This is a genomic window from Laspinema olomoucense D3b, assembly GCF_025370785.1.
Lineage (GTDB): Bacteria > Cyanobacteriota > Cyanobacteriia > Cyanobacteriales > Laspinemataceae > Laspinema > Laspinema olomoucense.
This window is the reverse complement of the sequence record NZ_JAMXFA010000019.1, coordinates 1-57,671: the sequence shown is the minus strand read 5'-3', so window position 1 is coordinate 57,671 and position 57,671 is coordinate 1. Positions and strand designations below refer to the sequence as shown.

Annotated in this window: 48 protein-coding genes and 1 tRNA gene (1 of these 49 running past the window's edge); 23 read left to right on the top strand and 26 right to left on the bottom strand. The window is 48.9% G+C overall.

The features are described 5' to 3' along the window. The 3 genes from NG792_RS15635 to NG792_RS15625 all read left to right on the top strand — a co-directional run. Window positions 1-569, top strand: partial view of a ferredoxin--nitrite reductase gene (locus NG792_RS15635; RefSeq protein ID WP_261235994.1) — the 3' portion only. Its footprint begins 1,312 nt before the window's first position; the window shows 569 of its 1,881 coding nt (coding positions 1,313-1,881); its start codon lies off the left edge, out of view; it ends in the stop codon at window positions 567-569. 83 nt (window positions 570-652) lie between these two features. Further along, window positions 653-1,333, top strand: coding sequence for a hypothetical protein (locus NG792_RS15630; RefSeq protein ID WP_261235993.1), 681 nt, complete (start codon window positions 653-655; stop codon window positions 1,331-1,333). Window positions 1,334-1,621: 288 nt separating this feature from the next. Beyond that, window positions 1,622-2,596: a hypothetical protein gene (locus NG792_RS15625; protein ID WP_261235992.1), complete on the top strand. Its 975-nt coding sequence runs from the start codon at window positions 1,622-1,624 to the stop codon at window positions 2,594-2,596. A 138-nt stretch (window positions 2,597-2,734) separates the two neighbouring features. Here the strand turns inward: NG792_RS15625 and NG792_RS15620 are convergent, their stop codons facing one another. Continuing rightward, window positions 2,735-2,911 (bottom strand): hypothetical protein, encoded by a 177-nt coding sequence (locus NG792_RS15620; protein WP_261235991.1) that lies wholly within the window; start codon window positions 2,909-2,911, stop codon window positions 2,735-2,737. 43 nt (window positions 2,912-2,954) lie between these two features. Between NG792_RS15620 and NG792_RS15615 the strand changes: the two genes are divergently transcribed. The 4 genes from NG792_RS15615 (at window position 2,955) to NG792_RS15600 (ending at window position 7,642) form a co-directional block, all read left to right on the top strand. Further along, entirely contained in the window at window positions 2,955-4,487 is a 1,533-nt protein-coding gene (locus NG792_RS15615; RefSeq protein WP_261235990.1) for a NarK family nitrate/nitrite MFS transporter, read from the top strand. Between the two features lie 161 nt (window positions 4,488-4,648). Further along, window positions 4,649-6,886: a molybdopterin oxidoreductase family protein gene (locus NG792_RS15610; protein WP_261235989.1), complete on the top strand. Its 2,238-nt coding sequence runs from the start codon at window positions 4,649-4,651 to the stop codon at window positions 6,884-6,886. 115 nt (window positions 6,887-7,001) lie between these two features. Beyond that, on the top strand, window positions 7,002-7,235 hold the full coding sequence (locus tag NG792_RS15605; protein ID WP_261235988.1) for a hypothetical protein: 234 nt from the start codon (window positions 7,002-7,004) through the stop codon (window positions 7,233-7,235). Further along, window positions 7,232-7,642, top strand: coding sequence for a type II toxin-antitoxin system VapC family toxin (locus NG792_RS15600; RefSeq protein WP_261235987.1), 411 nt, complete (start codon window positions 7,232-7,234; stop codon window positions 7,640-7,642). Before NG792_RS15605 ends, NG792_RS15600 begins: the two co-directional genes overlap by 4 nt. 227 nt (window positions 7,643-7,869) lie before the next feature. Here NG792_RS15600 and NG792_RS15595 read toward each other — a convergent pair whose 3' ends face one another. After that, the gene (locus NG792_RS15595) at window positions 7,870-8,673 is read right to left on the bottom strand and encodes a C39 family peptidase (protein ID WP_261235986.1); all 804 of its coding nucleotides are present in this window, start codon (window positions 8,671-8,673) and stop codon (window positions 7,870-7,872) included. A gap of 254 nt (window positions 8,674-8,927) precedes the next feature. Between NG792_RS15595 and NG792_RS15590 the strand changes: the two genes are divergently transcribed. Both NG792_RS15590 and NG792_RS15585 read left to right on the top strand, forming a co-directional pair. Next, window positions 8,928-9,572: a histidine phosphatase family protein gene (locus NG792_RS15590; RefSeq protein ID WP_261235985.1), complete on the top strand. Its 645-nt coding sequence runs from the start codon at window positions 8,928-8,930 to the stop codon at window positions 9,570-9,572. Window positions 9,573-9,629: 57 nt separating this feature from the next. After that, window positions 9,630-10,646: a glucokinase gene (locus tag NG792_RS15585; RefSeq protein WP_261197750.1), complete on the top strand. Its 1,017-nt coding sequence runs from the start codon at window positions 9,630-9,632 to the stop codon at window positions 10,644-10,646. A gap of 200 nt (window positions 10,647-10,846) precedes the next feature. Here the strand turns inward: NG792_RS15585 and NG792_RS15580 are convergent, their stop codons facing one another. The 3 genes from NG792_RS15580 to NG792_RS15570 form a co-directional block, all read right to left on the bottom strand. After that, complete coding sequence (locus NG792_RS15580; protein ID WP_261235984.1) at window positions 10,847-11,146, bottom strand: hypothetical protein; 300 nt, start codon at window positions 11,144-11,146, stop codon at window positions 10,847-10,849. A 132-nt stretch (window positions 11,147-11,278) separates the two neighbouring features. Then, window positions 11,279-11,812 carry a peptide deformylase gene (def, locus tag NG792_RS15575; protein WP_261235983.1) on the bottom strand — a complete coding sequence of 178 codons (534 nt, stop codon included), beginning with the start codon at window positions 11,810-11,812 and terminating at the stop codon, window positions 11,279-11,281. 165 nt (window positions 11,813-11,977) lie between these two features. Beyond that, on the bottom strand, window positions 11,978-13,219 hold the full coding sequence (locus tag NG792_RS15570) for an HhoA/HhoB/HtrA family serine endopeptidase (protein WP_261235982.1): 1,242 nt from the start codon (window positions 13,217-13,219) through the stop codon (window positions 11,978-11,980). A 255-nt stretch (window positions 13,220-13,474) separates the two neighbouring features. Between NG792_RS15570 and dnaA the strand changes: the two genes are divergently transcribed. Further along, window positions 13,475-14,851 carry a chromosomal replication initiator protein DnaA gene (gene dnaA / locus NG792_RS15565; RefSeq protein WP_261236040.1) on the top strand — a complete coding sequence of 459 codons (1,377 nt, stop codon included), beginning with the start codon at window positions 13,475-13,477 and terminating at the stop codon, window positions 14,849-14,851. A 133-nt stretch (window positions 14,852-14,984) separates the two neighbouring features. On the opposite strand, the gene NG792_RS15560 is transcribed toward dnaA, so the two are convergent. Beyond that, window positions 14,985-15,179 carry a hypothetical protein gene (locus NG792_RS15560; RefSeq protein ID WP_261197746.1) on the bottom strand — a complete coding sequence of 65 codons (195 nt, stop codon included), beginning with the start codon at window positions 15,177-15,179 and terminating at the stop codon, window positions 14,985-14,987. Between NG792_RS15560 and dnaN the strand changes: the two genes are divergently transcribed. Then, complete coding sequence (gene dnaN / locus NG792_RS15555; protein WP_261235981.1) at window positions 15,178-16,365, top strand: DNA polymerase III subunit beta; 1,188 nt, start codon at window positions 15,178-15,180, stop codon at window positions 16,363-16,365. The genes NG792_RS15560 and dnaN overlap by 2 nt on opposite strands. Before the next feature lie 191 nt (window positions 16,366-16,556). On the opposite strand, the gene NG792_RS15550 is transcribed toward dnaN, so the two are convergent. After that, window positions 16,557-16,637, bottom strand: a tRNA-Leu gene (locus NG792_RS15550). Between the two features lie 264 nt (window positions 16,638-16,901). Between NG792_RS15550 and accC the strand changes: the two genes are divergently transcribed. Next, window positions 16,902-18,251, top strand: a complete 1,350-nt coding sequence (accC, locus tag NG792_RS15545; protein ID WP_261197744.1) for an acetyl-CoA carboxylase biotin carboxylase subunit — start codon at window positions 16,902-16,904, stop codon at window positions 18,249-18,251. 244 nt (window positions 18,252-18,495) lie between these two features. Here the strand turns inward: accC and NG792_RS15540 are convergent, their stop codons facing one another. Further along, window positions 18,496-18,780: a YggT family protein gene (locus NG792_RS15540; RefSeq protein WP_254564425.1), complete on the bottom strand. Its 285-nt coding sequence runs from the start codon at window positions 18,778-18,780 to the stop codon at window positions 18,496-18,498. Between the two features lie 202 nt (window positions 18,781-18,982). Here NG792_RS15540 and psbX point away from each other — a divergent pair, with 202 nt between their 5' ends. The 4 genes from psbX (at window position 18,983) to NG792_RS15520 (ending at window position 21,602) form a co-directional block, all read left to right on the top strand. Then, the gene (gene psbX / locus NG792_RS15535; protein WP_254564417.1) at window positions 18,983-19,102 is read left to right on the top strand and encodes a photosystem II reaction center X protein; all 120 of its coding nucleotides are present in this window, start codon (window positions 18,983-18,985) and stop codon (window positions 19,100-19,102) included. A gap of 216 nt (window positions 19,103-19,318) precedes the next feature. Next, window positions 19,319-20,122 (top strand): Ycf66 family protein, encoded by an 804-nt coding sequence (locus NG792_RS15530; protein ID WP_261235980.1) that lies wholly within the window; start codon window positions 19,319-19,321, stop codon window positions 20,120-20,122. A gap of 135 nt (window positions 20,123-20,257) precedes the next feature. Continuing rightward, window positions 20,258-20,830 carry a TolB family protein gene (locus NG792_RS15525; RefSeq protein ID WP_261235979.1) on the top strand — a complete coding sequence of 191 codons (573 nt, stop codon included), beginning with the start codon at window positions 20,258-20,260 and terminating at the stop codon, window positions 20,828-20,830. 241 nt (window positions 20,831-21,071) lie between these two features. Beyond that, window positions 21,072-21,602: a TolB family protein gene (locus NG792_RS15520; protein WP_261235978.1), complete on the top strand. Its 531-nt coding sequence runs from the start codon at window positions 21,072-21,074 to the stop codon at window positions 21,600-21,602. Between the two features lie 136 nt (window positions 21,603-21,738). Here NG792_RS15520 and NG792_RS15515 read toward each other — a convergent pair whose 3' ends face one another. The 3 genes from NG792_RS15515 to NG792_RS15505 all read right to left on the bottom strand — a co-directional run bounded on the left by NG792_RS15515 (window position 21,739) and on the right by NG792_RS15505 (window position 26,343). Then, entirely contained in the window at window positions 21,739-22,758 is a 1,020-nt protein-coding gene (locus tag NG792_RS15515) for a hypothetical protein (RefSeq protein ID WP_261235977.1), read from the bottom strand. Window positions 22,759-23,085: 327 nt separating this feature from the next. Further along, on the bottom strand, window positions 23,086-23,847 hold the full coding sequence (locus tag NG792_RS15510) for a hypothetical protein (RefSeq protein ID WP_261235976.1): 762 nt from the start codon (window positions 23,845-23,847) through the stop codon (window positions 23,086-23,088). A gap of 138 nt (window positions 23,848-23,985) precedes the next feature. Then, window positions 23,986-26,343, bottom strand: a complete 2,358-nt coding sequence (locus NG792_RS15505; RefSeq protein ID WP_261235975.1) for a glycoside hydrolase family 31 protein — start codon at window positions 26,341-26,343, stop codon at window positions 23,986-23,988. 490 nt (window positions 26,344-26,833) lie between these two features. On the opposite strand from NG792_RS15505, the gene NG792_RS15500 reads away from it, so the two are divergent. The 3 genes from NG792_RS15500 (at window position 26,834) to NG792_RS15490 (ending at window position 29,929) form a co-directional block, all read left to right on the top strand. Continuing rightward, on the top strand, window positions 26,834-27,739 hold the full coding sequence (locus NG792_RS15500) for a hypothetical protein (protein WP_261235974.1): 906 nt from the start codon (window positions 26,834-26,836) through the stop codon (window positions 27,737-27,739). Window positions 27,740-28,115: 376 nt separating this feature from the next. Then, window positions 28,116-28,961 carry a hypothetical protein gene (locus tag NG792_RS15495; RefSeq protein WP_261235973.1) on the top strand — a complete coding sequence of 282 codons (846 nt, stop codon included), beginning with the start codon at window positions 28,116-28,118 and terminating at the stop codon, window positions 28,959-28,961. Window positions 28,962-29,185: 224 nt separating this feature from the next. Further along, complete coding sequence (locus NG792_RS15490) at window positions 29,186-29,929, top strand: LmeA family phospholipid-binding protein (RefSeq protein ID WP_261235972.1); 744 nt, start codon at window positions 29,186-29,188, stop codon at window positions 29,927-29,929. 121 nt (window positions 29,930-30,050) lie between these two features. On the opposite strand, the gene NG792_RS15485 is transcribed toward NG792_RS15490, so the two are convergent. From NG792_RS15485 to NG792_RS15460, 6 genes are all read right to left on the bottom strand, one after another. Beyond that, the gene (locus NG792_RS15485; protein WP_261235971.1) at window positions 30,051-32,285 is read right to left on the bottom strand and encodes a glycoside hydrolase; all 2,235 of its coding nucleotides are present in this window, start codon (window positions 32,283-32,285) and stop codon (window positions 30,051-30,053) included. A gap of 121 nt (window positions 32,286-32,406) precedes the next feature. Then, window positions 32,407-32,649 carry a NifU family protein gene (locus NG792_RS15480; protein WP_261197733.1) on the bottom strand — a complete coding sequence of 81 codons (243 nt, stop codon included), beginning with the start codon at window positions 32,647-32,649 and terminating at the stop codon, window positions 32,407-32,409. A gap of 205 nt (window positions 32,650-32,854) precedes the next feature. Continuing rightward, on the bottom strand, window positions 32,855-33,505 hold the full coding sequence (locus tag NG792_RS15475; protein ID WP_261197732.1) for a DUF3386 domain-containing protein: 651 nt from the start codon (window positions 33,503-33,505) through the stop codon (window positions 32,855-32,857). A gap of 178 nt (window positions 33,506-33,683) precedes the next feature. Further along, entirely contained in the window at window positions 33,684-35,045 is a 1,362-nt protein-coding gene (locus tag NG792_RS15470; RefSeq protein ID WP_261235970.1) for a GAF domain-containing sensor histidine kinase, read from the bottom strand. A 497-nt stretch (window positions 35,046-35,542) separates the two neighbouring features. Beyond that, window positions 35,543-37,381, bottom strand: coding sequence for a GAF domain-containing sensor histidine kinase (locus tag NG792_RS15465; protein ID WP_261235969.1), 1,839 nt, complete (start codon window positions 37,379-37,381; stop codon window positions 35,543-35,545). 115 nt (window positions 37,382-37,496) lie between these two features. After that, window positions 37,497-37,727, bottom strand: coding sequence for a hypothetical protein (locus NG792_RS15460; protein ID WP_261197729.1), 231 nt, complete (start codon window positions 37,725-37,727; stop codon window positions 37,497-37,499). 669 nt (window positions 37,728-38,396) lie between these two features. Between NG792_RS15460 and lepA the strand changes: the two genes are divergently transcribed. The 3 genes from lepA (at window position 38,397) to NG792_RS15445 (ending at window position 43,150) form a co-directional block, all read left to right on the top strand. Continuing rightward, window positions 38,397-40,208, top strand: coding sequence for a translation elongation factor 4 (gene lepA / locus NG792_RS15455; RefSeq protein ID WP_261197728.1), 1,812 nt, complete (start codon window positions 38,397-38,399; stop codon window positions 40,206-40,208). Between the two features lie 339 nt (window positions 40,209-40,547). Further along, on the top strand, window positions 40,548-41,480 hold the full coding sequence (locus tag NG792_RS15450) for a UDP-glucuronic acid decarboxylase family protein (RefSeq protein ID WP_261235968.1): 933 nt from the start codon (window positions 40,548-40,550) through the stop codon (window positions 41,478-41,480). Between the two features lie 290 nt (window positions 41,481-41,770). Further along, entirely contained in the window at window positions 41,771-43,150 is a 1,380-nt protein-coding gene (locus tag NG792_RS15445) for a UDP-glucose dehydrogenase family protein (protein ID WP_261235967.1), read from the top strand. 69 nt (window positions 43,151-43,219) lie between these two features. On the opposite strand, the gene chrA is transcribed toward NG792_RS15445, so the two are convergent. The 7 genes from chrA to NG792_RS15410 all read right to left on the bottom strand — a co-directional run bounded on the left by chrA (window position 43,220) and on the right by NG792_RS15410 (window position 53,055). Beyond that, the gene (gene chrA, locus NG792_RS15440) at window positions 43,220-44,413 is read right to left on the bottom strand and encodes a chromate efflux transporter (protein WP_261235966.1); all 1,194 of its coding nucleotides are present in this window, start codon (window positions 44,411-44,413) and stop codon (window positions 43,220-43,222) included. Between the two features lie 58 nt (window positions 44,414-44,471). After that, window positions 44,472-46,643, bottom strand: coding sequence for a helix-hairpin-helix domain-containing protein (locus NG792_RS15435; protein ID WP_261235965.1), 2,172 nt, complete (start codon window positions 46,641-46,643; stop codon window positions 44,472-44,474). Between the two features lie 86 nt (window positions 46,644-46,729). Continuing rightward, the gene (locus tag NG792_RS15430) at window positions 46,730-47,737 is read right to left on the bottom strand and encodes a zinc-dependent alcohol dehydrogenase family protein (RefSeq protein ID WP_261235964.1); all 1,008 of its coding nucleotides are present in this window, start codon (window positions 47,735-47,737) and stop codon (window positions 46,730-46,732) included. A gap of 143 nt (window positions 47,738-47,880) precedes the next feature. Continuing rightward, window positions 47,881-48,636 carry an ROK family protein gene (locus NG792_RS15425; RefSeq protein WP_261235963.1) on the bottom strand — a complete coding sequence of 252 codons (756 nt, stop codon included), beginning with the start codon at window positions 48,634-48,636 and terminating at the stop codon, window positions 47,881-47,883. Between the two features lie 216 nt (window positions 48,637-48,852). Then, window positions 48,853-50,127 carry a dihydrolipoamide acetyltransferase family protein gene (locus tag NG792_RS15420; RefSeq protein WP_261235962.1) on the bottom strand — a complete coding sequence of 425 codons (1,275 nt, stop codon included), beginning with the start codon at window positions 50,125-50,127 and terminating at the stop codon, window positions 48,853-48,855. Between the two features lie 386 nt (window positions 50,128-50,513). Then, entirely contained in the window at window positions 50,514-50,963 is a 450-nt protein-coding gene (locus NG792_RS15415) for a YlqD family protein (protein WP_261197720.1), read from the bottom strand. A gap of 85 nt (window positions 50,964-51,048) precedes the next feature. Further along, window positions 51,049-53,055, bottom strand: a complete 2,007-nt coding sequence (locus tag NG792_RS15410; protein ID WP_261235961.1) for an AMP-dependent synthetase/ligase — start codon at window positions 53,053-53,055, stop codon at window positions 51,049-51,051. Window positions 53,056-53,518: 463 nt separating this feature from the next. Here NG792_RS15410 and NG792_RS15405 point away from each other — a divergent pair, with 463 nt between their 5' ends. Beyond that, a complete protein-coding gene (locus tag NG792_RS15405; protein WP_261235960.1) occupies window positions 53,519-53,962 on the top strand; it encodes a retroviral-like aspartic protease family protein in 444 nt (147 codons plus the stop codon). Between the two features lie 120 nt (window positions 53,963-54,082). Here NG792_RS15405 and NG792_RS15400 read toward each other — a convergent pair whose 3' ends face one another. Both NG792_RS15400 and nusA read right to left on the bottom strand, forming a co-directional pair. Beyond that, the gene (locus tag NG792_RS15400) at window positions 54,083-56,038 is read right to left on the bottom strand and encodes an alpha-amylase family glycosyl hydrolase (protein ID WP_261235959.1); all 1,956 of its coding nucleotides are present in this window, start codon (window positions 56,036-56,038) and stop codon (window positions 54,083-54,085) included. A 165-nt stretch (window positions 56,039-56,203) separates the two neighbouring features. Then, window positions 56,204-57,334, bottom strand: a complete 1,131-nt coding sequence (gene nusA, locus NG792_RS15395; protein ID WP_261235958.1) for a transcription termination/antitermination protein NusA — start codon at window positions 57,332-57,334, stop codon at window positions 56,204-56,206. Window positions 57,335-57,671: the final 337 nt, after the last annotated feature.

The window sequence follows — 57,671 nt, the reverse complement described above, 5'->3', positions numbered from 1 at the left end:
GCTGTCCCAACTCCTGCGGACAACCCCAAGTCGCCGAGATTGGCTTGATGGGCACCAAAACCCGCAAAAATGGACAAACCGTGGAAGGGGTAGACCTCTACATGGGCGGTAAAGTGGGCAAGGATGCTCACCTGGGTAGCTGTGTTCAAAAGGGGATTCCCTGCGAGGACCTTAAACCCGTCTTGCGGCAGTTACTCGTTGAGCAGTTTGAAGCCAAACTGAAACCGGGAATTACTCACGGGATTGTAGATGCACCTGGGGGATCACCAGAGTCACTAGAACCCCTTGTCGCCAAATCCACTCAACCGGCAGTCATCGCCTTTGTTAAGTCTGGTAAAACTATTTCCTGTGACGACGCTGCCCCGATTTTAGAGATTGCTGAACGAGAAGGAATCGAACTCGATAGCAGTTGCCGGGGTGGAACTTGCGGGACTTGCAAACAAAAACTCCTCAGTGGAGAAGTTCGCTACGAAAATGAACCCCAGGCCCTGAGCGATCGCGATCGCCAGCAAGGATATATTTTGGCCTGTAGCGCCCATCCCGTCGGTCCCGTGGAAATTGATGCCTAACCGAGGCACTTGTCAAAAAATTCTGACTTAAACCCATCACGTTCGGTAAATCAGCAAATTTATCTCCACAGGAGTAACAATTCATGTCTTCTCAAGAATTAGCTTCCAAACCCACTAACTCTGTTTCTTCTGGTCCGGGAACAGAAGAGCAGACCCCCCAAGCCTCCAATTCCCTGGCCCTGCAACTCATCTGTGGGGTATGTGTCCTCGGATTTTCCGGGTATATGTTGAGTAGCTGGCATCAGAGCCTCGTCCAGCATAGTCTCGCCCAACAAGCTCAAGCCGAAACCCCCGTAGTTGAGGAAGCCCCCGCAATGGCTCCTGTAAAGGCTCAAGTGCAACCCTCGGCGACTCAACCCCCCATGACTGCAACCACTGCCGCGATCGCCCCAGAAGTGGCCCCCACCGTCCCTGGCGCTGTACCGATGGTTACCGAACCCGCACTGACCCCGGGGATTACCGATCCCGCAACGGTGACGACCCTGGGTCAAAAACTGTACGAGCAAATTGATGGCAGTTGGAACAGTTATCCCACCTTTACTAGCAATTTAGTCTATCAAGTCCAGGTGCAACAGGATGGGGCGATCGCCGGGTATGACTCCCTCAACAAACCCGCTCAAGATCACCTCGGGGAAACCCCCCTGGCGCAATTGACCTCGAATAGCCCTACTGTAGCTGAAAGCTCAACCCAGCCCCAGGCTAAGTTTCTAGTCTTGCTCATGCCCAGCGGGACCTTAGAAATCAGCCCTTGGGTCGGGAAATAGGACGGATCGGCTTCAAAGCCGCATGGGGACAGAGTGGAGAATTTACAGGCGGGCTATCATCCAGGGTCATTTTCCCCCTGTAGCCATCCTGAGCAACCCCCGGAAAAGAATAAAAGGGAAACCCAATTGTTCGAGATTGACTGTTTTTTAAACTCGGTTATGCTACTTGTACCGTCAAGACTAGGGCAATCTTGATAGATTCCAGCCGGAAACTCTATACTTGACTTGACTTTCCGAACCCCTTTATCAAGAATTGCTCCCTTGGGGCAACAACAATGAGGACCGACTATGAGTTTTAACGAATTTTCTTCCGAACCAAAACGCCATATTCCCACTGATGCCATCATGGTTTTAGGCGCAACCCTTTCAGTTTTTCTCCTCGGGGGCATCCTGCACCTGCTTTCCGGAGGCGTTCGGGCTCAGCAAGAGCCTGCACCCCAGGCCATGACTGAAGAATCAGTGGTGGTGGAAAGCGTCACCCCTCGGCCCGAGACTCAACCCCCGGTCCAAACTCAGGTAGACGAGACGCGCATCATTACCCAAGTGCCTCCCGTGACTCAGGCGCAGCCTGGGGCAGTTCAAACCCCGCCAGCTTCGATGAATAATGCGCCATTTGTGGCGAGTGCGCCCCCGGTGGGTCAACAGCCGCCGATAGTCACGGAGCAGCCTGCGGTTTCCCCAACGACTGCGGCCCCAATGGCTGAGGCTCCTGGGGTAACGACTTCCCCCGCGCCAATGGGTGAAGCCCCGGCCCCGACCCTGGGTGAGACTCCCGCACCAATGGGTGAGGCTCCGGCCCCGGCCCTGGGTGAGACTTCCACACCAATGGGTGAGACTTCGGCACCAATGGGCGAATCTCCCGAGATGATGGGTGAGACTCCTAACCTGATGGGTGAGACTCCGGCAACAATGGGTGAGACTCCCGCACCCACGACACAACCCCAAGCGATCGCCGATCCAGTCGTCATCGAGACTTTAAGCCAGGATCTTTATGAAAAACTGGATAGTAACTGGACCACTTATCCGACCTTTACCCAAGATTTAGCCTATCGCGTCCAAATCAACGAACAAGGGGAAATCGTATCCTACGAGCCAGTCGATCCCGTGGCTCAACAATATACCAAAGAGCTTCCACTCCCGACTTTGAGTGAGACTCAACCCGCAGGAAGCGCGATCGCGCAACCTTTGGCTAACTTCCGCGTTGTATTTAGTCCTACTGGCGGACTCCAGGTTAATCCCTGGCAAAATGACATTCCCCAGTAACAACAACGCTTAAAGTAATGGGATAATGATGGCTGGTGATCACAATGGTATGTGGGCTATAAATTATATAGCTACCCCTCTTCCCACCGCTCACAAGGGAGGAAGAGGGGAAACGACCAGCCAAGGATCCACAGGAAACTAGACCCCTTCACGAACAGATTTCTGGACAACTGCCCTCGGTAGGTAAATAAAGTGAGCCTGGGGTGCGATCGCATCACATCCAAACCAATCCATAAACACTGTAGCTAATGACAAGGCGAGGCGATCGAGAACGGCGGATCGGTGGCGACTAGCCCAGTCAACAAAATTTACCAAACCATTCCTAGAGAAATTACTTCAACCCAATAATAGAGGAATCATGCTAACAGAAATCTGGTCATTTCGCGGACGATACCGCATCCTACACTTAACCTGGTTTGCCTTCTTTCTCACCTTTGTCGTCTGGTTTAACTTTGCCCCCTTTGCCACGGCGGTACAAGAATCATTAGGCTTAGAAGCCGGACAACTTAGAACCCTTGCTATTTGTAACGTTGCCCTCACTGTTCCGGCTCGAATTATTATCGGCATGGTCCTCGATAAATATGGACCGCGTATTACTTATTCTTTGTTATTGATTTATGCAGCCATTCCCTGTTTGATGTTTGCCTTCGCGCAAAACTTTGGGCAGTTGGTTGTTTCTCGCTTACTGTTATCGCTTGTGGGTGCTGGATTCGTGATTGGTATCCGCATGGTGGCTGAGTGGTTCCCCCCGAAAGAAATTGGATTAGCTGAAGGGATCTATGGGGGATGGGGTAACTTTGGTTCGGCTGCGGCTGCCTTTACCCTGCCTACCTTGGGAACAATTGCCGCTGTCATGTCTGCCGGTCAAATTAACTGGCGGTTTTCGATCGCCCTGACGGGAATTTTCGCCGCTGTTTACGGCGTCTTCTACTTCTTTAATGTCCAAGACACCCCACCGGGTAAAGTTTATCAGCGTCCTGCTCGTCACGGTGGACTAGAAGTAACCAGCCGTCGCGACTTCTGGTTCATGATGGCGATGAATGTTCCCCTCAGCGCTATTCTCGGTTTACTCGCTTGGCGTCTGAATCAAGTGGGGTTTTTAACTAACACTCAACTCTGGCTAAGTTGGGTATTCTTCATCGGATTGTATGCTTTCCAGTCCTATAAGTGCTGGACGGTTAACAAAGAGTTAGTTTTGGGTCAGAAACGCTATCCGGCCAGCGATCGCTATGAATTTTCCCAAGTTGCCCTCTTAGAACTCACTTATCTGGTCAACTTCGGGTCTGAACTGGCTGTGGTATCCATGCTGCCTGCCTTCTTCGAGCATACTTTTGGACTGGGTAAAGTCATGGCGGGGATGATTGCTGCAACTTATGCCTTTATGAACTTAGCCGCACGTCCAGGGGGTGGGTTAATTTCTGACACCCTCGGTAGCCGGAAGCTGACGATGGTTGTCCTCACCGCCGGGATGGGTCTCTCCTATCTGATGATGAGTGCGGTCCAGGGTACCTGGTGGCTACCCATCGCGATTCTTCTCACTATGTTCTGTTCTTTCTTCGTGCAATCGGGAGAAGGGTCAACCTTTGCAATGGTTCCCCTGCTCAAACGTCGAGTCACGGGACAAATTGCCGGAAATGTGGGCGCTTATGGGAACGTCGGTGCGGTGGCTTATCTCACCTTGTTCAGCTTCCTCCCCGAGGGTGATATCGGGAACAAGATCTTTTTCCAGGTCCTAGGCGTCACTGCCATTATCGTCACCTTCCTTTGTGCCTTCTACCTGAAAGAACCCAAAGGATCGTTCGCTGCTCATCATGAGGGAGAGGAAGTACATCCTGAAACCGCTATAGGACAACCCGTCCCCCATTTCGTGGAAGAAGGCCGAGAAGCCTAAAATCCCTGAAAGGAGCGATCGCCCAAGGTGCGATCACTCCTCTCCCCCTTTAATGGCTGATAATTGGTTACACTTAATCCTTACTAACCGGACCCTAACCCGTCCTTTCTCATACTTTAAACTCTAAAAAACTTTAAACTCTACAAGCTAACTAAACTTTTATGTCTACTCAACCCACCAAAACCCTGTGTCCTTACTGCGGAGTTGGCTGCGGATTAGAAGTTTCCCCTCCGGCACAACCGGGAAAAGCCACCCATCGGGACAGTGAAGGGAAGCCGATGTGGAAAGTCCAGGGCGATCGCACTCATCCTTCCTCAGAAGGCATGGTTTGCGTCAAAGGGGCCACCATCGCCGAAGCCTTAGACAAAGACCGCCTCAAATATCCAATGGTCCGCGCTTCCCTAGACGAACCCTTTCGCCGCGCCACCTGGGAAGAAGCCTTTACCTTAATCGTCGATCGCATTCAAACCGTACAGTCCACCCTCGGCAGCGAGGGCATCTGTATGTATGGGTCTGGACAATTCCAAACCGAAGACTACTACATCGCCCAAAAACTCATGAAAGGCTGCCTGGGCACTAATAACTTTGATGCCAACTCCCGCCTCTGTATGTCCTCCGCCGTTGCCGGATACATTCAGAGTCTGGGTTCCGATGGTCCACCCACCTGTTATGACGACCTCGAACAAACTGACTGTGCCTTTCTCATCGGCACCAACGCCGCCGAATGTCATCCCATCGCCTTCAACCGACTCCGCAAGTATCATAAAAAGAATAAAAACGTCAAACTGATCGTTGTCGATCCCCGTCGGACGACCACTGCTGAAGCTGCCGACCTCTATTTAGGCATTCGACCCGGAACCGATATTGACCTCCTCAACGGCATCGCTTACTTACTCATGCAATGGGGACATCTCAATACCGTTTTTATTGACGAATGCACCTCGGGATTTCCCGAATATGCCGAAGTGATTCGCCACTATCCCCCGCAAATTGTGGCCGAACGCTGTGGCATTCGCATCGATGAACTCGAAACTGCTGCCCGCTACTGGAGTGAATCCCAGCGCGTCTTGTCCCTGTGGTCAATGGGGATGAATCAGTCATCGGAAGGGACAGCCAAAGTCCGCAGTTTGATTAATCTGCATCTGATGACAGCCCAAATCGGTAAACCGGGTTCCGGTCCCTTTTCCCTCACCGGACAACCCAACGCAATGGGAGGCAGAGAAGCGGGAGGATTAGCCAATCTACTCCCGGGATACCGCCTGGTCAAAAATCCCGAACATCGCCGGGATATCGAACAATTTTGGGGATTGCCGGAAGGCAGAATCGCCCCGGAAATCGGTCTTACCGCCTGGGAGATGATTACGGGATTAGAAACTGGAAACGTCGGGTTATTGTGGGTGGCAGCGACTAATCCAGCGGTGAGTATGCCGGATATCGAACGGACCAAAGCGGCCTTGAGGCGATCGCCTTTTACGGTGTATCAAGATGCCTACTATCCCACGGAAACTGCTGCCTACGCCCATGTTTTGTTACCGGCAGCACAATGGGGGGAAAAAACTGGGGCGATGACCAATTCTGAACGAGTGGTGACTCTGTGTCCTGCTTTTCGGGAACCCCCCGGACAAGCTAAAGCCGATTGGGAAATCTTTGCTGAAGTCGGACGCAGATTGGGATTTGCTGAACAGTTTCCTTTTGAGAATTCGGCCCAAGTCTATGGGGAATTTGTGCAAATTACCCGCGATCGCGTCTGTGATATGACGGGGTTAAGTCATGAACGCCTCGCCGCACAAGGACCAACCCAGTGGCCCTATCCGGCGGGACAACCCCTCCCGCAGACCAACAAACGCCTCTACACCGACTGGAGATTTCCTACGCCCGACGGACGCGCCCGCTTTGGGGCCCATCATGCCAAAGGACTGGCGGAACCCCCGGACCCAAATTATCCGTTTGTTCTCACAACCGGGCGTCTCTACGGACATTGGCATACTTTAACTCGGACCGGGAGAATCGATAAAATTGTCAAAATGCACCCCAATCCGTTTATCGAGATTCATCCCCGGGATGCTAAGAAATTGGAGATTGTGGAGGGGATGAGAATCGAAGTGCGATCGCGCCGAGGTATCGCCAGATTTCCCGCCAAAGTCACCCAGGCGATCGCCCCGGGTACCGTCTTCGTCCCGATGCACTGGGGAGCACTCTGGGGGGATCAAACCGAAGCGAACGCCCTCACCCACCCAGAAGCCTGTCCCTCCTCCCTGCAACCGGAATTAAAAGCTTGTGCGGTACAACTAATCCCTCTGCCAGAAGACGAAACCCTCAGCGAAACCGAAACCATCGAACAAAGTGACTCGATTGCGATCGCCTTTGCACCGCGATCGGCGCTTGCCACCCGTTCCTAATCCAAAAAAGCTGAAGTTTCCACGGTTCAAAGTTCGGAGTTTCGCCATCCCAGAACCCGCCCGTTCCCCGGCCATGCCATGTTAAAATTGAGCCAATGGATTGCGAGGAAAACCTATGGACTGGCAAGAACTCCGGAAAGAAGCATACAATTTATCCGTTAGCGACAGATTAGCCCTAGTCGAGGCGATCGTCCGTTCTGTGCATGAAGAAATCAGACCCAGGCCCCCAGTACCCCCGGGCGTGGTAGAACGATTGCGTGGGGTCCTCAAAACCGACGGCCCACCGCCTACGGATGAAGAAATTGAAGCTATTAAAGAAGAACGATTAATGGAAAAGTATCTAAAATGAGGGTGTTACTGGATACCAATATTATTCTCGATCATCTCCTAGAACGAGCACCCTTTGCTGAGGATGCAACGGCTCTATTTAACATAATTAAAGCAGGGCAGATTGAAGGGTATATAACCGCGACCACCTTAACCGATATCTTCTATTTTGCTAGAAAGTACAAAGGAGTAGAGGGGGCCAAGCAAAATATTGCGGATTTGCTGAGTTTGATGCATATCTGCCAAGTCGATCGCCTGATTCTGGAATCTGCCCTGGCTTTAGAGTTGAATGATTTTGAAGATGCGGTGCAAATTGCTTGTGCGATCGCCTCTAATCTGGAGGCAGTTATATCCCGCGATCGCGATGGATTTATCCAGGCTCCTATGCCAACTTACTCCCCCCGGGAGATCATTGAGCAACTGCTGTAAGGAAACAAAAGTTTTAAACAAACGGTTAAAGAAAAAAATTTAATATAATAAAAAAGACGCGATTGATCGCGTCTTCCTAAACGGTCTAAAATACTATTTATGTTTCCCAACAGCATTTTAATGAGGAAGTAGGGGGATTAGAAAAAGCTAGGCTCATTCGCTACCAATAGGAATGTTTATCTCCTGCAATCCTCTGCCTCCCCTGGCTCACCCCTTCAATTCATGCCTTAGCGGGAGATGAAATGAACCCAGCAATCGCCATCCGCCTTGCAGGTATTGTGAATGAGGTCGTAGGAATAGCTTAACCCCGCACCGGGTGCAGAAGTATTGTATCCATGAGACCAATATTCACCATAAGGGTCATGAACGATAAAGCCATGAGAATTGTAGCCAATCAAGCATACAATATGACCGAAACTGGTAAAATAACCGTGGATAACAATCGGGTTACCTTGAATCAGCCATTCCTTGATTTCATTAAAAGTCGCTTTTTCAGTAAAGCGGTCTTTTGCCCCATAAGCTTCGGCAGCTTGAGCCAAATGATAGGGGTCGTGACGACTTAAACCCCGGCTTTCTAACCACTCTTGCAGTTCATCTTCTAACTGTTTGTAAGGCTGTTTCCCTTTAATCCCGAGGTAAGCCAAACACATAGCAATGCTAGTGGTGTTGCAGCTTCCATAAGGATTCTTACCATTATCCAGTTGGGACTTGTAGGGAACCGCGAGTTTAATGCGATCGGGGAAAGCCACCGCCCCTTTGTGCAGAATCACCCCATGTTTATAATAAACATACCAGGTGTTGCGACCTTGGAAACTGTCCTGGGCAAAACAAACTTTAATGTGATCGCTTTCTGGGGCGTAAGACTGAACTTTTAAGACCGTTCCCGCTGGAATCGCTTGTTTTTCGGAGTCGCTCAACTCAGATGAAGCAATGGGTTTCTGTTTGAGAATTGTATCGGAAAGAATTTTTAGTTCAGTGGACTGGTTTGTGGACGCGGTAGATGAAGTTGAATCGGATTGTGCTACGGTCATAATTTCTAACCCAAAAACAAGTAAAATGCCGATACCAGTTGTCTGAGTCGGGGCTGGCAGTTAGCCAGAAAATCGCCTATCCTTGCCCTGGTGTTTAGGCTGCCCCGACTTTTAAAACAGTTTGTAACCCCCACTACATAAGCCACATCCCAAGCGGTCAGAAACCACTATAGTGAGGAAGAAGTCTGGGTTGGGACAACTCATCCTTGTGCCAACTTAGACGGAAATTGCTGATGAGTGAATGAGTTATACCCATGTCTCAAATCGTTTGGATTGCAAGACACGCAAACCGTTTAGACTTCGTAAACCCTGAATGGTTTAATACAGCAGAACGTCGGTACGATCCGCCCTTGTCGGCAGATGGTTTTTTACAAGCGAAAGAACTTGCCGAACGTCTCAAGGGAGAACGTATAAGTCACATATTCACCTCGCCTTTTCTGCGAACCGTACAAACTGCAAATCAGGTGGCAGAAATTTTAGACTTACCGCTGAAACTGGAGTGGGGACTTTGTGAATGGTTAAATCCCGAGTGGATGACGGAAATGCCCGAAACCCTCCCCCCGCAGGTGTTAGGCCGGAAATTTCCCCGAATTGATTTAAGTTATCACTCGCGGGTGATGCCACAGTATCCCGAATATGACCCGGTTTGTCTACAACGGGCGGGAGAAACGGCGCGACTGCTTGCGGATGAGTTTTCCGAGGAGATTTTGTTGGTGGGGCATGGGGCCTCGGTGATTGGGGCGACGATGGGTCTAGCGGTGGAGGCGGCGGAAATCGAGTTGAGTGCGGGATTATGCTGTTTGTACAAGCTGGTACGCCAAGGGGAAAGCTGGGAAATCGAACTGAAGGGCGATCGCTCTCATTTGCGAGAAATTGAGGCAGAAATCCGATTTTTTTAGGAAGATGAAAAAGAAACCGGATTTAATCCAACAGTCCATACGCTCAGAATCAACAAGATGACCTTACTATTAGCCGGAGATATCGGTGGTACCAAATCCCTTTTGCGCTTGGTGGAGATGCCGACTGCAGCAGATACTTCAGGGGTATTCCAGATTGGCACTCTCTATGAGGGGCGTTACGCCAGTCAGGAATATCCTGACTTAGTACCCATTGTGGGAAAGTTTCTCAAAGAAGCGAGTCAGAAATTAGGAGAAGTCCCCGAACCCAAGGGGGCCTGTTTTGCGATCGCCGGACCTGTGATGGGACATACATCTGTCCTGACTAACCTCAGTTGGACCTTAACAACGGACCGATTAGAAAAAGAACTCAATATTCCCCATGTCAAGTTAATTAATGACTTTGTAGCAGTGGGTTATGGAGTGTTGGGGATGAATAAAGCGGACCTCCATACCCTACAACCTGGGGAAACGCAAACTGCCGCGCCGATCGCGGTGATGGGCGCAGGAACGGGACTAGGACAAGGGTTTTTAATCCGGCATTTGGATGAATATTTTGTGTATCCCTCAGAAGGGGGTCATGCTGATTTTGCACCCCGCACCCCCCTTGAGTTTGAACTGTTGCAAGACTTGCAGCAACGGGAGAAGATAGACCGTGTTTCTGTCGAACGCGTGGTATCGGGGATGGGAATTGAGTCTATTTATAAATTCCTGCGCGATCGCGCGATCGCTGCTGGAAAAAATGTTTCCCCCGCAGACAAAGACCCGGCAGAGATTTCACAAGCGGCCCTGGACAAATCTGACCCGATCTGCGAACAAACGTTAGAAATTTTTGTGGAAGCTTACGGTGCGGAAGCGGGAAATTTGGCTTTAAAATTACTACCCTACGGGGGATTATATCTCGCTGGGGGAATTGCGGCTAAAATTCTGCCGTTAATTGAAGAAGGCGATCGGTTTATTAATAGCTTTAACCACAAAGGTCGAGTCACTCCCTTGGTAGAAAAAGTTCCGGTTCATCTCATTCTCAATCCCCAAGTGGGATTGATTGGTGCTGCCATCTGTGCTGCGCGATTATAGGGGCCACAACCCGAGGGTTTATCCTTCGTGAGGGGTAGCTTTGTGCAACACCGGGGATAGAAAAGACTCCCGTCTTTCCCCTTCAGGCTTCTATCAAGGGAAGACAAACCGGGTGTTTCACAAAAACTCGGCAATTTACCAGCTAAACGGGACCCTAAACCGGGTTAATTGTCCCGTTTAGCTGTTGGGATATCCGCCGCTTAAAACATCGTTTGTAGTCCAAAGGTGTTGAAGACTCGGGCAGCGATGATGGCAATCAAGACGAATAGTCCTAATGCCCGACGAAAATAGTTCACGCCCTGGAAAATCTCCAGCCAAGCCCAAGTAAACCAGGACCCAAAGGCGATCGCATCTACGCCCGTATGCAGCGTCCCACTGGGAACTACTAATGTGAGTAGAGTGGTTGTAATGGCCAACAGTAACGGCAGATTGGGAGGTTGAGCAATCACAATATTGCCCTGATCGTCCCGAAAGGTTTGATTAAATAAGCTATTATCCATGAATCCATCCCTTAAAGTTTTCAATTTCAGTTTAGTGTGGACTACCAGTCGCCAGTCTCCTCCTAAAGAGAGGTAATTTAAAATTGGCCACGGAGGGAGACGGCAAGTTTAAATGTCCCCCGGCTTCCCCCTTCACAACTGCTGTAAAAACTGCTTTTGGTACTCTTGTTCGGTTACTATATCCAGCATACTTTCCACTCGGTCTAAAAAGACCTTTCCCTCTAAATGGTCATATTCATGCTGGAAAATCCGGGCTACAAACCCGGTAAATTCTTCGTGGTGTAAGGTCCCCTGCTGGTCCAAATATTCGACCTCGATCGCCTGATGTCTCGGGACTAATCCGCGAATTCCTGGCACGCTCAAACAGCCTTCCCAATCTTTGACTTTTTCCTGAGAATAGGCGATAATCTTCGGGTCAATAATGGCGATCGCCTCCATTGTCGGAGCCTGGGGATAGCGCAAGGTGGGACGGGACGCTAAGATAAAGACTCGATAGGATTCGGCAATCTGGGGAGCGGCAATTCCCACTCCGTTGGACGGTTTCAAGGTAGTTATCAACTCATCAATGAGCGACTGGAGGGAGTCGAGGTGAACGTTAGTAACAGGTTGGGCTTTAGCCCGTAAGACAGGATTGCCTAATTGAACAATCTCTCGAAGGTTATTCATAGCTCAATTCTAGTATTATAGAGGAGAGTCTTGCAGCCGTGTGGCTCTTGAATTAAGGAGTGAGAGCATTTTTCTCCCACTCCAGCAGTAATAGTCCAATTCCTGCAAGTTTAGTATAGTGAACACTTGGAACAATACAAATACAGCTACTTTAGAAATCTGGGCTTAAAAACTGGGATTAACGGGCATTTCTCCGGGTTGTACAGTCACATTCAGGATTTTCCCATCGCGGTTAATTTGTAATTCCAAGGAATTTCCGACTTGCGACCCTTGAACAATTTGCTGGACCATATCGGACTGGGCGATCGCCTGATCTCCCATACGCTGAATCACATCTCCCTCCTGCAATCCGGCGCGTTCCGCAGGCGAATTGGGAGAGACTCGCACAATTAATACCCCACTATCCACCGATAACCGCATCGGACTATTGGGGTCGGTATTCAACTCTTGTTGTAATTCCGGCGTAATTGTCACCATTTCAATCCCTAAAAAGGGATGTTGGACTTTGCCGGTGGTAATTAATTGTTGGGCGATCGCTTGTGCGGTTTGAATGGGAATGGCAAATCCCAACCCTTGTGCACCACTAATAATCGCCGTATTCATGCCAATCACTTCCCCTCGGGCATTCAGCAACGGACCCCCAGAGTTACCGGGATTGATTGCTGCATCGGTTTGGATAAACCCCACCCGCTTATCGGGAACTCCCACATCACGGCTCGATCGCCCCGTGGCGCTGACAATCCCTGCCGTCACACTATTATCTAACCCCAGGGGATTCCCGATCGCGATCGCCCATTCCCCCGGTTGCAGTTGTTGTGAATTCCCCAGGGTCGCCTTGGGTAGATTCGTCGCCTCAATCTTCACCACCGCCACATCAGAAATCGGGTCCTCTCCCAATACCGTCCCCTCAAAACTTCGCCCATCCTTGAGGACCACACTCACCTTATCCGCACCATTAATCACATGAGCATTGGTCAAAATCTGACCATCATCACTGATAATAAATCCCGACCCCGTACCCCGTTCCACTCGTTGTTGTGGCTCCATCGGCCCCTGTCCAAAAAACCGCCGAAAGAACGGGTCCCGAAAGGCATCGGGAATATCCTGGGTGACGGTTCGTGCGGCATCAATTCGCACCACCGCCGGACCCACTTTTTCCACTGCTTCAACAATAAAATTAGAATTCACCGGCAACGATAAGACTCCTCCAGGCAGGGGAGTGTCATCGGGAGTCGTCACTGAGGGAGTTCTGGGGTCCAACGAATTTAAGGATAAAGGTCCATTGGTGCGCAACCAGCGATCGCCCATAAATGCCGCACCGGCTCCTACCACCACCAACAACAGGTAAAGTAGCACCTGCATCCCGGAAAAATGACCTCGTTGATGATCCCCATCTGACTTTTTCATTGCTGCCTTCCTCTGGTCCTTGCTAAAACTCGTTAAACAATCTTGCGTTTGTAAAAAAAGACTTAAAAATTAGTCTTTAACCCCTTTGATTATAAACACTTCCTCAATCCAAAGGGCGAGTGCTTCGGGAACCTCACCCCCTTGGATAACCGCTTGTTAGCTTAGATACCAGCATCACCCGGCGATCGCCTCCTCCGGGTAGAATTTTTTGCTACAGTCATAAAGCATCAAAGATTAGTGCTTGCGAGGTCAGTTGTGGAGATTCCTCTCGAAAGTCTTTGGGATCGGGTACTGGAACGGTTACAAGTGCAATTGAGCCGTCCCACCTTTGAAACCTGGATCAAAACCGCCACTGCCGTGCAGCTAGAAAATAACTGCTTGGTGATTGACACGCCCAATCCCTTTGCCCGCAACTGGTTACAAAAGTATTACATTAAAACCATTGCTGATGTCGTTACTGATATCCTAGGACATCAGGTAGATATTTACATCACCACCAGTGGCAGCGAAGCTACCCAGGGGAGCGATCGCCAGGACTATATGTGGCCCTCTCCCGTCGTCACCCAGATTCCCGAACCCACTCCCACCCATGCGCACCGTCCTACAGAACTTAATTCCAAATATGTCTTTTCCCGATTTGTGGTGGGTGCAAACAACCGCATGGCTCATGCTGCCTCCCTCGCCGTTGCGGAATCTCCTGGAAGGGAGTTTAATCCGTTGTTTCTCTGTGGCGGTGTCGGATTGGGAAAAACTCACCTGATGCAGGCGATCGGTCATTATCGCTTAGAAATCTCTCCCGATTGTAAGATATTTTATGTTTCTACCGAACAATTTACTAACGATTTAATTGCCGCCATTCGCAAGGATAGTATGCAGAGTTTCCGGGAACATTATCGAGCGGCAGATGTTTTATTAGTCGATGATATTCAATTTATTGAAGGCAAAGAATACACCCAAGAAGAATTTTTTTATACTTTTAATACCCTCCATGAAGCCGGGAAACAAGTAGTCTTAGCCTCCGACCGACCACCCAACCAAATCCCCCGGCTGCAAGAGCGCTTATGTTCGCGCTTTTCAATGGGATTAATTGCCGATATTCAAACCCCGGACTTGGAAACACGCATGGCCATTTTGCAAAAGAAAGCCGAATATGAAAAGATGCGCTTGCCTCGGGATGTGATTGAATATATTGCCTCTCATTTTACCTCAAATATTCGAGAATTAGAAGGAGCATTAATTCGGGTTGTGGCTTATTTGTCTATTTCCGGATTGCCGATGACGGTGGAAAATATTGCACCAATTTTAAATCCCCAAACCGAGCCAGTCAAGGCCACAGTAGAATCGGTGATTGCGGCGGTAGTAGAGATATTGGGAATTTCCCTAGAGGATTTGAAGGGGAATTCGCGACGGCGAGAAATTAGCCAAGCGCGTCAGATTGCCATGTATCTGATCCGTCAGCATACGGATTTGAGTTTACCGAAGATAGGGGAAGAGTTTGGAGGAAAAGACCACACCACGGTGTTGTACAGTTGTGAAAAAATTGCAGCACTCAAGGATAATGATGTGGAAATGCGGAATTTACTGCGGCAGTTGAGCGATCGCATTCACTTTGCGAGTAAATCCCCAGAGTAAGCATTGGTAAGGGTTCCCTCCCCATTCCCTTCCTTCCCAGGGGGCGATCGCCTGGGGAAAATTGCTTTAAATTGTGGAAAACACTGGGGAAAACCCGGGGAAAAAACTCTGGCTCCTCAAAGAAAATTAAAGATTAAGTAAAAATACTTTGTGGAAAAATCCATAAAGTTTTCCACAAGTTTTCCACAGGGGGAGAGGAGGAGAAAAAAGGCGATCGCACCTTCGCCACTGGATAGAGGAAAGAAGCAAGCAGTGGTACGATGGGCGATCGGGCCAAAATTGCACCGATCGCCCACTGACTCCAAACAAGGCACCTCTGAAGACTCATGAAATTTATTTGCGCTCAAAACGAACTCGCCACCAACCTATCCCTGATCAGTCGTGCAGTCCCCTCTCGTCCGACTCATCCGGTACTCGCCAACGTGCTACTTAGTGCCGATGAGGAACAGCAGCAAGTCAGCTTAACCGCCTTTGATTTATCCCTGGGGATCAAAACCAGTTTTGCCGCCAAAGTCGAAACTAGCGGGACCCTCACCCTCCCCGCCAAACTCTTTAACGACATCATCTCTCGTCTGCCGGAGGGAGAAGTCACCCTTGATGATGAAAGACCCTCCACCGGGGAAGATAGCGCTACTGAAGCAGGAATTTTAGCCACCATCACCTCCACCTCGGGACGTTACGAAGTCCGAGGAATGAGTGCCGAAGAATTTCCTGCACTACCGACAATTTCCGAAGGACAAACCGTGCAACTGCCTGCGGAGGCCCTGATGCAAGGATTGCACGGGACCCTATTCGCCACCTCTGGCGATGAAACTAAACAAGTGTTAACCGGCGTTCATTTAATCGTCCATGCCGATAGCTTAGAATTTGCTGCCACCGATGGACATCGCTTGGCGATCGTGGAAACCATCAACGAAACAGAAGACAGCGACGACGAAGCAGAACCCGATGAAGATGCCGAGGAACTAGAAGTCACCGTCCCAGCGCGTGCCTTAAGAGAACTCGATCGCATCGTGGGAATGCATGAAGGACATGAACCCATTTCCCTCAACTTTGACCCCGGACAAATCGTCTTAGAACTGGGAGGATTTCGCCTCACCAGTCGCACCCTAGAAGGTCAATATCCCGCCTATAGTCAATTAGTTCCCCGGTCCTTTGAACGCCAAGTCACCGTAGAACGTCGCCAACTTTTAAGCGCATTAGAACGCATTGGAGTCTTAGCCGATCGCAAAAATAATATCGTCAAATTCTCCATCGACCAAGAAAAACAAATGCTTTCTCTTTCTGTCGAAGCTGCCGATGTCGGCAGCGGACGAGAATCCATGTCCGCTCAAATTACTGGGGAAAGTTTAGACATTGCATTTAACGTCAAATATGCAATGGAATCCTTGAAAAATATCAGCGCCACCGAGATTATCATCAAGCTCAATTCAGCCACATCCCCCGTAGTCTTATCCCCCCTAACCGGCGTAAAAATGACCCATTTAATCATGCCAGTTCAGATGCGGGGGTAATTTATTTTTAGGGCGCGATTAGGTTGACTTGTTCTCTCAGGTGAATTGCTAGGATTAAGAACAGAAACCACAGCAAGTCATTACTCCAAAACGCGAAACACCTTTTTTTGTTCGTAGTGACTTGCTGTGGTTTTCGGTCATAAAGCAAAAGGGGTTACAACATGAATGCTGTAACCCCTTTTCCAATTTAATGCGGATGGCGAGACTCGAACTCGCAAGGCAAAGCCACACGCCCCTCAAACGTGCGCGTATACCAATTCCGCCACATCCGCACGCAATGAACTATCTTAGCTCATCTGTAGATTAACTTACCATACTTTTCTCAAAAATTTTCACAATTTTGAAATATTTTTTTCAAAATTATCTGAGTTGCCCCACGGTCAAGGGTTTCAGGCTCTTGATTCTTTCCAGGCAAACTCGTATTATCCGATACATGATAGGATTTGGAGTTGGCATATTTATGCGGCTGAATCCGGGACACCCACAGGATTCGGTCATCCCTTATTGATTTTTACGAGTTGAGCAACCGCAGGCCCATGCAATTCTCCAAAGTTCTCATTGCCAATCGCGGCGAAATCGCCCTTCGGATTCTCCGGACCTGTGAAGAGATGGGGATTGCCACGGTTGCGGTACACTCCACCATAGACCGTCATGCTCTCCATGTCCAACTGGCAGATGAAGCGGTTTGTATTGGCGAACCTCCCAGTGCCAAAAGCTATCTGAATATTCCCAATATCATCTCTGCTGCTTTAACCATGAACGCCACGGCAATTCACCCGGGTTATGGCTTCCTCTCGGAAAATGCTCGGTTTGCCGAAATCTGCGCGGATCATCAGATTAGTTTTATCGGACCGACTCCCGAGGCGATGCGCGCAATGGGGGATAAGTCTACGGCGAAGGAAACCATGCAAAAGGCTGGAGTGCCGACGGTTCCGGGAAGCGATGGGTTAATTACCACGGAAAAAGATGCCCGGGAAATTGCCCAGAAAATCGGCTATCCGGTGATGATTAAGGCAACCGCTGGGGGTGGCGGACGAGGAATGCGGCTAGTCCGGGAAGACGGTGAACTGGGGAAACTGTTTGCAGCAGCGCAAGGGGAAGCCGAAGCGGCATTTGGGAATCCCGGGGTCTATTTAGAAAAATTTATCGAACGCCCTCGCCATATCGAGTTCCAAATCCTGGCGGATGCTCATGGTAATGTGATCCATTTGGGAGAACGGGAATGCTCGATTCAGCGCCGTCACCAAAAACTGCTGGAAGAAGCTCCCAGTCCGGCTCTAACGCCTAGCTTGCGCCAAAAAATGGGCAAGGCAGCGGTGAAGGCGGCGAAGTCGATTAATTATACGGGTGCTGGAACGATTGAGTTTCTGCTGGATCACACGGGTCACTTCTATTTTATGGAAATGAATACTCGGATCCAGGTGGAACACCCAGTGACGGAGATGATTACGGGGTTGGATTTGATTGCAGAACAGATTCGGATTGCTCAAGGGGAAAAACTGCGGCTGAGTCAGGACCAAGTGCAGTTACGGGGTCATGCGATCGAATGTCGGATTAATGCGGAAGACCCCGATCGCAATTTTCGCCCCTGTCCCGGACGGATTAACGGATTTTTACCCCCAGGCGGTCCCGGTGTGCGGATGGATTCCCATGTTTACACCGATTACGATATTCCCGCCTATTATGATTCCCTCATTGGCAAGTTGATTGTCTGGGGTTGCGATCGCCCTTCGGCCCTCAAACGCATGAGACGCGCCCTCCGTGAATGCGCCATCACCGGGGTCCCCACTACGATTCCCTTTCATCAGAAGATTTTGGAACATCCCGATTTTATTAAAGGGGATGTTTATACCAATTTTGTGGAACAGATGATGTCGAAGGGGTGAGGTTATTGGTCGTTGGTCATTGGTCATTTGTCATTTGTCATTTGTCCTTGGTGGATGGGGAGTTGGGGAAGTTGAGCGTGACTTGGCTGACGCCAAGTCACGCGGTAACGACTGAAGTCGTTACTACGAACAATTGAAGAGAACGACTGAAGTCGTTACTACGAAAATCTCCCTCATCAACATAAGACCAATGACCAATAACAAATGACCAATGACCAATGACAAATGACCAATGACCAATGACCTACATCATCATCCTCAACAACCCTTGCTGACCCAGCAGGATTTCTCGCAGGAGACTGATGATGCCGACCCAGATAATGGGGGTAATGTCTACACCGCCTAGGGGGGGGATGATTTTGCGGGTGGGGGCTAAGAAGGGTTCGGTGGGGAGGGCAATCAGGATCCAGGGAAATTTAGTGAGTTCGATTTGAGGATACCAGGTTAGGATAATCCGGAAAATGAAGCATAAGGTCATTATGACTAAGAGGGGGCCAATGATCCAACTGGCGATCGCTACCGATGTCATCATGAGTAAAAATTTAAGTTTTGTTACAACCTTGTTAACTCCATTGTATTTCAATCCCTGCCCCCTGGTGTAGCCCCTTGCTGTTGGTTCTACCCCTGAACCCCTAAGTCATAGAGTTTGGGAATTTCAATAAACTGGACTTCTCAACGCGGTAACGGTTTAATAAAATGATAGAAATGTAAATCTTGTTTAAGGAGATCCTATGACGCCATCACTCGCCAACCTTTTTTGGAGCCTCTTCTGGGGTGCAGTCCTGATCGTGATCCCCGCCACTGCTGCCCTGATCTTCATCAGCCAGAAAGATAAAGTGCAACGGTTCTAAACAGGTGAGCTCGATGGAAACCTCAGCTCACAGCGATCGCCACTCCATCTATAAAGGTTAGGCGATCTCTCTACGCTGAGGTTTCTTCGCTTACCCGGAAGGGCCAGGGTCCCAGAGAAAAGCCCAACTTATGCTCATCACAATCCAAGCGAATCAGGAGCAGGTGGAGATTTAGCGGGATACTCGCTAACATAAAAAAGATGAAGGAGAGAGCAGATGGTAAATTTTAGTCTCAACTTAGCGAGTATCGTCGGAATCGCGATCGCCATCGGTGGGGCCGGACTCTATGCCGTCCGCTCATGGCGTCCGGAACTATCGCGAGATACTGATCTATTTTTTGCAGCAGTGGGGTTACTTTGTGGCGGCATTCTGTTCTTTTACGGATGGCGCTTTGACCCGATTATGCAGTTTGGTCAGATTCTGCTGGGAGGGTCGGCAATCTACTTTGCCTTTGACAATATTCGGTTGCGTGGTGTCACCACCAACCAGGCGAAGCGGCAATCTGGGCGCATTGTAGATGATGAGCGTCCCGTGAGTAGTGTCTACCGAGTGGATGCGGAACTCGACGAAATCGAATCTTACGAGGAAAATCCCACCCGACGCCGAATCAAAGGCACTCAGGACCCAAGAGCGGCTCGCAATTCCTATTATGCGGATGAGGCCCCCAGACGTCCACCCAGTCGCCGGTCCCCTGCCGATCGCGCCAATCCCAGTACCCGTGCGCGTCGTCCCAGCTCAACGGAACGCCCCCCCACAGGTCCTTCCTATCCGGAATGGGAAGCATCGGTGGATACCACGGAGGAACGCACCTCTCGACGTCCCCCATCAAGTGCGGGAAGTTCGGGGAGTAGAAAACCCCCAGGTGCACGCCCCTCGCGGACGGCTCCCCCAGAGGAACGGACCCGCAGACCGGCTCCATCAGAAGAACCAGCACCCAGTGATTATGTAGATTATCAGCCGATCGACCCCTTAGAAGATGACGATCGCGAGCAAGATAATTCGGGGAATTTCGATTATTAAACAACCGGGGACAGAAACGGGCGATCAGGGGCAATTGATGGCGATCGCCCCTTTGTTAATTGATGTTAATTAATTCCGTCGGTGCCATTCCCCCCCAAATTGTGGCGTCCCTGTCCTCAACTGGGAAAAACCAAGGTGAACAGATTCGCTCCGAAAAACCTCATCCGCCACGGCCTAACCCTAGTTTTTGGGTTAAGTTTGGGCAGCTTTTTAGTCGGGTGCAACCCCACCAGTCTCCCGATCGGGCCAACTTCTATCAATAGTCGCTATACCGACGAACAGCCGTCCTTGAGTGCTAATGGGCGCTTTTTAGCCTTTGTTTCCAATCGCAATGGCAGCCGAAATATCTTGCTGTATGACTTACAAAATCGACAGTTTGCCGATTTACCGGGGTTGAACCGGCAAAATGCGATCGCGGATAGTCCCAGCATCAGCAACACCGCCCGTTATATCGTCTACCTCACCAACAATCAAGGCCGGTCCTCAGTGATTTTATACGATCGCATCACCCGAGGTTCTCAAGTCCTTTACCAACCCTATCAAGGGTGGATTCGCAATCCCAAAATTAGCCCCGACGGTCGTTATATCGTCTTTGAAAATGGCGGTCGTGGTCAATGGGATATCGAAGTTCTCGATCGCGGACCCAATATTGAATTAGACCTCATTGATGGCGTTCCCTCCGGTTTCTCCCTCAGTGGACCGCAGTAATTTTAAATTTTATCTCATTTGGAATCTCATATTGCACAAACCCGCACCCTCAAGGGTGGGGCTATACAGACAAAGCCCGCCTGCGCGGGCTAAAGAATAGACTTCTTGCAAAATTCTCTTAAGCCCCCCTTATTAAGGGGGGTTTGGGGGGATCAATCCGGATTTTTGCAAGAGGTCTAATAAAGTAGGTCTTTGAGAATCGGATTTGGTATCAGGGTCATTCCCCTTAAAAAACCGTGAAATGCTGAAGCGCTTTCTGTTCATTCCAATGGTTTCTCTGGTCAGTCTTTTGAGTAGCTGCACCACCTATCCGCGTCTGCTTAACTTTACCTTCGATCCCGCAGGACGGAGTTTAAATAGTCCCAGTGATGATATCACCCCGCAAATCTCGGGACGTTTTATCACCTTTGTTTCCGATCGCCAGGGACGACAAGATGTCTACCTCTTCGATGGTAACAATCGCCGCCTCGTCGATATCCCTGGATTAAACCAACTGGATATCCTCGCCTCCCACCCAGGCATCTCCGAAGATGGGCGCTATATCGTCTTTGCCGGAACCCGTCAGGGACAATCCGATATCTACCTCCACGATCGCGAAACCCGACAGTTACGCAACCTCACAGAAAATCTCAAAGCCGAAGTTCGGAATCCCGCCATCAGCGCTGATGGCAGTACCATTGCCTTTGAATCCAGCGCTAATGGACAATGGGATCTCATGATTATCGATGCGCGATCGGGTCAACCCCTCGACATCCCGATCTCTCCCCGCTAACCCACATCATTCCCCAGTTAGTAGTAACCACTTGCTGTCGTTATCCCTCTTAGTTTGGAGTAACGACTTGCTGTCGTTTCCGGGTTATTGCATCCTAGCCGAGTCATTCCGGGTTTTATTGCCATGATGACAGCAGTTAAATCAAGGGATAAACACCTCCAAAGTTAGAATAAGCAGAGAAGGTAAGGGCATAGTTGGTATTTTCATTGGCGGCGAAAACGCGGATATAATAACTCCCTTCCACTAAATTGCCACTGAGTGAGGTGTTGGGTCCTCCAAAACCGCTTGGCCCTCTCAATCCATTGGCCCCAGCCATAAAGACTTCTTCCGGCTGAAGAATTCCATCTTGATTAGCATCCCGGTAAACTTCTAAACCCACTTGCCAGCCCGAGATAGACCCGTTGAAACTGATGTTCTGATTCACATGAAACCGATAGTAATCATTCAGGTCATCGGGAGACCCTACTACATCATTATAAGTGATGTTAAAGTTGCTCAAAGCCATTCCCATGTCAGCATTCAGGGTATCCCCAGTGTCGGGAGAGAGGGGTTCAAAGGACACAGGTTCATCCAAGGGGGGAATTTCCGGCAGAGGTCTGGGGGGTTCCGCAGTGCCGCCCCCTGGCCATATTGGGGGGGCTGGCAAAGAGGTTTGCACCGGGGAGGTTAAATTGCCAACCACTGGGGAATCCATTAAGGGATCAAGATTAGGAGGCAGGGGTAGGATTTCACCAGATGCTGAGGGAGGGGGTGCGATCGCCATCGGTTCTATCGTGGCAATTCCCGGGCGTCCTTCCTGGAATCCAAAGGTCCGGAAATGTTCAAATAGTTGTTCGTTTGTCTCAATTCCGGCGGCACTTAAGTCGGGATGAGCATTTTGATAAAAAGCCGCATCAAACTGTTGTGAAAACTGCCGTCCCTCGCTTACCCCTACACCCTGCAAATGTTCCAATAATTGCCGGTTGGTCGTTAAACCTGCTGATTCTAAGTCGGGATTGTTCCGACGATAAACGTTGAGATCGACCCAGGGAGAAAATGCCCGTTCCTCATCTAGCCCAAAATTTAGCCAGTGTTCCCTGAGTTGAGTCTCATCTAAATTTTGTAAATCTGAGGAGTTAGCTCGATAAAATTGGGGGTCAAATAGGTTGACAACCATTGCATACCTCTCTATGAATTCCTTAAAGTTCTTTTAGGGGGAATCCGGGACGAGCGATCGCCCAACTCCCCGGAAAGGCTGAACTGTCAGACATCGCCAATCCCGAGTTGATTAACGGAAGGGCTGGCGACTAAATATAGGGTAACATACGGACTGGGTGGACGCTTTCAAGGAGCGATCGCCTAGTCCGGGGGTACAGTAAAGGTTAGAAACCAGGTTTCTTAACCTAATTTGTTGCTAATTACCCACATTTGGCTTAAGAAACCTGCTTTCTTGTCCTAGCTTCTTTAATAATGATGTTGCCTTGGAGAGGAGATTGGTCTAAGTTTAATGTGCCAACTGTATCGGCTCTAAATGATGACAGTACAATTCATCCAAAGACAGACTAACTTTCAACAAAATCCCGCGCACTAGACGATGTTCATTCTCAATCCACCAGGAAGCGTTATCTACCTGGGAAATCGCCGTATCCAAGCGCGATCGCAAGAACGGTGACCAATCTGTGCATAACTCCGACCCCTGAAAATAAGCGATCGCTTGGTCCCGAATTTCCCTCCCTCTTTTAATTTCATCTTTCTTCCCCATCAACGGTGGCAACGGTAAAGTTTCCTGGATGGGACTATCCATAACTTCCAAAACTTGCCGTTCTTTGGTCAGAATAACCTCGGATAATAAAACAGAGGTGGCCTGTTCTATCGCGGTCCAGACGGGTCCTAACTTCCGAATCGTGGTCTGGATATCCTTTAATTCCACATAAACTTCTTGAACAAATAAAGTCGCCGATTGATTAAACCCATGAAACGGGTCAATTTTAAAATTTTTCGTCGGCAACTGATTAATTTCTCCCTCAAACCGTTGCCAAAACCGTTGGAAAAGCACCGTGATTCCCCCGAGGTTTTTATCTAAAATAAAAGCTTTACTCAGCTTCATCACCTCCTCGATATTCACCATATCCACGGACATTTCTAAATAAGACCCGAGGGAATTCGTCGGGTCCCACTTAAATTTTTTAATCGGCAATCGGCTAATTTTTGGTTCTAGCAGTTCTATCCCGGGAAGGACCAAAGGGGGATGGGGTAAGTCAGACATGGTAAATTGAGAACGGCAAATTGAGACTGTTATTAAAATTTTAAGGCTATCTAATCCCCAAATGTTCTTTTAATCTCGGGTTCTGAATGTAGGGGCCATTAATCTACGGCCCCTCTAACTGGGGATGGATCAATGCTGTTAGAGTAGGAATCGTAATTGCCGATCGCCTTCATCATCCATAAAGCGCTGTTCCCCAAATCCTAGGACTTCAATCACTACCTCTCGGGGGGGTGGGGTCCAATTTCCTGTGCGGGCGGAGATATTGAATACCAGTTCTTGTGCAGACTGCTGTAATGTATAGGTGGTCATCACTTGACTGCCGGTTTCATAGTCTAAGCTATGACCATCATCTTCATAGAGGACAAAGGTTTTGTGCAAGGTTTCCAGCCCCGTCACCGGCCAGACTCGAACTGTAAGACGCTCTAGGGGACGTTCGTCGGCATATTGCATCACCGGACCCAGTGGTATAATTGCCCCGGCGGGAACAAACAGGGGCATTCGTTCCAATGGTGCATCGGCTAAAATATATCCCGGTCCTTGGTGTTGCTCTCCGGTCCACCAATTATACCAAACTCCCGAAGGTAAATAAACCGCCCGACATTGGACGCCGGGACGATACACTGGGGCGGCCATCAGGGACGGTCCCAGCATTACCTGGTCTTGAATTTGATAAGTTTGAGGTTCATTGGGGAAATGATACAGTAAAGGCCGCAAAATCGGTGCTCCGGTGGTTGCCGCTTCCCAGAACAAGCTATACAAGTAAGGAAGCAACTGATAGCGTAATTCGATGTATTCGCGACAGATCCGTTCCACGCGATCGCCAAAAACCCAGGGTTCATGACGGGCTGTATTTAACGCGGAATGCGCCCGCATTAAGGGATAGAGCATTCCCACCTGCATCCATCGGGCAAACAGTTCAGCGGTGGCATTTCCGGCAAATCCGCCAATATCACAACCGACGAAAGCGACGCCGGATAAGCCCATATTACATAACATTGGCAGGGACATTTCCAAATGTTCCCAGAGGGATTGATTATCCCCCATCCAGACTGAGGACCAGCGTTGAATTCCTGCAAATCCCGATCGCGTTAGCACAAACGATCGCTGATTCGGTCGATGTCGTCGCAATCCTTGATAGCAGGACTTTGCCATCATCTGACCATAGAGATTATGCACTTCTAAATGGGTGGCGCGGTCTTCTGGCGGTCCTTGTAGTGCATCTAAGGGAAACCAAATTTTATGGCCGTCATCTCCAAAGGGACGGTTTTCGATCGCCGGTTCGTTCATATCATTCCAAATTCCGGCAATCCCGATATCGGTGAGGGTTTTGTGCCAGTCTCCCCACCACTGTTGGACATCCGGATTCAGGAAATCGGGAAACACGGCTTTATCGGGCCACACATACCCGTGAAAGATTGAACCATCAGGGTTGCGAACGAAATAGTCGCGATCGCGTCCTTCGTCGAAGACTGGGTAATCTCCCTCGGGTTCATATTTCACCCCCGGATCGATAATGGTGACGGTTTTGAACCCATTCTCACGCAACTCGGCAATCAGTTTCGCCGCGTCTGGGAAGCGTTTCGGACTCCAGGTAAAGACGCGATATCCGCGCATATAGTCGATATCTAAGTGAATGACATCGCAGGGAATTCGGCGATCGCGAAAGGTTTGGGCCAACTCTCGCACTTCGGTTTCGGAGTCGTAACTCCAGCGGCATTGGTGATATCCCAGCGCCCATTTGGGCGGCATCGGCATCCGGCCCGTAAGCTGAGTATAAGTTGCTAGAATTTCTGCGGGTTCAGGACCGTAGATGATATAATAGTCCAGCTCACCGCCTCGGGTTTCCATACTCCAGACCCCGGGTTGGGATGCACCTAAATCAAATTGGCTCCAAAAGGTGGTGTTGAAAAAGATGCCATATCCGACGCCGGGACGCAGCGCCATGAAGAAGGGAATGGCCTGATACATTTCATCGGTGAGGATATCATAATCTAGGGCATCGGTGGTCCAGTTGGTTCGGACTTGCGATCGCTGATCTAACAATCCCGTGCGTTCCCCAAACCCATAGAAATGTTCCCCTGCTTCGATTTGTTTCCAGTTAGCAACGGCCCCTTGCCGCCAGCTTATCCCCGGGTCCATATCTCGGGCAAAGGGTTGGTCCTGGCGGTCAAAACAAGTGAGGCGACAGGGATTGTGAGCGACTGCCACCCGTATTCGGTCCGTGATAATTTCTGTAGAATCGGGATGCTGCTGTACCGTTAACGCCACTGGAGGCCAGTCCTCCTCCTGAGTCACGGCCCACGATCGCGGGTGAGACAGTGCTCCAGTTGGGGACATTCGCACGCGGATTAAATTCGGGGCCACTGCGTTAATCACAAGGGTTTGACTCCCACAATTAAAGTAAATGTGGTTTTCAAGTTCCTTGACCGTTTGCACCGATGGGAGGCTGGTCCAAGGCTGTTCTGTTGTGGGAAGTTTTCCAAAATATTGGGGCATATTAATTTAATTCAAAATTCAAAGAACTAAGCAAACTCTAGAGCATCTTTTTATTTTATAAAATTTTTGCAATATTGCTTTCCCGAACTGATACGGAATCCGGTTTTCAAAGACCTATAAAAACCCACACCCTCAAGGGTGGGTCTACAGGGACAAAGCCTGCCTCAGCCCGCTATGGGATAAAAACGACTTTTAACAAGCGGATTTGGTATGAGATAGGTCTAAATCTAGCCAGTTTTATTTAAACTATTTCAACCGGGTTCGCCCAGGTAAAGGCTCAAGATTCATTTCCCCTCATTTGGATACCTAATTGGAGAGAGGCTAAAACTCCTCTGTGGATAGAGGCGATCCCCGGGTTATTCTTCCTATTATAAATTTACCTAACAAATAAATACTCAGTAGCCGACCCTCAACGTAGGAATTGCCAGAAATTAATTCGGCCCTTCTACGAGCCAGGGGTTATAACAGTAAATTAGGAGCCCAGAAAATTATGATTATTAAGGGAATAAAAGGCGGCCTTCGCACCAGTGTTCTAGCGTTGGGACTATTTGCCCTGTTGTTACCAGCTTGTCAGCAAGATAACCAAGGCTACAATGAGACCGAGCAGCAACCTACAACCACCGAATACGAAGAGTCGAGACCCCCAGCGCCGGGAAAAGAACCGATAGGGACGAGTCCGGGACAACCGGGAATGACCACGGGAGAAGGCTCGACGGCAATGGAGGGGGATAAACTGGCGGCTACCACCGAAAATATCTCCTCTAATCCAGAAAACTTTATCGGTCAAACCGTGAATGTGCGTGGAGATGTGGCCGAAATGGGTACCTCTCGTGACACCTTTTTAATGAGTGATGACCGCGCTGTAGGGGGGAATGGGATTCTGGTCATCAATTCTACCGGCGCGCCCTTTGCAATTCCTGATGCTGATGATATGCGGGTCCAAGTGACTGGAGAAGTCCGTCAATTCCGCAGGGAGGAGATCAATTCAGAGTTCGGATTTAACTTAGATCCGCAGTTGTATAGTGAGTATGAGGATCAACCGGCGATCGTGGCTAAGTCTATGGCCCTGTCTCCGAACGCGGACCAAGTGTCTGACAATCCCGATGCCTTCTTGAATCGCTCGGTTGCGATGGAGGGCCAAGTGGGTGAAATGTTAGCGCCTAATACCTTTAGTTTCGAGGGTGACAAGGTGATTGTGATCAATGCTGACCAAGGGCAGATCATCCCAGAAAATCGCGATATTGTGGTCACTGGGGAACTGCGCCCCTTGGATATGGCGGCGTTGCAAAGTGAGTATAATTTAAACTGGGATGCTGAAATGCAACAACGCATCCAGTCTGAGTATAGCGATCGCCTTGTATTAGTAGCCGATGGGTTCTATCCTACGGCTCAATAAATTGACCCTCGGGCTCATCAGGGGGAGCGATCGCCCCCTCCTAGGAGTCTCAATCAATCCTGAACACATCGCCCCTACTAGGCGATCGGCTTCAGGATTCTGTTCGGTTTGGATAACTCGGTTCAAGTCAAATCCCGGCCTTTGGCCCGGGACCCAACCCCCTCTCCCAAAGGCGGTTCATGTGGGAGTCGATCATCACATCTACTCTTTTAGAAAGAGGATGAAAACTCTTCTAAAGATAGAGGAAGAATCTCCTAGTTAGTGAACACAATAGAAATGAAGTCCAGTTTAAATAAACAGGCCGGTTTTTTCAAAATGAAGATCCCAAACCGGAGGACTCATTTTAAATAATCAGTCAACTAGAGGTTACCTCAATATGCTTAATAATTTAACCCCGCTCAAAAATAAAACCCGCATGGGAAATAAGATGGGAGTGGCGATCGCCTTAGCCTTGATGACCGCTACCTTGGTTCCCGGTTTACCTAGAAAAGCCGCAGCCCAAATGGGAACTGAACCCGCCAATTCTTCCGTACTTACCCTCGAAAATGTTGCCGGTTCCCCGGAAGAATTTTATGGACAGACGGTGACCATTCGAGGCGATTTCAAAGAAAGCATCGACGATAATGCTTTTAAACTTACTCGGGGTGGATTTTTATTCTTTGGCGGCTCAGAAGTCTTAGTCGTTAACAATACTGGACAACCCCTTGTCCCCCCTGAGAATGAAAATATTTCCCTTCAGGTGACAGGTGAAGTCCGACAAATGCGAGTTGCGGAACTTGAGAAAGATTTTGGCTGGGATTTTTGGAATCCGGATCAGTATGTCGAATATGACCAGAGACCTGTAATTGTCGCCGAATCCATTGCCTTAGCCCCGGATCCGAGCCAGATTGCAGACAATCCAGAAGAGTTTTACGGGCGAACCATTGCGGTAGAAGGGGAACTCAATGAGTATTTTAACTTCAATGCCATGTTATTACAACAAGATAAGTTAATTGGTGGCGGAGATGTTCTGGTGTTACTTCCCCCAGAAGCTAACCGGATTAATGCCGGAGAAGATATCGTTGTGACGGGTGAAGTTCGTCCCTTTGTCATGGCAGACATAGAGAGAGATTTGGATATCAGAGGGTGGACTCCCGAGATGCAAAGACTCTTATCTGAGGAGTTTGAAAACCGTCCCGTGATGTTGGCTGAAAACGTTTATCAGGTTGGGGAGGAAGATTAAGATCACGTCTAGCTAAACTGAGGTAAATCTCAAGAGACCTCTTGCAGTATTTTGCTAGAGGTCTTCTTGAGATGAGAGCGATTCTGAGTGAGTTTAGCTAAATTTGACCTAACTCTGCGGAGAGATTTAAAATTAACGTTAAATTAACCCAATAGACAGAACTCAGAACAGAGGCGATCGCTTATGGTGAATATACACCCTATAATTACTGAGAACTCACCCCGATGATTCAAGAAGAGTCCCTACAGGATCGCGCTATTAATGCCGCCGCCAAATTAGCGATTTCCAGTCAAGTTGATGATTTTAAAACCCTGGATGTTTCGGTGCAGTCTGACCCCGCTAAGTTATTGAGCGGCGAGTTAGAAACCGTGGAAATTTCCGGGGAAGGGATGGTGATGAAACAAGAGTTAAGAATGGAAAAGCTGGATATAAAAACCGGAAAAATATCCGTCAATCCTTTCTTGGCCGCCCTCGGAAATATTCAATTAGAAGAACCCACAGAAGCCACGGTTGCAGTGGTTTTGAATGAAGAGGATATTAAGGGAGCCTTTGATTCAGATTTTATTCAAGAAAAACTTCAGAATTTTGCCATCACCGTTGATGGCAAACCCCTGACTTTGGACGCTCAACAGGTTGATTTTAGCCTTCCCGGTGAGGGTAAAGTCCGACTCAGTATCGGCGTCTTGTTCCGGGAAACCGGAGAAACTCGTCAGGTAGAATTTACTGCCATACCGGAGGTCCAAGCCGATGGAACTGGGGCGCGTTTACGGGAAATTGAGTACCTGGATGGCAATGAACTCTCCCCAGAAATGACCCAGGCGTTATTGAAAAAATGCGAATATCTGCTCAATATTTCTAATTTTGAGCTATCCTCGGGAATGTCGGTCCGGCTGCGAGGATTGAGGATTGTTCCGGGTCAAGTTCACCTAGATGCTCACGCTTATATTGAGGAAATTCCCCAGGGTTAAATGCTTAAAATTAAGGAGTGGGAGCATCTTTCTCCCTATAGCTGAACGGAAGAAAAAGGCTCTCACTCCTTTCCGGAATTGTCTCCGGAATTGTCAAATTCATTTAGACTAGCGATCGCAATTACGGCATTTGAAGGGGAATTAAATGATCCTCGGTGACCCCATCTTGGAATTGACCTCCATTAGATAAGACCAGCATTAAGTGGATGGTCCAATCGGGATCCGTGGGTAAATCGGCCCAGGGAATGGCGATTTCTAGGCATTTATTTAAGGCGACTTGGGCGCGACCCTTGCGGGGATGCCACTGATGATGGTCCCGGGCTTGTTGGAACGATACCGATTGACTCACTAAGTTAATGCCGAGATGGTGATGGAAGAGGTAGTTAAAGGGTTCGCGATCGGGTCTTTGTGATAAAGGCATGGGACTGATACTCATCGGGCGATCGGGATAGTACCACAACAAATTTAATTCCGGGGGGCAATCTTTGCCGATTTCTGTCCCGGTTTTAAAATCAATTCGCAGATAGAAATGCAGGTGATCGACCCCATACCACACCCGCTGAATGGCACTGCTGCGATGCATGGTCCCCCGGGCACCGCCGATTTCGATCCGACCGGCTTTATCCCAGTCCTGTTCGTCTCCGATGCCATCAATAATCGGATGGATGAAACTTTGTGGACGGCGATCGCCTTCTCGTTCATGGTCTTCCACCGGGGATAGGACATTCTCGGGAACTGGCTCACCAAGTGCCTGATAAATCGCCGCTAGATGTTCCCGGAACAACTGATCGAACATCGCATCTTGGTTAGAGGAATGACCTTCGCCAAACCACCAGAACCAATCCGAACCCTCAGCCGCATACAACGCTTCCCAGGCTTCCGGATTAGCTTCTTCCGTTGCTTCTGGATGTTGGGCCAGCATCTGCCGCGCCGGTTGTAACAAATCCCAGGCTTTATTTTTTGCCTGGTCGCCGATCCAGGTTGTGAGACTGCCATCAACCCAAGAGCCACTATGTAGACGATTGCTGGGTAGGGCCGCCGTGGGAGGGAATTTCTCGATAAACTCCGCCACGGTGACTAACTCAATCCCCTGATGATGACTCAGCTTCTCATAGAGGGAATTTAAGAACGGTTCACCATCTCGCTGATAAAATTCCCAGCAGTTTTCTCCATCCAGGGCGATGGTGACTAACCAAGGCTGTTCTAACCCAGTTTCTGGACCGGCTGCTTGTCGCTGTTTCAGGGAATAAGCGATCGCCTCTAAATGCCCCACCAAATCCGATGCCGCCCGCCTCGGTTCCATCGCACCATAAGTAAACCCAATCAAATCCGATAAGCGATGGTCCCGGAATACAATCGATAAATCCCCTTGGGGTGTTTCTAACCGATAAGGACGATACAAATATTCCGGTTCAAACAGATTCCCCGCGCCATCCCGATGGAAAAAGTGCTGCAAAGTCCAGCCTAAAACTGCTTCATCGGAACAGATCCATTTAAACCCTTGTTCAGCAATATAGGGTAAAATCTCAGGACTGACCGCCTGTTCCGAAGGCCATAACCCCCGGGGATTTTGTCCGAATCGCTCTTGATACATTGTCCAAGCTTTGCTTAAGTGACGGGGAATATCTTCCGACCACTGGAAGCGATGCTGGGGTAATTCCATATTGGGAATCGCCACCCGACCGGCATTAGTATCGGCCAGTAAGGGTAAAATTGGATGAGTATAAGGGGAAGTAATCACCTCCAACTGGCCCGCTTCCTGCATCTGACGATGTTGGGGGATAATTTTGCTGATAATCTCACGCTGCTTGGAATAGATGCGCTGGCGATCGCTCAGGGTGAAATTCCGGCCTTGTTTTAACCATCCTTCAATCTCGGGGTCATCCCAAAAGATCGGGTCAATCCAGGCGAGATTGTGCCATGCCAGCAAATCGCCATAGTCGCGATCGCCCCAATGTTCCAAACACCATCCCCGGCCCTCGTGCTGCCGTTGAGCGTACAATTCAGCATACCGGGGATGGGGATCGACTAAGGTGCGATGGTTCCCATCAAAGAAATGCTCAACAATAAAATGTTTTTGTTCCAGGGTAAGCTGGTTTTCTGGAGTGAGGGCGGCAGTCAGGTAAGGATCAAATGCCGTGCCTTCGATATAGTCTTCTAGCTGTAAAATTAAGGACGGTACTAAGTTCACGGTTTGACGGAGTTTAGGATACCGACTCAAGATCAGCACTAAATCTAAATAATCTTTTGTGCCGTGCAGACGCACCCAAGGCAATCGATACTGCCCCCCAATTCGGCTTTTATAGAGGGGCTGATGCTGATGCCAAATAAAGGCTACATAGAGCGGGTGAGGCATAGTAAGAAGAAGTGATGAGGACAGGAGATGGCGATCGCCCGTTAGGGTTGAGTAGTTCTTCGCACAGACTGCTTGCTGTGAACATTCTTTACCCTCGGGCGATCGTCAATTCCTTCTGAACTTACAGCACTTGTTCCACTTCAGCAATCTCAGGGATGCATTCGCGCAATTTGCGTTCGATCCCCATTCTTAAAGTCATGGCAGAACTCGGGCAGGATCCGCAGGCGCCTTGGAGTCGCAGCTTGACAATTGGACCCTCCAGTTCTACCAGTTCGACATTTCCGCCATCCGCCATCAAGTAGGGGCGCAGTCCATCTAATACAGATTCGACATTTTCCGAAGTTAGTGCCATTGTTTCAGACATAAATTCTCCTGGTTCTAGGTTTACGGTCCTGTGCACATTTTAACGGTTCTGGGTAAAAGCCGGGATAGGGTAAGGGGCGATCGCGTTTAGGAAGAGGAGGAATTTTGGAGGTGAACCACAGATTTCACGGATTTTCACGGAGGGGAGAGGTTCGCAACGTCTGGGGGGTCCAAGAATTCGGGCCACCCCAGACCCTGTTGCTGCCTTAAACCATTGCGGGTTCTAAGAGTTTAATGCTGGAGAATTTGAACTCAGTAGTAGTTACGGTGTCATTTTCTTTGGAGTGGATGACTTGATGGGTCATCAGGTAATAATCTCCAAATTTGTCGTAGGTATCCTCAAAGTCGAGTTCTCGGATCAGGTCGTTCGTTTGAGCATTGCGGAATACGACATGATAGCGGGTGGCAACATAGCCTTCGCCAGTATCCAGACTTTCTGCGGTATCAATCGTAAACGCCATGCGGCCCATGACTCGGCTGACTTGGCAGATTTCGGTCCCTCGGATTTTGTAGTTAGACCCCATCGCATCCCCTTTGACCAGGATTTCTATGGCATCGGTGTCATCGGATTCCCCAGCGCTAAAGCTGTTTTTGCCGTGGGCGTCCTCAAATTGGCTCCGTTTGCGGTGGGTGACGATATCCCGCAATTGGGTATAGACGCTTTGTTGCACTTCTTCGTTGTCGATTCCGCTGACTTCTACGGTGAGGTCACCTTTAATGTGAATTTGGCCGGTATAGGTTTCTTCTGCCTGTTTGACTTGGAGTTCGGCCCGATATCCGGGAAAGTTAGAGTCCCATGTGTAACGGTTTTCGTAGGCTGCCCGAAATAAATCACGGGGGTTAGCTTGTTCTGTCATGTTTGCCCTTAGTTTCTCAATGTTGACCTTCTTTTAGGGTACAAGCTGACTGGGCTGGTTGTGGTATCGGTGTAGAGGGAATCGCCGTCTGGGGTTTACCGAGTCCGGGGGTAAAGCCCAGGGAAGACAAACTAAGTTTTTTACCAAATTTCTGCATTTGTGTCCCTGAAGACCTGCACTATCGGCGTTCTTCTCGGATAGGAGTGGAATGGAGGTTGAGGGAGGGGCTAATCTCCGGGGAGGATTTAGAACTTAAGCAGGGGGCAGCTAGGGGCAGATTCACGGTGACGGTTGAGCCGAGTCCTTCCCCCATACTATAAAAGTGAATCTCACCGCCCATACCTTCGATAATTTTTTTGGATAGGGATAGACCTAGACCTGTGCCGGGGTAGGGACTGGTATAGGCTTCATGAACTCGAAAAAACGGTTCAAAGAGTCGCGATTGATATTCTAGGGGAACGCCGATTCCCGTATCGGAAATGCGAATTTCTACCCGATTGGGATGGTCTCCCTCGTCGTTCAGCACTTTGTGAGTGAAGGTTTCGGCTTCGATAGTTATGCCACCTTGGTGGGTAAATTTAATCGCATTGCCCACTAGATTTAACATGACTTGAAGCAACTGTTTTTCATTTCCTTGTAAGAAAATATTGCGGGAATTAGAGGGCTGAGTAATTTTAAAAGTGAGCTGTTTAGATTCAATTTGATTGAAGGCACAGCGCTCAATGTTTTGTAAAAGCTTATGTAAATTAATGGGAGTGAGTTCTAGTTCTAGGATGGGAATGGTTTTGGGTTTATTGAAATCCAAAACGTCATTAATCATGTGGAGGAAGTGGAGGGCGCTATGGTGAGCTTCATGGATAAATTCCCGTTGTTCTTCGGTATCGTCTACCATATCATCGAGAATGAGTTGCAGAAATCCGATGATATGGTTGAGGGGAGTGCGGAATTCGTGGGAAATTTTGCCCAAAAAATCATGTTTGAGGCGGGCGGCTTCTTGGGCTTGTTGTCGGGCTTCTTGGAGTTGGTGATAGAGGGTAGCGGAGGCGATCGCACTGCCTGCTTGTTTGGCAACGTCTTGCACTAATTCGATTTCTGCCTCACGCCACAGGAGGGGACAATGCTCTCGATGAATCCTGGATTTATGGACTTGATGATACAAGACGATCGCGCCATTGGGTCGATCTTCATAGGCTGTGGGAACAATCAAAGTAGAATAGCGATCGCCATTTTCTTGGGGTAGAGTTGTATCCACGAGGACAGGTTCAAGGGTGGCGATCGCCCTGCCAATTTCTGGACATTCCTCTAGTCTGACTTCCCATCCCAACATCGAAGGCATTGCCTGTTGCTGATACTCAGCTACCACCTTTAAGGGCCGATTCTCGTCCTGATAAGAATAAATAATACAACGGCTTGCACCCAGTCCACTCCCTAAATCGCGGGCAGTTTGCTGCCAAATTCGCTCCAAGTTAGACGTGCGATGAATACTTTTAGCAATTTGTAGTAGGAGCTGTTGTGATTTTTTGGATTGTTTCTCAGACATGACACCCTTCCCCTAATCGGCTCAATTTGCCGAACGTTGCATAATATTTTTTATCATCATTAAAGACTCGTCAGTATTGATTCTAATCGCTTTGGGAGGATTATTCAGTCAAATCCCTGAGAAAGAAGCGCCGGAGAGTCAACCTGCAAACTGGCTACCCGAAAGCGGTATATATTCAAGTCCACTGGAATTTTTGCACGATCTTTCTCTCCATGACCAGTGTCTTGCGGTATCTTTATAAAATCTTTAGGAAGGATAATTTAAGAATAATCTTCTGTCAACCGTATAATTACGGAATTGATTAGGGTTGAGGCGATTTAACCCGAGGGCGATCATGTAAAGATATCGTGAAGCTCCCTACCTCGGGTCTGGCGCGATCGCCCATCTCGCCATCCAAAAACCCATTCGTCTTTCGGGACAATATTCCATCCCAATCCCCGGAAATTCCTGCCCTAATTTACAGTCTTGTTTTTTCCGGGAATCCTGGGAGGAACCCCTTAAAGCAATAAATCAATGGACTCGGAGTTTGGAGTAAAAATCATCACGGGTTTTTGATAGAGCAAGACTGTAAAAGTCACCGTCGAACCGAGTCCTTCACCCATGCTATAAAAATTGACTTCTCCCCCCATTGCTTCAATCAACCTTTGGGAAATCGCCAGTCCTAATCCGGTCCCCCCATATCGTCGGGTTCGTTCACCATCCACTTGAGAAAACGATTGAAACAGTTTATCTTGTTGATCCAGAGAAACGCCGATGCCGGTGTCAGCAACGGCTATAGAGACCATTCCTGGAAATTCTTGGTCTTGAAAAAATACCGGGTATTCGATAATTTCAGCGGTAATCGTGATTCCCCCTTCATGGGTAAACTTAATGGCATTTCCGACTAAATTAAACAGAACCTGTAACAACCGTTGATAGTTTCCATAGAGAATAATTTCATCTTCCGTGCGGGGTTTATAAACCTGGAAACTTAAATTCTTTTGCTGTCCGTGAGCGCGAGCATGATTTTCAATTCCGCTTAAAAGTTCATCAAGTTTCACCGGAACTAAATCGAGTTCCATCTTGCCTGCTTCAATTTTGGCAATATCCAAAACATCATTAATTAAATTGAGCAAATGGACGGCACTGCGATAGGCTTCTTTAATAAATTCTTGCTTTTCTTCTTCATCTTCGGCCATATCATCCACAATTAATTTGAGGAACCCGATAATGCCATTGAGGGGAGTCCGCAGTTCGTGGGAGGTATTGGCAAGAAACTGACTTTTGATCTGGGAAATTTCTTCGGCTTTTTGACGAGCTTCTTCTAATTCTTCATAGAGGGTGGCATGGGCGATCGCCGTGCCGACTTGTTCGGCGAGTTCCTGGACTAACTCAATTTCGCCCATACTCCAGGGACGCGCGGGGGTGGTTTTGGGGGATTCCGCCGGATGTGCATCCAACTGTTGAGCGGTGAGGATGCCTGGGCGATCGAGACAAATTAAGCCATTGGGGCGATCTTGGTAGCTCGTCGCCACGACTAACATAGACTCAGGACCCGAGGCGATCGCCTCCTCATGACCCACAATCACTGCCCCTTGAGTCAGCAAAACCTGGTTCAGAGAAGGATGCTCCGCCAGATAGAGGTCCTGCCCTTGGAGGGGCAGTAAGGGTGGAGTGATGTACTCTGCCACCACCCGCACTTTTGGGTTTCCCAGTTGGTAGGGACAGATAATACAACGACTGACCCCCAATGCTAACCCCAAACCCTGGACGGTTTCGTTCCAGATCGTATTGAGGTCCAGGGTGCGGCGGATCTTGCGCGCCATTTCCCCCAGAAGTTTTTGATAGAGTTCCGAACCCGGAGGCAAAGTCCGGCGAATACTGCCTAAAATGCTATTGAGGAATTTGTGATGCCGATCTAAGTGATTCAGCGCGATCGCCTGGGAATTGCTGGATTGCTCCTGCTGCCCCCACAGGAGCGCATTGGGCAGTAACCGTCCGATCACCAGCACTTCGAGCGGTTCTCCTTGAGGCGGAAAAATCGGACTGATTGCCAGTTCAAATAAGAAGTATTGATCGCCATAGCGAAACGGATAGCTAAACCGCTCAGGAATTCGGGAGTTTAACACCCGCTCCACCCGTTCTAAATAAGGGGTGATGCTTAAGGGTTTAAAACGCTCTCCCACGAAAGTGCCGACGATTTCCTGGGAATTTAACCCGTAATTTTCAGCATTTGACCAATAAAATCCTCGATATAAACCCGAGGCATCTTGAGTAAATGCCAGTTGTGCTCCTAGCGATCGCAACCAACTAGAATCATTTTCCGCAGGATAAGCAGGGGGTGTAGAGTCATTCACGGCACGGGAAAAATCATCACCGAAAGGGCATCACTAGGGTTTCAAAACCCCTTATTTTTGCACATCCTGAGCTGAGGCAATTCATAAATGCCCCGACTAGAACCGGCATGGAATCTCAATCATTCCACTCTCCACGGGGGGGAACCGGAGGATTGCGGGTCAAATTGCGCGTTAATTCATCATCGCGACTGGCGTCCCCCCGTAACCATTGTCGCAGGGCGGTTTCAATGACTTTGCTCGGATCGTTGGTCAAATGACTGACGCGATCGAGCAGTTCGGGATCGATATGGATCGAAATCTCTACTTTTTCGGGGTTGCGACTATATTGCACAGCCTGATCGTTCATACAGTTCTAAATTTCTTAACTGAGGTATAAGGTGACAGGTCTCTGGGGAAAGAGTGCCAGTTCAAAATTCAAGTTCCGCGCACTCAATACGGCTCTGGTGAGTCGGCAGTGAAGAACCGCAGGAGAACTCAGGTAGATCAGTACCGGAGAATCCCTGCGATGTCATCCTATCTATTGTACGATGCTGCTTCCAATCTATCTACTGAGATTGAGCCATCTTGGGGGATAACGGGATGATTCCCGTGGGTCGTTAGCGTTAGCGCGATCGCCAGCAATCACTCCTAGCTAACACCGGGTTTGTAGCGAACTTGAGCAAGGGTTAGGCTCTCTTAAAGTCCCTAACCAGCATCTTGGCGGCTCACCCTTGAGCGGTTGAGTTGTTTTTCCAGCCAACCGGGTTGCAATGGGCGGTAGTGGGTTTAGAGCCTCGATGCTATCACAGAATTAAATTCTGTTAATAATCACGGCGCAAATGCGATCGTCCGATCGCCAATGGGGAAACTGCTCAAAGGGGGACCGTCTGGACCCGAAAAGTATTAAAATGTGTTAAGAAATAGGGTGAGGGCAAGGGAATCGCCGGGGTCTAAGTGACCGGGGGTGACAACCCTTGTTTAAACCATCTTGCCCATTGCATCCGAAGCCTATCGCGCCGATAACTGACAAAAGCGTATGACCGACGTTCCTGTATCTCGCATTCGTAACTTTTCAATCATTGCTCATATCGACCACGGAAAATCCACCTTGGCCGACCGTCTCCTCCAGGTGACCGGCACAGTGGAAAAACGGGCCATGAAGCAACAGTTCCTCGATAACATGGAACTGGAACGGGAGCGCGGCATCACGATTAAGCTGCAAGCGGCCCGGATGAACTATCAGGCAAAAGATGGGGAAAAATACGTCCTCAATTTAATCGATACCCCGGGTCACGTGGATTTTTCCTACGAAGTCTCCCGGTCCTTGGCCGCTTGTGAAGGGGCGCTGTTGGTGGTGGATGCTTCCCAAGGGGTAGAGGCCCAAACCCTAGCTAACCTGTATTTGGCCCTGGAATACGATTTAGCAATTATTCCAGTTTTGAATAAAATTGACCTGCCCGGAGCAGAACCGGAACGGGTTAAAAATGAAATTGAACAAATCATAGGTCTCGATTGCTCCAATGCCATTCTCGCTTCGGCGAAAGAGGGGATCGGGGTGGATGAGATTTTGGAGGCGATCGTCAATCGGATCCCCGCGCCCAAAGATACGGTGAATGCTCCCTTGCGCGCCTTGATTTTCGATAGTTATTACGATGCCTATCGCGGGGCGATCGCCTATTTTAGGGTGATGGATGGGACTCTCAAAAAAGGCGATCGCGTCCGACTCATGGTCGCCGGGAAGGAATACGATGCCGATGAAATCGGCGTCCTCTCCCCCACCCAACAACCCCTAGACGAACTTCACGCCGGGGAAGTGGGCTATCTCGCCGCCGCCATCAAAACTGTAGAAGATGCCCGGGTTGGGGATACCATCACCTTGGCTAAAGAACCGGCAGAAACCCCCCTACCGGGCTACACCGAAGCGAACCCGATGGTCTTCTGTGGCCTATTTCCCACGGATGCAGACCAATTTGAGGACCTGCGCGAAGCCCTGCAACGCCTCAAACTCAACGATGCCGCCCTCTCTTATGAACCGGAAACCTCCAGCGCGATGGGGTTTGGGTTCCGCTGCGGATTCCTGGGACTGCTGCACATGGAAATCGTCCAGGAACGCCTAGAACGGGAGTATGACCTGGATTTAATTACCACTGCTCCCTCGGTGGTTTATCTGGTGACCAAAATCAACGGGGAAAAGGTTTACGTTGATAATCCCAGTCTTTTGCCCGGTCCTCAAGAACGGGAAAAAATCGAGGAGCCTTATGTGCGGGTGGAGATGATTACCCCAGAAACCTACGTTGGGGCTTTGATGGAACTCTGTCAAACTCGCCGTGGGGAGTTTACGGATATGAAGTACCTGACCCCGGACCGGACCACGTTGGTGTATGAGTTGCCGTTGGCGGAGGTGGTGACGGACTTTTTTGACCAGATGAAGTCGCGATCGCGCGGGTATGCCAGCATGGAATATCACGTCATCGGCTACCGGGAGAATCCGTTGGTGCGGATGGATATTTTGATTAAAAATGACCTGGTGGATGCCCTAGCGATGATTGTCCATCGCGACAAAGCCTATGTCATGGGCCGCGCCTTGGTGGAAAAACTCAAGGAACTGATCCCCCGCCATCAATTTAAGGTCCCACTCCAAGCCTCGATTGGGTCTCGGGTGATTGCCAGTGAAAATATTCCCGCCCTGCGGAAGGATGTGTTAGCCAAATGTTATGGGGGGGATATTTCCCGGAAGAAGAAACTGCTGAAAAAGCAAGCTAAGGGTAAGAAACGCCTCAAGGCGATCGGGACCGTGGATGTCCCCCAGGAAGCATTTATGGCTGTCCTCAAGCTTGATCGGAGTTAAAACAGGGAGTTTTAAGGGTTATATAGCAATTTTCACATTCATGAAATACGTCTATTCGCTCCCCCCTAGCCCCCCTTGGAAAGAGGGAAACCTGAGAAAGTCCCCCTGTTCCAGGGGGGAAACCCAGAAAGTCCCCCTTGATAAGGGGGATTTAGGGGGATCCTGACTGGAATTGACCCACAAGAGAAAGGCCATATAACAAAACGTAAAGTTTTAATTAACTTTGCTTCAAAAGCGCCAAAAAGGGCGCTTTTTTTGTTATTTTAAGAAAGAAATTAACGGGATGCCAGGTTTTGAGCCGATGGCTCTGTCTGTTCTAACTCTAAGTAGCTTAAAAGTATGAGAATATTGGTTACGGGTGGTGCTGGTTTTATCGGTTCCCACCTCATTGATCGGTTAATGGAACAAGGGCATGATGTTTTATGCCTAGATAACTTTTTTACCGGAGATAAGCGAAATATCAGCAAATGGTTGGGAAACCCCTCTTTTGAACTGATTCGCCACGATGTAACCGAACCGATTCGGTTAGAAGTTCAGCAAATCTATCATTTAGCTTGTCCTGCATCGCCGGTTCACTATCAGTACAATCCAGTAAAAACCATTAAAACAAACGTCATTGGCACCATGAATATGTTGGGACTCGCCAAGCGAGTTAAGGCGCGACTTTTAATGGCTTCTACCTCCGAAGTCTATGGGGACCCAGACGTGCATCCTCAAACTGAAGACTATCGGGGAAATGTCAATACGATTGGAATTCGGAGCTGTTACGACGAAGGAAAACGAGTGGCAGAAACGCTCTGTTTTGATTACCACCGTCAAAATCATGTAGATATTCGGGTCGCTCGAATTTTTAACACCTTCGGGTCCAGAATGTTAGAAAATGATGGACGAGTGGTGAGCAATTTTGTGGTGCAAGCGTTGCGAGGAATTCCTTTAACCGTGTATGGAGATGGTTCCCAAACCCGGAGTTTCTGCTATGTTTCTGACTTAGTAGAAGGGTTAATCCGGTTGATGAATGGAGAACATATCGGTCCCATGAATTTGGGGAATCCGGATGAATACACCATTTTACAACTGGCTGAAAAAATCCAGAAAATGGTGAATCCCGATGCGCCGATTCAATTTAAGCCCCTTCCCCAAGATGATCCTCGTCAACGCCAACCTGATATCACCCTGGCGAAGACTTGGCTGGGATGGGAGCCACAAGTTCATGTGGATGAAGGATTAAGGTTGACCATAGAAGATTTTCGCGATCGCCTGATATCTCCATAACCATGCGGGGTAATCTTTCAGTAGGAGAATAATCTAGCTAGGGAGTGGAAATATTCCCCCGCATGGGATAGAGTATAATCGCGATTACTTCAGGGTGCAGCATACAAAAATTGGACGGGATGAAGGAGCAGGGAAGCTAAAATCAGCGATCGCCTAAAATAGAAAGTTAGGACGAAATCAAAGGGGGACAAAATGAGAGATTCCTGAGTATTTCTCCCCCCATCCATTTCTAAAGATTTTCCCCCTTCTTCATGGGACCGACTTCTATAAATTTGCAGGAGATACCTTATATGCGCGTTTGTGTTATTGGTACAGGATACGTTGGCCTAGTAACAGGAGCTTGTTTAGCATACACGGGTCATCATGTGATCTGTGTGGACAATAACGAAGAAAAAGTCAAAGTCATGAAATCCGGACGGTCCCCAATTTATGAACCGGGACTGTCTGAAATCATGCAAGAAGCCTCGGAAGCCGGACGGTTAGAATTTACCACGGACTTAGAATATGGCGTCTCCCACGGTGAGATTTTATTCATTGCGGTGGGTACTCCTCCCCTCCCCACGGGAGAAAGTGATACCCGCTATGTAGAAGCCGTAGCACGAGGCATCGGTGCTCATCTGCAGAAAGGGTATAAAGTCATCGTCAATAAATCTACTGTTCCTATCGGTTCCGGTGACTGGGTGCGGATGATTGTCCTCGATGGCGTCACGGAACGGCATCAAAATGGTGGCACTAAAGACGAAACTGCCAAACAACTGGGTGTGGAATTTGATGTAGTCAGTAATCCTGAATTCCTGCGGGAAGGGTCAGCGGTTTATGATACTTTTAATCCCGATCGCATCGTCCTGGGGAGCAACAACCCCCGCGCACTCAAATTGATGGAAGAACTCTATCAACCCATCATCCAGCGCAAGTTTGCCGAAGATGCTTCTTTACCCCCAGTTCCGGTGGTTTTGACGGACATTAGTTCGGCAGAAATGATTAAATATGCCGCTAATGCCTTCTTAGCGACTAAAATTAGCTTTATCAACGAAATCGCCAACGTTTGCGATCGCGTCGGTGCGGATGTGGTGCAAGTCTCCAAAGGCATGGGTCTCGACTCCCGAATTGGCACGAAATTCCTGCAAGCTGGCATCGGTTGGGGGGGTTCCTGTTTCCCCAAAGATGTGTCTGCAATGGTGCATACTGCCGATGACTATGGCTATGATGCTCAGTTACTGAAAGCGGCGATCGAAGTTAACAAACGTCAGCGTCAGATTGCCATTGAAAAATTGCAGCATGAACTGAAAATTCTCAAAGGCAAAACCGTTGGATTGTTAGGGTTAACCTTCAAACCCGATACGGACGATATGCGCGATGCACCAGCCTTGAATTTAATCGAACAACTCAACCGTCTCGGTGCTAAAGTGAAAGCCTATGACCCCATTGTTTCTCAAACTGGGATTGGTCAAGGCTTGAGTGGGGTGTTGGTCGAAACCGACCCGGAACGCTTGGCGGATGGTTGCGATGCCTTAGTTCTGGTCACGGATTGGAAGCAATTCCAAAGTTTGAACTATGAGAAAATGGCGCAATTGATGAACCATGCGGTGATGATTGATGGTCGTAATTTCCTCGATCGCGAAATGCTGCAAAAAGCAGGGTTCCGCTATGTGGGAATTGGCCGGTCTTAAGTCTTAGGGATTAAACGATTAGGCGGGGTTTTTCACCCTCGCCTAATCGTTTAATTGGGTTCAAATCGGCTATAAAAGACGATTCACCAGCCAACCTGCGATCGCACCGCCTAAGACTAACCAGGCGGCATTGATGCGCCAAACTAAGGCAAAAATAGCGGCGATCGCTGCAATCAAAGCCGCAATCCAATCAATCTGGAGCAGTGCAGTCCATAGCGGTAATCCGATAAAATTAATCTGCAAAGTGCTCACCGCTAATTGAACCGTCACCACCGCCATAAGTGCCACGGCACTAACATTAATCGCATCTAAAAACGCTGAAGTCCATTTACGCGATCGCAAGCGCGGAATCCAAGGATTCAGAATTAATACAAACAGGAACGATGGCAAAGTAATCCCCAAAGTCGAGACAATTGCACCAGGAAATCCTCCTATCACATAACCGATAAAAGTTGCCGTGGTCAGCAAAGGACCCGGAGTGACTTGACCCATTGCTACCGCATCTAATAACTGTTGCTGAGTCAACCATCCAAATTCATCCACTAATTGTCCCTGTAAGAAAGCAATTAATACATAACCACTGCCATATAAAACGCTACCAACTTTGAGGAAAAATAACCCCAATTTCCACAAAGGAACGGTTTCGGAAGTTACAGCGGGAACGGGAGATAAACTATTTGGAGTTTGGGATAAAGTGAAACCGAAAAGCCATGCGCTTAAAGTCGGTTGAGTCCGCCAATTTAGCCAAACTGCACCCAATATTCCACCTAACAACAAGGCGAACACTTCATTCACACCGAACCAGACTGCCATCGCAGTGGCGATCGCAATCATCAGCAATTCCCGAGACTTCACCGCCTTTTTCCCCAAGCGCCACAATGCGGTAAAAATAACTGCTAAAACTGCCGGTTTGATGCCATATAACAAGGGATAAACTTGGGGTAATTCTCCAAATTGCACATATCCCCACGCCAAAGCAGCGGTCATTAATACGGCAGGGACGACAAAACAAGTTCCGGCAACAATTAATCCCAACCCACCGGCATAGATATAACCAATATGAATCGCCATTTCTGTGGAATTGGGACCGGGGATTAAGTTAGTCGCACCTACGAGGTCCAGAAATTGTTCCTGGGTTAACCATTGCCGCCGATGGACCACTTCATCTTCCATCATGGCAATATGTGCTGCTGGACCTCCAAATCCAATGATGCCGAGTTTGAGGAAGACTTGCGCGAGTTCAAAGAGGGGAGAGAGGTTCATTGTTTAACCACTGATTTCACTGATTTTCACGGAAGAAAGAGAGGGGTTGGGAGGGAGATTATTTTAGATAAATTAGGAGGTTTAAGCCGGGGATGGTTCGGGAGAGGGTCCAGAGTAAAAGGCTGAGATAAAGTAGGCCGAGGGTCCATTGATACCAGACTAAACTGGAGATGATGCCGGGGAGATGTTCGTCTCGCAGGCGGATGTCATTGAAGCCAAATTTTAGGAGATTATTGAGGCTGAAATCGTAATAATTTAGCCAACTCCAGCGGCGGTTCCAAAGGAGGGGGAGATAGCGTTCTCTCATGGTAGGAAAGCGGGGAATAATGGGTAAGCGTCCGATCGCCAAGCGGAGTTGACGCATTCCGGTATCTTCTACAAAATAGCTGGAGTCGATGAGGTTATGATAGCGACCTTTTTTGTAGAGGATGATGATTAAAAGGGTGGGGATGGGGATAATCAGAATTCCTAAGCAGGTTAGGGTTAATAAGGGTTCGCTACTGGTGCGAATAATGGCAAATAGTCCGATACTGGTTAATCCGAGGGAACTGGATAGCATCCAAGTGGTTTCAAAGGCGGTGGGAATGATGGGTTTGGGAAGGATGCGCCGATAGCGATCGACGAACCAAAATAAGATACTGAAATAGGCGATTGCCACTAATCCTACGCCAAAAATAAGCCAAAAACTGGTCCCGTAGCGTGTCAGTAGTAACAATGCACTTAACCCTAACCAATGGATGGCGCTTCGCAACCATCCCGGGAGGGAAAGGGGTTCGCCAGCAACGGCGCGATCGCGTAACTGGATATAAGTTGCTAGGTCAATTTCTGGTAAATTTAGGACTTCGCTGAGACTGCCAAAAATGCGCTCTTCTTGATTACGGATGATGGCATCGGCTTGATTTTCTGACAATCCTAGTTTGAGTAATTGATGTCGGGAGGCGGTATTAATATTAATTTTGATTAATTGATGAAACAGATTCTCTTGTCGGAGGTTTTCGGTCAGATATTCCATCTGATTGGCATCGGCAATTTGTTCTTGTTGGCGGAAATTTCGCACTAACTGACGCAAGAGGGTTTCATTTCCCGGGAGACTGGGGAGAGACAGTTTTTTCCCAATTTGTCCCGGGTCGCCGGTAATTCTAGCGGATTCTGAATCGAAGCGTAATCCGGCGACATTGATAGAAGCAGAATTGGCAAAAGTTGTATCACTAAAGGCAACGCGATCGCGCAGACTCGCTTCCCGAAAATTGATAGACTGATTAAAGGCAGTTTCTCGAAAACTGGCTAAATTGCGGAAAGCTGTTTCGGTTAAAAACAGAGCTTCTGCAAACTTGGCGCGGTCAAATAAAGCGGTGTTCTCCCAGTGACAGCCACTAAAATCGGCATTGCGATTCCATTGCGATCGCGTAAAATTTGACCCTTGGTTAAACTGGACTTGATTAAAGTTCCCCGACCCTTCAAACCGACTTGCTTTAAAATTAGCCGTTCCTTGAAATAACCCCTGATTAAATCTTATATCTTGAAAAAATATGCTTCCCTGAAATCGGGCTTCTGCCACAAAATTGGCTCCGGCAAAACTGCTGAGTTTACTAAACCGAGCGTCGGACCAATCGGCTAATTTATCAAAAATTGCTCCCATTGCTTCAACGCGATTGAGGAAGAAACTATGGTTAAAATGGACCTCTCCCATGAAATGAGTGTGAACCAGTTTAATGGGTTCTTGAAAGAGGGTAATTTCTACTTGATTCGGAGGAACCCCCAAGAGCGATCGCGAAAGTTGACTCAACCGCGCCAACCTTGTGCGATCGCGTTGCAGTTGCGATCGCTCTTGTTCGGAGAATAAGGGTAAAAACGCCTCCCCATAAAGCGGTGCTCTTAATCCCAACTCATTTCCCGCAAAGTCTCCTTGAATGATGGAATAGGATAAATCCAAAGCAATGGGGGTTCCGGACCGATTTAGTTGATTTTGTAACAACGGGTAAAATCGGTCTCTAAATTCTGCATTACTGGGGGTTAAATCAATTACCAACTCCCGCAAATCAATGGTCCGCACTCCTTCGGAGATAATCGGGGAGTTAATTCGCTGTTGTAATTGCTCTAGGGTTAGGCGTTCCCGCGTCCCTGGGTTGGGATTTAAAGGGGTAATTGCTGCATGAGCGGGGAGGTCACTTATCGGGTTAAAGATTAAATTTAAAATAATTATCAAAAATAAAATTAGTCGCTTTTTCATGCCAATTCAGCTTGATATTAAAAATAAATGGTATATATTTATTTTTGCTTGGTAGTAACGACAGCAAGTCATTACTACCAAGGGTATTAATGGCCCATTGTTAGAACAATTTTACCTTGCATCGACCCAGTTTCTAACAACTCATGTGCAGCAACTGCTTGCTCTAAGGGGAATGTTTTACCCAGATGAATCTTTAACTTGCCTTCATCAAATAGCCGCCCACATTGCTGTAACATCTTGGCTTGATCTTCTTGCTCCGTAATTCGATTTTGTAACATCGGAGTCAGCATCAATTCAAAACTGATGCGATGATTGCGGAGTCGCGAGGTTTTTAACGTCCCCTGTTCTGGATTGGGTTCTAAAATGGTAACCACATCCCCATATAAGCGCACCGCTTCAGCGGTTTCAAAAAAGGTTTTGTCACCGACGGTATCAAATCCGATGTCTGCACCTTCCCCATTTGTCCAGTTCATCACGGTCTCAATGACATTTTGTTCTTTATATAAAATGACTAAATCAGCACCCAATTGGCGGACAAATTCGGCTTTTTCGGGGGTACTGACGGTGGTGGCAACTTCAGCACCTTTGAGTTTAGCCAATTGGATGGCGACATGGCCGACACCCCCTGCACCGGCCTGAATTAGCACTTTTTGGCCCGGTTGTAGACCCGCGCGATCGTAGAGTGCTTCCCAGGCAGTAATCAGGACGAGGGGTGCAGCAGCAGCTTCTACAAAGCTGAGAGACGAGGGTTTTTTGGCGACAAATCGTTCGTCGATCGCAATATATTCGGCATAGTTGCCGTGAGGTCCACCCAATCCGCCATTACAAAAATATACTTCATCTCCCACGTTGAGGGTTTGGACGCCGGAGGCGATCGCCTCTACGACTCCGGCGCCATCACATCCCAGGATATCCGGGGTGAGATCTGGATGAAAGGTTCCGCGTTTGCGGATTTTAGTATCGATGGGATTGACCCCAGCAGCATGAAGGCGGACTAAAATATCCCGATCGCCTTCTAATTGCGGACCCGGAATATCTTGCACTTTCAAGACATCCGCCGCTGCGCCTAATCCGGTCATGATAACTGCTTTCATAGTCTTTCCTCAAGAGTTTGTTTTATCAACTGTCTGACACTTTGTCTCGGCTAGAGTGTAACGGTAGGGTAAGATGAAGATGACTTACCCTACTGACCGCTTTCTCACTTGATTTACATTCGGCCTAATTTCCAAATTTTGACCTAAATGTAGGGAGAGGGAGAAGGCGATCGCCTGATTACCTCACTGGGTAGTTCCCGCCATAAGGCAATCCCCCCTAGTAACCCGGTGATATTAGGAACAATGGTGACATTAGCGGGTAAATCCAAGGTGATTTTTTTAGCTTCACCGCCACCAATGTAGAGGCGATCGTAATTAAACAAATGTTCTAAATTGGCGATCGCTTTTTGTAAGCGGCGATTCCACCGTCTATCACCCACTTTATCCAATGCCGCACGTCCCAATTGTTCCTCGTAGGTTTGACTTTTGCGGAAAGGATGATGTCCCAGTTCCAAATTTGGCACCAGTGCGCCATTCACAAATAAGGCACTACCAAACCCAGTCCCCAGGGTGATCGTGAGTTCGACTCCTATTCCAGAAATTGCACCTAAACCTTGGATATCTGCATCATTGCAAACCCGAACAGGTTTTTCCAAGACATTCGTCAGCGCTTCGGCGAGATTAAACTCCACCCAATCCGGGTCCAGGTTCACCGCAGTGTAGATGATTCCATTACGAACCACCCCAGGAAAACCGACAGAAACCCGATCAAACTCACCTTGTTCTTTCGCTAAAGCCGCGATCGCCTCAATCACAGGTTGCGGTTTAGCAGGATTCGGAGTGGGAACGCGGTTACGTGTTGTCACCGCTTCCCCTGCTGCATCTAAAACAATTGTCTTTGTGCCACTACCGCCAATATCAACCGCTAGCGTTTTTATGGATTCCACTTGATTCACCATTGCACTATTAGGATGAGGAATGAAGAACTCTCACTGACATCTTGCACCCTTCTCAACTCCGGCGGGGGATAAATCCCCCACCTCATAGCTAAAGTCGGTTAAACCCGACTAAAAACCCCACTGAAGAAGACTTTTAGTCGTCTTTAGACGACTTTATTCTGTTAGGCGGGGGATTGATCCCCCGCCGGTTGTTGCAACTCTTCCCTCAATCAATCCCTACATTGTGAGAGATTGAGTATTCGTTTCAATCAACTTCGCTAAATCTTGTAGGAAGGCGGCAGCATCCGCACCATAGATAATCCGGTGGTCACAGGTAATATTGACCCGCATTTGTCGCCGGACCCCCATCATGCCATCTTCCGTGGCAACCACCTGATTTTTTGCCCCACCAATGGCGAGAATTGCACCCTGACCCGGAGGCAGAATTGCATCAAAGCTATCGACCCCATACATTCCCAAATTAGACAGGGTAAAAGTCCCGCTATTATACTCCGCCGGTTGTAACTGTTTAACTCGGGCGCGTTCCACCAAATCCTTCCAAGCGCGAGACAGGGAGTAAATATCCATTTGGTCGGCATTTTGCAGAACCGGCGTAATTAAACCGCCATCTCCCATTGCCACCGCAACCGCAATATTGATATTGCCATGATGTTGGATGCCTCCCTCCACACAACTGGCATTGACTAAGGGATGTTTCTGTAAAGTGAGGGCCACTGCTTTTGCCAGCAGGGCAGTCATGGTCACCCCTTTTGACTTAATCTGTTTGTAGAGCTTGTCTAACTGATCCGTTGTAATCGTATAGCCCACATGGAAAATCGGCACCTGTAATGACGCCACCATATTCCGGACTACCGCATTTTGCAGGGTATTGAAGGGGACCACATCTCCCGAGGCTGCCGGGGCCGCCTGGACTGCCTGGGTGGGAATTCTGGGGGGGGCTGCTACCGTGGGTTGGGGTGGGGTGGCGATCGCTGCTGGGGCCTTACCTGCAGCCGCTTCTACATCTTCCGCCACAATCCGACCAAAAGGACCACTGCCGGAGAGGGTTGCCAAGTCCACTTTGTATTCCTTGGCTAATTTTTTGGCCCGAGGAGAGGCAACCGCCCGACCATTTTGACGACTGGTAGTCGCAGCAGCCGTAGCCATTGCCGGTTCGGGTGTAGGGGATGGGGTAGACTCAGCCGGGGCTGCCGGTTGAGCCGATTTATTGCTGAGGTTCGCCCCTTGCTGCTTTGCCTGTTCGATTTCCGCTTCCGTTTCAGCTAACAAAGCGATCGGCGCACCCACGGGGGCCGCTTCCCCGGCGGGGACGAGGATCGTAGCGAGATAGCCTTCATAGAAGGACTCTACGTCCATGTCTGCTTTGTCAGACTCCACCACCACCACTGTTTCGCCCTTCTCCACTTTGTCCCCCGGCGCTTTTTCCCAAGAGACAATTTTGCCTTCGGTCATCGTGGAACTCAGAGCAGGCATGAACACTTCGTTAATCATAGGTAGCTTCTTTTCGACGCTCAAAACTAAAATAAAGCAAGTTTTTATTCTACCTTGATCCGTCCCCCGCGAAAATCTCCCCTGATTTGCACCCGAGAGGATACAGCATCTACTATATTTCCCTCCACCCCCATCCTCCCCATCCTCCCTATACCCTCATCCTCGTGACGTTGCTCTGCTGCGTCACGCATTCTGGAGGCTCTGCCTCCAGTCCCCGATCATCAGGCGCTTAAACTGCCTATTGTCCCTGTAACAGCTTCAACTCCTTACCAAAGCTACAGGCGGCAGAGCCGCCAAGAGTACATGACGCGGCTTCAGCCACGTCACGAGGATAAATGACCAATGATCCAAGGATAAAAGACCAATGACCAATGACCAATGACCAACTACAAGTCGCCGCGAATTTCCTCAACAACGCCATCGCGCAACACGACTTCTACCTGCATTTTTTTGATTAAATCCTCGCCGCGTTCCAGATAGAAAAAACTATCCATTTGTCCGCTGGCAACTTCTTGACCCATTTCCAAAGTCTGGACTTGTTGCAAATTTTGGAGAATTTGATTTTTCTGATCCAGCATTTCTCTTTGTCGTTGATTGGCCTGCATTTTCACTGATTCGATTTGTTGCTGGACTTGCGGCCCGGGGGGTTGAATGCTCTGCTTTTGGATCTCAAAAATCATCTGCTGGGCTTGCATTTCAAGCTGCTGGAGTTGCGTATCAATTTGATTGATTTGTCCTTGGAGTTGCTGCTGGACTTCTTCTTTCCAGCGCGGGGTAACGATCGCTTTGATAATGGTATTGCGCTTCAGAAGTAATTTCGAGTTAGAGACATCCATATTAGGTGACCTAAATAAAGGTTTAAGTGGAAAATTGGCCTAAAATTAGCCCCGTTATGCTACCATACCACGGGGCTAATCGGGCTTAAACGAACATTTTGTCAATGCGATCGCCGTAACGTTCAGTAATCACGGGCCGTTTAATTTTAAGGGTTTGGGTGAGCATTCCATTGTCCATCGAAAACGGTTCACTCAACAGGGAGAAGGGTCCAATGCGGTCATCAGGACGAAATCCTGGACGGTTTTTCACCTCCCGATTTAACTCCTGGCGGAACAGGTTCTCAACCTCGGGACTGGAGAGGTCAATTTCTGTGGTTCCGGATGCTGCAGGCGGATTGCCTGGGGAAACATTCTCCGGCAGACGCAGGGAGAGGTTTTGGGACAAGGCCCACTGTTGCAGGGCTTCAAAATTCGGCACAATCAAGGCCCCGAGGCACTTTTGGTCCTGACCCACGAGCATCATTTGGTCAATATAAGGACTGCGGATACAGGCATCTTCAATCGGTTGGGGTTCGATATTTTCCCCGTTGGTTAAGACAATGGTATCTTTAGCGCGACCCGTGAGGACTAAATCATTGCCGGGAGTCAACCACCCCAAATCCCCGGTATCAAACCATCCGTCGGGGTCGATCGCCTTGCTTGTCGCTTCAGGATTTTGGTAATACCCCTGCATAATTTGAGGACCCCGCGCCAAGACTAACCCTCGTTCCCCGGTTTGTAGGGGTTTGCGGGTTTCAGGGTGGACAATTAGCAGTTCGGTGTAGGGAATGGGACGACCCGCAGAACCCCGCAGATTCTGCCAATGCCTGCGCGCTGTCAAGACTGGGGTGGTTTCGGTTAACCCATACCCCACCAGTACATCAATGCCAATAATTTCAAAGAAATTTTCGATATGCATGGCGAGGGACCCGCCGCCACTAATCACATATTTGAGTTGACCCCCGGTTGCTTGGCGGACTTTATTATAAACGAGGCGATCGCCCAAGGCGTGGAGGGGCCAAAACACCGCCCGTTTAATTGCTGCCCGGAGTTTTTCACTCCCGGAAGCGGGTTCGAGTTGCAACTGCAATCCCTGCAAAACCCGACCCGCTTCTATATAGTTTTGAGAGAAACCAAAAAAGGTTTTAACCAGTTTTTGGCGATTGGCGGGTTGTTCCCGAAATTGCTTCTGTACCCCTTCATAAATCGATTCCCAGAGGCGGGGAACACCAAAAGTATATTTGGGGTGATATTCTTTTAAATCGGCTTTGAGATAACGAATATTCGTGTAAAATTGACTGCAACCTCGGGAGAGGAGAAAGTATTGCCCCATGCGTCCGAAACTGTGCCAAGTCGGGAGAATGGTAATGATGCGATCGCCGGGTTCCGGTTGCAAAATTGTCGGCAGGTTCTCGATTTGATGCAACAGATTCCCGTGACTCAGCATCACACCTTTGGGTTTACCCGTGGTCCCGGAGGTGTAGATTAAGGTTGCCAGAGTCTCCCGGGTGAGGGTGACGGGTTGCAATGTAAAACCGGCCCCTTTTGCCATCACCTGTTGAAAGGATAAAATTTTTACCGGCAAAGTATCATCCGTAGGCAGGGGTTCATCGGAGAGATAGATAATCCACTGGATGGGTAAGTCATCGAGTTGTGGGCGGAGTTTTTTGAGTAAGGCGAGATTTTCCACCACCAAACCCATACTACCGCTATTTTGGAGAATAAACAGCAGTTCCTCGCGATCGGCATCGGAACCGCGCACCACATCCGCTGCACCTGCTGTGAGTAGTCCTTGGTCCGCAATCATCCAGCGGGGACTATCGTTAGAAAAGAGGGCGACTCGGGGGGGGAGATTGTCGGCGATCGCCGGTAATCCCAAGGATTGCACCCCAGCGGCAAACTGTTGAATTTGCTCGCATAATTGACCAAACGTCAACTCAATCACGGGTTTAGCATGAGGGTCACATAATGCCAGGGTATTGCCAAACTGCGATCGGGCCAGGGGCCACACTTCCGGCATCGATTGAATCGCCTTATAATCCGGGGGTAGCTGTAAATACCCCCGTTCGCGATCGCTGATAGTGGTATCGGTTGAATAAGCAATCTGACTCATCGCTATTAACCTCTAAAAATAAAGATGTCTCTAAGAGTTTAATATTGATGGGTCGGTTTGATCCGGTATGGGTCCAGGGGGACAGTTTGCCAACTGGAACACCCCAGCAATTAGAACAGATGTGGGAACAGTAGGGCGCTTTTACAGAGAAAGACTAAAAATCCCCCAACCCAGAAACCGGGTTTTTACCAAAATTTAACCAACTTTACCAAAGACTCTGCAAAAAACCCGGTTTCTAACCCCCACAATCCAACTCCAAGCTACCAGAAACCGGGTTTTTGCCAAAATTTAACCAACTTTACCAAAGACTCTGCAAAAAAACCGGTTTCTAGCCCCTACTGTACTGCCATAAGTTCGATGCGATAAAAGCAGTAAATAGCTCTAATTTTTATGAAATAAAATTTATGATTTTCAAGCTATAATAAATCAATAAATTACTCCAACTATTTAGGGGGAGATCTAAATGTCTGAAGCCAATCAAAAGAACATGGGAAAAGTTTTTGCCACTTTAACAATTATCAATCGCGCCGACCAAATTCGAGCCGAAGATGGAACAATTACCCCAGACCAAGTTCGGTCCATCACTCTGCCCAATGTTTTAGTAGATACTGGGGCAACAACCTTGTGTTTACCCCCCCAGGCCATTGCCAAACTGGGACTAAAACTCCTCAAAGAAGTAGACGTTGCTACCGCAATGGGCATTGGCAAAGCGCGAATATTTCGAGATGCCACCCTGTCTATGTTTGACCGAGAAGGAACCTTTGAATGCTTGGAGTTACCCGGAGGAGGAGACGCCCTTTTAGGCGTGATCCCCCTAGAATCTTTGGGATTAGAAATAGACTTAAAAAATCAAACTCTCAAACCCTTGCCAATTAGCCCTACCGAAACCTATTTAACGATTTTGTAGGAGCAATAACAAGCGGTGATTTAAAAACACCACAAGATTAGTACCTGATGAGATTCAAGGGCCAAGTAACTGGTTTTCTTATCCATACAGTATCCCCAGCTAATTGGCCCCTCTATTCCCTCAACTCGCCCACTTGTCAACCCATTTCACTGTGCCTTCGTCAGCTAATAACCAGCGACGACAGACGATGTTTTCCCGGGTGGGGAGTGCGGCATCGTTGCCATGTTCGTCTTTATACAGAATCACATATTTATAGGCGATCGCCTTTCCGGCACTTTCCTCAAAGGGGATTTCCGCAAACCAGGTATTCGAGTTAATATACTCCAAAGGATAGGCTTTGGTAATATCCCAATTCCCCAATTCTGGACAATCTCCGGTGACCACCACATATTGACCCACGCTGGTGGAAAGTCCATTCAAAAGTGCACGCACTAAAACGGTGCCTTTAATCCGTTCCCCGACGTGACTAATTACGACTGCCTCTTTAGCACCCAGTTCTAATTGATGTAACATCCCCCCCTGTACTTCCAGTTTGCGGCGGGTTAAAATGCAGCTATGTTCCCCATCGGGTAAGTCAGTATGAACATCGATGGTGGTTGCTTCCCCACGATTCATCGCCACGAAGCACACCGAATCCCGATACCGGCGCACATAGGCATACACATCAGCGGTGAGATATTTACTCCATTGACTGCCTAGGGAAACCGCAGGATTCAGACGACGCACCCCCGACAGTAAACGAATATCCCGATAAATCGGGGTATCTGTATCCCAGCTTTCCATCATGGGACGGTTGTAGGGGTCGTTGTTGCCGTAGGGATTATTATCCCCATTGGTATCATTGTGCAGATACTGCTCGGTCCCGTAATAGATACAGGGAATTCCCCGGCAGGTCATAATTAAATTAATCCCCAAACGGAGGAGATCCGGGTCCGGGTTCAAGGTTTGGAACCGATGCATATCGTGATTATCAATAAAGGTAATCAGTTCCGTGGCGGTATTATAGCGATAATCCTGGTCAAAAATAGACTGGATCATTTGAAACCCCGGTTCTGCACCAACTGCCAATACTTCTCGAATTGCTGTGGCTAAACCAAAGTCCAGAATGGTCATTCCCGATTCATTGGCAAAGCTGACCGATCGCTCGTCATTGGGGTGGTTATAAATCCATTCTCCAAAGATAAATACATCGGGCTTGTGAGACTGAATATCGGCGTTAAACTCCTGCCAAAACCAGATCGGCATATGTTTGATGGTATCCACTCGCAAGGCATCGACGCCGCGATCTAGCCATTGTTTAATGGCAGATTTGATGTAGTTTCGATAGGTGATATTATTTTCGTTAAAGGTAGCCAAACCCGCTAATTCGCAGTTCTGCACCTGCCATTCATCTTCCCAGTTAGTGACTTCCCCGTAATGGTGATACCAGTTTTCTTTATCATCATTGAAATCGGCAATTTTTACCCCATCATCGTAAAGCTCCCCTTTAACACCACTAAAATCGGGGTTACTATGGTTACAGACAATATCGAGAATTAGTTTCATATCTCGTTTGTGTAACTCATCAATCAGTTTGTCAAAAACTGTATCGCGACTGTCTTGGGTGGCGTTGAGAGATGGGTTATCATCTGGGGCAATAAAGCGGGGATTGAGGCGTTTAAAATCGCGGGTCCAGTAGCCGTGAATGGCTGCTTGTTGGACGAATAAGGCTTCAACTTGTTCAAATAGAGGAGTTAACCAAATGGCGGTGATACCGAGGGATTTGAGATAGTCTAATTTGTCAATGATGCCTTGTAAATCGCCCCCCCAGTATTTGCCCCAATCTTCTCCCGAGGGGTCGTAGAGTTCAGGATTTGGGCCTTCGCTGTTGGTGGGGTCGCCATCATAAAATCGGTCTACGACGATAAAATAAATGGTTTCTTGACGAAATTCAATGGCCCGGGTGAATAGAAACTCAAATTCGTTTCCTTCTTCGTCTTTTTGAATCGTCATTTCAGCCCCGGTGGAGGCGTCAATATTCGAGGGGCCGAAGCCAAATGTGAGAGATTCTTCTTTGGAACTGGAAGTCGGCTGCATAATTTTTGTGAGACTGGGTTTAAAAAGGTAGAAAATTAAGTGTATAAGTACCTGAATACCACCTGAATCATACCCCCCGAAATCAGGTCAGTCATCTATCTGAAGGAACAAAAACTGACGCTACAACTATGCCTCGGGGGGCGACTGGCTAGAGTGGATGAACCCCTAGGTCTCTGGGGGGGTTTTGAGGGTGATTTTCCACTCTGTGAGACGGGAGGCGAGTTGGAGGTTTTGGTCCTCGGGCCCCAGGGCGACTGCCAACTGATCCGCAGTAACAAACACTTCAGCGGATTGATTCTCCACATCGAGGGCGATCGCCCCTTCCACTTGTGCTGGAGCTAAGGCATTGGCAATATAGGTAGCGGGGTCCTCGGACCAGGGTATCACTTCGATTTTTTCCCCAGGAATTTCCTGGGCGATCGCATTGAGATGTTCCCCTAGCTTACCGATACAAGCAGCCACTGGATCGATTTCCGGATCCAGAGAATGGACCGCAATTTTAGTGCGGGGGGTGATTTCTGGTTTCGTGGGGATGGAATCCCGCGCCACGCCTTTAATTTCAACCCGTGCCTGTCGAATTTCCGGAACGCGATCGCTAAACAAACCGGAAACTAGATAACTCGTAGCGCGGGAAACCCGTAACATGGGTTTAGAACTGGGGCGATCAAAGACTTTTTTCAGATAAACCTTGAATTGAGCACCCTCTTGATAGTCATCATTCGGCAACTTCTCATATTTGGGAAGTTCCGCTTCTACCAGGGGGTGACCCGCACCTCCGCTGACCCCCAAAACGACCCCACGAGCATCACTTTTGAGGACCTTACCCACAAGAACAGTCCCCTTGCGATCGGCAAACGTCTCTTGAATGTATTTGCACTGCTGTTCTTGCAATTTTTGAGTGAGAACCGTTTTGGTTTGCAAGGCAGCCAGACGCCCAAAATCTCCTTGATTGGGGGTGACATCCACAATCACGCGATCGCCGAGTTTGACTTTTGCCCCCTTTTTAATCGCCAAATCTAGGGGAATTTCGCGATCGCTATCCTCCACCGTCTCCACCACCGTCTTCGTCGCAATCACCCGAAACCCTTCCGCCTTCAGGTCAAGTTTGACCGCAAAATTTTCAAAGTAGTCTTCGGGAAAATCCTCATCGTTGCGGACTTGGGTCCGACGATAGCGCTCATATCCCTTCAGCAAAGCAGCTTTCAGCGCTGCCTGGACCGCAAGTGGCGGTAAAGAGCGCTGTTGACTCATCGTATCAAGCAGCGATCGGAGTCCGGGAAGACTGACCATCGACATTGAGAACACCTCCTACAACGCTGTTCCAAGTAGCTCTGCGCTGAGGGAATTTTACCTGAAAAGCCACCCATTTTTTAATCATTCCCTGGGGAGGGTGGGGAGATAGGGAGGGTGGGGGAGATGGGGGAGATGGGGGAGATGGGGGAGATGGGGGAGACCGCCATCGAGATGGGGGAGATGGGGGAGATGGGGAAGATGGGGGAGATGGGGGAGATGGGGGAGATGGGGGAGATGGGGAAGCAGAACTCCCTATCCTCCCTGGGGGGGGGGGGGGGGGGGGGGGGGGGGGGGGGGGGGGCGGGGGGGGGGGGGGGGGGGGGGGGGGGGGGGGGGGGGG

Excerpts from the sequence above, each read along its gene's own strand:
- NG792_RS15625 (WP_261235992.1), top strand. The coding sequence starts at position 1,622 with ATGAGTTTTAACGAATTTTCTTCCGAACCAAAACGCCATATTCCCACT.
- chrA (WP_261235966.1), bottom strand. The coding sequence starts at position 44,413 with ATGAACCTCTCTCCCCTCTTTGAACTCGCGCAAGTCTTCCTCAAACTC.
- NG792_RS15400 (WP_261235959.1), bottom strand. The coding sequence starts at position 56,038 with ATGCAGCCGACTTCCAGTTCCAAAGAAGAATCTCTCACATTTGGCTTC.
- NG792_RS15570 (WP_261235982.1), bottom strand. The coding sequence starts at position 13,219 with ATGAAAAAGTCAGATGGGGATCATCAACGAGGTCATTTTTCCGGGATG.
- NG792_RS15415 (WP_261197720.1), bottom strand. The coding sequence starts at position 50,963 with ATGGATGTCTCTAACTCGAAATTACTTCTGAAGCGCAATACCATTATC.
- NG792_RS15490 (WP_261235972.1), top strand. The coding sequence starts at position 29,186 with ATGATTCAAGAAGAGTCCCTACAGGATCGCGCTATTAATGCCGCCGCC.
- NG792_RS15610 (WP_261235989.1), top strand. The coding sequence starts at position 4,649 with ATGTCTACTCAACCCACCAAAACCCTGTGTCCTTACTGCGGAGTTGGC.
- psbX (WP_254564417.1), top strand. The coding sequence starts at position 18,983 with ATGACGCCATCACTCGCCAACCTTTTTTGGAGCCTCTTCTGGGGTGCA.
- NG792_RS15420 (WP_261235962.1), bottom strand. The coding sequence starts at position 50,127 with ATGATTAACGAAGTGTTCATGCCTGCTCTGAGTTCCACGATGACCGAA.
- NG792_RS15480 (WP_261197733.1), bottom strand. The coding sequence starts at position 32,649 with ATGTCTGAAACAATGGCACTAACTTCGGAAAATGTCGAATCTGTATTA.
- NG792_RS15540 (WP_254564425.1), bottom strand. The coding sequence starts at position 18,780 with ATGACATCGGTAGCGATCGCCAGTTGGATCATTGGCCCCCTCTTAGTC.
- NG792_RS15520 (WP_261235978.1), top strand. The coding sequence starts at position 21,072 with ATGCTGAAGCGCTTTCTGTTCATTCCAATGGTTTCTCTGGTCAGTCTT.
- NG792_RS15495 (WP_261235973.1), top strand. The coding sequence starts at position 28,116 with ATGCTTAATAATTTAACCCCGCTCAAAAATAAAACCCGCATGGGAAAT.
- NG792_RS15515 (WP_261235977.1), bottom strand. The coding sequence starts at position 22,758 with ATGGTTGTCAACCTATTTGACCCCCAATTTTATCGAGCTAACTCCTCA.
- NG792_RS15510 (WP_261235976.1), bottom strand. The coding sequence starts at position 23,847 with ATGTCTGACTTACCCCATCCCCCTTTGGTCCTTCCCGGGATAGAACTG.
- NG792_RS15500 (WP_261235974.1), top strand. The coding sequence starts at position 26,834 with ATGATTATTAAGGGAATAAAAGGCGGCCTTCGCACCAGTGTTCTAGCG.
- NG792_RS15410 (WP_261235961.1), bottom strand. The coding sequence starts at position 53,055 with ATGAGTCAGATTGCTTATTCAACCGATACCACTATCAGCGATCGCGAA.
- NG792_RS15450 (WP_261235968.1), top strand. The coding sequence starts at position 40,548 with ATGAGAATATTGGTTACGGGTGGTGCTGGTTTTATCGGTTCCCACCTC.
- NG792_RS15590 (WP_261235985.1), top strand. The coding sequence starts at position 8,928 with ATGTCTCAAATCGTTTGGATTGCAAGACACGCAAACCGTTTAGACTTC.
- NG792_RS15475 (WP_261197732.1), bottom strand. The coding sequence starts at position 33,505 with ATGACAGAACAAGCTAACCCCCGTGATTTATTTCGGGCAGCCTACGAA.
- NG792_RS15435 (WP_261235965.1), bottom strand. The coding sequence starts at position 46,643 with ATGAAAAAGCGACTAATTTTATTTTTGATAATTATTTTAAATTTAATC.
- NG792_RS15470 (WP_261235970.1), bottom strand. The coding sequence starts at position 35,045 with ATGTCTGAGAAACAATCCAAAAAATCACAACAGCTCCTACTACAAATT.
- NG792_RS15630 (WP_261235993.1), top strand. The coding sequence starts at position 653 with ATGTCTTCTCAAGAATTAGCTTCCAAACCCACTAACTCTGTTTCTTCT.
- accC (WP_261197744.1), top strand. The coding sequence starts at position 16,902 with ATGCAATTCTCCAAAGTTCTCATTGCCAATCGCGGCGAAATCGCCCTT.
- NG792_RS15430 (WP_261235964.1), bottom strand. The coding sequence starts at position 47,737 with ATGAAAGCAGTTATCATGACCGGATTAGGCGCAGCGGCGGATGTCTTG.
- NG792_RS15585 (WP_261197750.1), top strand. The coding sequence starts at position 9,630 with ATGACCTTACTATTAGCCGGAGATATCGGTGGTACCAAATCCCTTTTG.
- NG792_RS15560 (WP_261197746.1), bottom strand. The coding sequence starts at position 15,179 with ATGAGTCTTCAGAGGTGCCTTGTTTGGAGTCAGTGGGCGATCGGTGCA.
- nusA (WP_261235958.1), bottom strand. The coding sequence starts at position 57,334 with ATGTCGATGGTCAGTCTTCCCGGACTCCGATCGCTGCTTGATACGATG.
- NG792_RS15425 (WP_261235963.1), bottom strand. The coding sequence starts at position 48,636 with ATGGTGAATCAAGTGGAATCCATAAAAACGCTAGCGGTTGATATTGGC.
- NG792_RS15505 (WP_261235975.1), bottom strand. The coding sequence starts at position 26,343 with ATGCCCCAATATTTTGGAAAACTTCCCACAACAGAACAGCCTTGGACC.
- NG792_RS15485 (WP_261235971.1), bottom strand. The coding sequence starts at position 32,285 with ATGCCTCACCCGCTCTATGTAGCCTTTATTTGGCATCAGCATCAGCCC.
- NG792_RS15605 (WP_261235988.1), top strand. The coding sequence starts at position 7,002 with ATGGACTGGCAAGAACTCCGGAAAGAAGCATACAATTTATCCGTTAGC.
- NG792_RS15600 (WP_261235987.1), top strand. The coding sequence starts at position 7,232 with ATGAGGGTGTTACTGGATACCAATATTATTCTCGATCATCTCCTAGAA.
- NG792_RS15530 (WP_261235980.1), top strand. The coding sequence starts at position 19,319 with ATGGTAAATTTTAGTCTCAACTTAGCGAGTATCGTCGGAATCGCGATC.
- NG792_RS15460 (WP_261197729.1), bottom strand. The coding sequence starts at position 37,727 with ATGAACGATCAGGCTGTGCAATATAGTCGCAACCCCGAAAAAGTAGAG.
- NG792_RS15405 (WP_261235960.1), top strand. The coding sequence starts at position 53,519 with ATGTCTGAAGCCAATCAAAAGAACATGGGAAAAGTTTTTGCCACTTTA.
- NG792_RS15445 (WP_261235967.1), top strand. The coding sequence starts at position 41,771 with ATGCGCGTTTGTGTTATTGGTACAGGATACGTTGGCCTAGTAACAGGA.
- lepA (WP_261197728.1), top strand. The coding sequence starts at position 38,397 with ATGACCGACGTTCCTGTATCTCGCATTCGTAACTTTTCAATCATTGCT.
- NG792_RS15580 (WP_261235984.1), bottom strand. The coding sequence starts at position 11,146 with ATGGATAATAGCTTATTTAATCAAACCTTTCGGGACGATCAGGGCAAT.
- def (WP_261235983.1), bottom strand. The coding sequence starts at position 11,812 with ATGAATAACCTTCGAGAGATTGTTCAATTAGGCAATCCTGTCTTACGG.
- dnaN (WP_261235981.1), top strand. The coding sequence starts at position 15,178 with ATGAAATTTATTTGCGCTCAAAACGAACTCGCCACCAACCTATCCCTG.
- NG792_RS15595 (WP_261235986.1), bottom strand. The coding sequence starts at position 8,673 with ATGACCGTAGCACAATCCGATTCAACTTCATCTACCGCGTCCACAAAC.
- NG792_RS15615 (WP_261235990.1), top strand. The coding sequence starts at position 2,955 with ATGCTAACAGAAATCTGGTCATTTCGCGGACGATACCGCATCCTACAC.